Source organism: Arthrobacter tecti, from assembly GCF_054511355.1.
This window is the reverse complement of the sequence record NZ_JBTNCT010000025.1, coordinates 1-51,566: the sequence shown is the minus strand read 5'-3', so window position 1 is coordinate 51,566 and position 51,566 is coordinate 1. Positions and strand designations below refer to the sequence as shown.

At 63.1% G+C, this 51,566-nt stretch carries 58 protein-coding genes and 1 tRNA gene; 20 read left to right on the top strand and 39 right to left on the bottom strand.

Annotated elements, in window-relative coordinates; translation table 11 throughout:
• The first annotated feature begins 258 nt into the window (after positions 1-258).
• On the top strand, positions 259-1,266 hold the full coding sequence (locus ACX80C_RS18405) for an aminoglycoside phosphotransferase/kinase family protein (protein ID WP_459327913.1): 1,008 nt from the start codon (positions 259-261) through the stop codon (positions 1,264-1,266).
• A 62-nt stretch (positions 1,267-1,328) separates the two neighbouring features.
• On the opposite strand, the gene ACX80C_RS18400 is transcribed toward ACX80C_RS18405, so the two are convergent.
• From ACX80C_RS18400 to ACX80C_RS18370, 7 genes are read right to left on the bottom strand one after another with little or no spacing between them, the layout of a single operon-like run.
• Positions 1,329-1,772, bottom strand: coding sequence for a MarR family winged helix-turn-helix transcriptional regulator (locus tag ACX80C_RS18400; protein WP_459327912.1), 444 nt, complete (start codon positions 1,770-1,772; stop codon positions 1,329-1,331).
• A complete protein-coding gene (locus ACX80C_RS18395) occupies positions 1,769-1,987 on the bottom strand; it encodes a hypothetical protein (RefSeq protein ID WP_459327911.1) in 219 nt (72 codons plus the stop codon). The genes ACX80C_RS18400 and ACX80C_RS18395 overlap by 4 nt, the downstream gene beginning before the upstream one ends.
• A 32-nt stretch (positions 1,988-2,019) precedes the next feature.
• Positions 2,020-2,811: a glycerophosphodiester phosphodiesterase gene (locus ACX80C_RS18390; protein WP_459327910.1), complete on the bottom strand. Its 792-nt coding sequence runs from the start codon at positions 2,809-2,811 to the stop codon at positions 2,020-2,022.
• Complete coding sequence (locus ACX80C_RS18385; RefSeq protein WP_459327909.1) at positions 2,808-3,614, bottom strand: HAD family hydrolase; 807 nt, start codon at positions 3,612-3,614, stop codon at positions 2,808-2,810. Before ACX80C_RS18385 ends, ACX80C_RS18390 begins: the two co-directional genes overlap by 4 nt.
• A 53-nt stretch (positions 3,615-3,667) precedes the next feature.
• Positions 3,668-3,895: a zinc-ribbon domain-containing protein gene (locus ACX80C_RS18380; protein ID WP_459327908.1), complete on the bottom strand. Its 228-nt coding sequence runs from the start codon at positions 3,893-3,895 to the stop codon at positions 3,668-3,670.
• Between the two features lie 20 nt (positions 3,896-3,915).
• On the bottom strand, positions 3,916-4,443 hold the full coding sequence (locus ACX80C_RS18375; protein WP_459327907.1) for a YbhB/YbcL family Raf kinase inhibitor-like protein: 528 nt from the start codon (positions 4,441-4,443) through the stop codon (positions 3,916-3,918).
• On the bottom strand, positions 4,440-5,369 hold the full coding sequence (locus tag ACX80C_RS18370) for a carbohydrate kinase family protein (RefSeq protein WP_459327906.1): 930 nt from the start codon (positions 5,367-5,369) through the stop codon (positions 4,440-4,442). The genes ACX80C_RS18375 and ACX80C_RS18370 overlap by 4 nt, the downstream gene beginning before the upstream one ends.
• A 115-nt stretch (positions 5,370-5,484) precedes the next feature.
• On the opposite strand from ACX80C_RS18370, the gene ACX80C_RS18365 reads away from it, so the two are divergent.
• Positions 5,485-6,372, top strand: a complete 888-nt coding sequence (locus tag ACX80C_RS18365) for a polysaccharide deacetylase family protein (RefSeq protein WP_459327905.1) — start codon at positions 5,485-5,487, stop codon at positions 6,370-6,372.
• Between the two features lie 32 nt (positions 6,373-6,404).
• Here the strand turns inward: ACX80C_RS18365 and ACX80C_RS18360 are convergent, their stop codons facing one another.
• Both ACX80C_RS18360 and ACX80C_RS18355 read right to left on the bottom strand, forming a co-directional pair.
• The gene (locus tag ACX80C_RS18360) at positions 6,405-6,860 is read right to left on the bottom strand and encodes a PGPGW domain-containing protein (protein WP_459327904.1); all 456 of its coding nucleotides are present in this window, start codon (positions 6,858-6,860) and stop codon (positions 6,405-6,407) included.
• A gap of 46 nt (positions 6,861-6,906) precedes the next feature.
• Entirely contained in the window at positions 6,907-7,764 is an 858-nt protein-coding gene (locus ACX80C_RS18355) for an alpha/beta hydrolase (RefSeq protein WP_459327903.1), read from the bottom strand.
• Between the two features lie 43 nt (positions 7,765-7,807).
• On the opposite strand from ACX80C_RS18355, the gene ACX80C_RS18350 reads away from it, so the two are divergent.
• A complete protein-coding gene (locus tag ACX80C_RS18350) occupies positions 7,808-8,896 on the top strand; it encodes a GTP pyrophosphokinase (protein WP_459327902.1) in 1,089 nt (362 codons plus the stop codon).
• Between the two features lie 12 nt (positions 8,897-8,908).
• Here ACX80C_RS18350 and ACX80C_RS18345 read toward each other — a convergent pair whose 3' ends face one another.
• From ACX80C_RS18345 to ACX80C_RS18335, 3 genes are all read right to left on the bottom strand, one after another.
• Positions 8,909-9,163, bottom strand: coding sequence for a Txe/YoeB family addiction module toxin (locus tag ACX80C_RS18345; RefSeq protein WP_459327901.1), 255 nt, complete (start codon positions 9,161-9,163; stop codon positions 8,909-8,911).
• The gene (locus ACX80C_RS18340; RefSeq protein WP_459327900.1) at positions 9,160-9,405 is read right to left on the bottom strand and encodes a type II toxin-antitoxin system Phd/YefM family antitoxin; all 246 of its coding nucleotides are present in this window, start codon (positions 9,403-9,405) and stop codon (positions 9,160-9,162) included. Before ACX80C_RS18340 ends, ACX80C_RS18345 begins: the two co-directional genes overlap by 4 nt.
• A 238-nt stretch (positions 9,406-9,643) precedes the next feature.
• Positions 9,644-10,246: a LysE/ArgO family amino acid transporter gene (locus ACX80C_RS18335; protein ID WP_459327899.1), complete on the bottom strand. Its 603-nt coding sequence runs from the start codon at positions 10,244-10,246 to the stop codon at positions 9,644-9,646.
• Positions 10,247-10,314: 68 nt separating this feature from the next.
• On the opposite strand from ACX80C_RS18335, the gene ACX80C_RS18330 reads away from it, so the two are divergent.
• Positions 10,315-11,265 carry a LysR family transcriptional regulator ArgP gene (locus ACX80C_RS18330; protein ID WP_459327898.1) on the top strand — a complete coding sequence of 317 codons (951 nt, stop codon included), beginning with the start codon at positions 10,315-10,317 and terminating at the stop codon, positions 11,263-11,265.
• Here the strand turns inward: ACX80C_RS18330 and ACX80C_RS18325 are convergent.
• The 5 genes from ACX80C_RS18325 to ACX80C_RS18305 form a co-directional block, all read right to left on the bottom strand.
• Positions 11,233-11,832 (bottom strand): GNAT family N-acetyltransferase, encoded by a 600-nt coding sequence (locus tag ACX80C_RS18325; protein WP_459327897.1) that lies wholly within the window; start codon positions 11,830-11,832, stop codon positions 11,233-11,235. The two genes, ACX80C_RS18330 and ACX80C_RS18325, sit on opposite strands and share 33 nt — an antisense overlap.
• 70 nt (positions 11,833-11,902) lie before the next feature.
• The gene (locus ACX80C_RS18320) at positions 11,903-13,750 is read right to left on the bottom strand and encodes a cytochrome b/b6 domain-containing protein (protein WP_459327896.1); all 1,848 of its coding nucleotides are present in this window, start codon (positions 13,748-13,750) and stop codon (positions 11,903-11,905) included.
• 3 nt (positions 13,751-13,753) lie between these two features.
• Positions 13,754-14,740: an electron transfer flavoprotein subunit alpha/FixB family protein gene (locus tag ACX80C_RS18315; RefSeq protein ID WP_459327895.1), complete on the bottom strand. Its 987-nt coding sequence runs from the start codon at positions 14,738-14,740 to the stop codon at positions 13,754-13,756.
• Positions 14,741-14,752: 12 nt separating this feature from the next.
• A complete protein-coding gene (locus ACX80C_RS18310; RefSeq protein WP_459327894.1) occupies positions 14,753-15,529 on the bottom strand; it encodes an electron transfer flavoprotein subunit beta/FixA family protein in 777 nt (258 codons plus the stop codon).
• A gap of 212 nt (positions 15,530-15,741) precedes the next feature.
• The gene (locus ACX80C_RS18305) at positions 15,742-16,497 is read right to left on the bottom strand and encodes a GntR family transcriptional regulator (protein ID WP_459327893.1); all 756 of its coding nucleotides are present in this window, start codon (positions 16,495-16,497) and stop codon (positions 15,742-15,744) included.
• A gap of 166 nt (positions 16,498-16,663) precedes the next feature.
• On the opposite strand from ACX80C_RS18305, the gene ACX80C_RS18300 reads away from it, so the two are divergent.
• Positions 16,664-18,166 (top strand): alkaline phosphatase family protein, encoded by a 1,503-nt coding sequence (locus tag ACX80C_RS18300; RefSeq protein WP_459327892.1) that lies wholly within the window; start codon positions 16,664-16,666, stop codon positions 18,164-18,166.
• Positions 18,167-18,349: 183 nt separating this feature from the next.
• Here the strand turns inward: ACX80C_RS18300 and ACX80C_RS18295 are convergent, their stop codons facing one another.
• The 5 genes from ACX80C_RS18295 to ACX80C_RS18275 all read right to left on the bottom strand — a co-directional run bounded on the left by ACX80C_RS18295 (position 18,350) and on the right by ACX80C_RS18275 (position 24,269).
• The gene (locus ACX80C_RS18295; RefSeq protein WP_459327891.1) at positions 18,350-19,192 is read right to left on the bottom strand and encodes a carbohydrate ABC transporter permease; all 843 of its coding nucleotides are present in this window, start codon (positions 19,190-19,192) and stop codon (positions 18,350-18,352) included.
• Entirely contained in the window at positions 19,189-20,190 is a 1,002-nt protein-coding gene (locus ACX80C_RS18290; RefSeq protein WP_459327890.1) for a carbohydrate ABC transporter permease, read from the bottom strand. The genes ACX80C_RS18295 and ACX80C_RS18290 overlap by 4 nt, the downstream gene beginning before the upstream one ends.
• 2 nt (positions 20,191-20,192) lie before the next feature.
• The gene (locus ACX80C_RS18285; protein ID WP_459327889.1) at positions 20,193-21,482 is read right to left on the bottom strand and encodes an ABC transporter substrate-binding protein; all 1,290 of its coding nucleotides are present in this window, start codon (positions 21,480-21,482) and stop codon (positions 20,193-20,195) included.
• Between the two features lie 64 nt (positions 21,483-21,546).
• Positions 21,547-22,116, bottom strand: coding sequence for a hypothetical protein (locus ACX80C_RS18280; protein ID WP_459327888.1), 570 nt, complete (start codon positions 22,114-22,116; stop codon positions 21,547-21,549).
• Positions 22,113-24,269 (bottom strand): right-handed parallel beta-helix repeat-containing protein, encoded by a 2,157-nt coding sequence (locus tag ACX80C_RS18275; RefSeq protein WP_459327887.1) that lies wholly within the window; start codon positions 24,267-24,269, stop codon positions 22,113-22,115. The genes ACX80C_RS18280 and ACX80C_RS18275 overlap by 4 nt, the downstream gene beginning before the upstream one ends.
• A gap of 430 nt (positions 24,270-24,699) precedes the next feature.
• On the opposite strand from ACX80C_RS18275, the gene ACX80C_RS18270 reads away from it, so the two are divergent.
• Positions 24,700-25,707, top strand: coding sequence for a hydroxyacid dehydrogenase (locus ACX80C_RS18270; protein ID WP_459327886.1), 1,008 nt, complete (start codon positions 24,700-24,702; stop codon positions 25,705-25,707).
• 54 nt (positions 25,708-25,761) lie between these two features.
• Positions 25,762-27,234 carry a hypothetical protein gene (locus tag ACX80C_RS18265; protein ID WP_459327885.1) on the top strand — a complete coding sequence of 491 codons (1,473 nt, stop codon included), beginning with the start codon at positions 25,762-25,764 and terminating at the stop codon, positions 27,232-27,234.
• A 65-nt stretch (positions 27,235-27,299) separates the two neighbouring features.
• Here the strand turns inward: ACX80C_RS18265 and ACX80C_RS18260 are convergent, their stop codons facing one another.
• A complete protein-coding gene (locus ACX80C_RS18260; protein ID WP_459327884.1) occupies positions 27,300-28,817 on the bottom strand; it encodes a flotillin family protein in 1,518 nt (505 codons plus the stop codon).
• A gap of 121 nt (positions 28,818-28,938) precedes the next feature.
• On the opposite strand from ACX80C_RS18260, the gene ACX80C_RS18255 reads away from it, so the two are divergent.
• Positions 28,939-29,442, top strand: a complete 504-nt coding sequence (locus ACX80C_RS18255; protein ID WP_459327883.1) for a hypothetical protein — start codon at positions 28,939-28,941, stop codon at positions 29,440-29,442.
• Positions 29,443-29,467: 25 nt separating this feature from the next.
• Here ACX80C_RS18255 and ACX80C_RS18250 read toward each other — a convergent pair whose 3' ends face one another.
• Positions 29,468-29,932, bottom strand: coding sequence for an SRPBCC family protein (locus tag ACX80C_RS18250; protein ID WP_459327882.1), 465 nt, complete (start codon positions 29,930-29,932; stop codon positions 29,468-29,470).
• Between the two features lie 96 nt (positions 29,933-30,028).
• The gene (locus ACX80C_RS18245) at positions 30,029-30,229 is read right to left on the bottom strand and encodes a hypothetical protein (protein ID WP_459327881.1); all 201 of its coding nucleotides are present in this window, start codon (positions 30,227-30,229) and stop codon (positions 30,029-30,031) included.
• Positions 30,230-30,333: 104 nt separating this feature from the next.
• Between ACX80C_RS18245 and ACX80C_RS18240 the strand changes: the two genes are divergently transcribed.
• Complete coding sequence (locus ACX80C_RS18240) at positions 30,334-30,573, top strand: hypothetical protein (RefSeq protein ID WP_459327880.1); 240 nt, start codon at positions 30,334-30,336, stop codon at positions 30,571-30,573.
• Between the two features lie 187 nt (positions 30,574-30,760).
• On the opposite strand, the gene ACX80C_RS18235 is transcribed toward ACX80C_RS18240, so the two are convergent.
• From ACX80C_RS18235 to ACX80C_RS18215, 5 genes are all read right to left on the bottom strand, one after another.
• A complete protein-coding gene (locus ACX80C_RS18235) occupies positions 30,761-31,309 on the bottom strand; it encodes an NUDIX hydrolase (RefSeq protein WP_459327879.1) in 549 nt (182 codons plus the stop codon).
• A gap of 128 nt (positions 31,310-31,437) precedes the next feature.
• Positions 31,438-32,046 carry a cyclodeaminase/cyclohydrolase family protein gene (locus ACX80C_RS18230; RefSeq protein WP_459327878.1) on the bottom strand — a complete coding sequence of 203 codons (609 nt, stop codon included), beginning with the start codon at positions 32,044-32,046 and terminating at the stop codon, positions 31,438-31,440.
• Complete coding sequence (locus ACX80C_RS18225; protein WP_459327877.1) at positions 32,043-34,415, bottom strand: phosphoketolase family protein; 2,373 nt, start codon at positions 34,413-34,415, stop codon at positions 32,043-32,045. The genes ACX80C_RS18230 and ACX80C_RS18225 overlap by 4 nt, the downstream gene beginning before the upstream one ends.
• A 78-nt stretch (positions 34,416-34,493) precedes the next feature.
• Entirely contained in the window at positions 34,494-36,923 is a 2,430-nt protein-coding gene (locus ACX80C_RS18220) for an ATP-dependent DNA ligase (RefSeq protein WP_459327876.1), read from the bottom strand.
• Entirely contained in the window at positions 36,872-37,036 is a 165-nt protein-coding gene (locus ACX80C_RS18215) for a hypothetical protein (protein ID WP_459327875.1), read from the bottom strand. The genes ACX80C_RS18220 and ACX80C_RS18215 overlap by 52 nt, the downstream gene beginning before the upstream one ends.
• A 226-nt stretch (positions 37,037-37,262) precedes the next feature.
• Between ACX80C_RS18215 and ACX80C_RS18210 the strand changes: the two genes are divergently transcribed.
• The 3 genes from ACX80C_RS18210 to ACX80C_RS18200 all read left to right on the top strand — a co-directional run bounded on the left by ACX80C_RS18210 (position 37,263) and on the right by ACX80C_RS18200 (position 39,952).
• Complete coding sequence (locus ACX80C_RS18210; protein ID WP_459327874.1) at positions 37,263-37,976, top strand: S1 family peptidase; 714 nt, start codon at positions 37,263-37,265, stop codon at positions 37,974-37,976.
• A 7-nt stretch (positions 37,977-37,983) separates the two neighbouring features.
• The gene (locus ACX80C_RS18205; protein WP_459327873.1) at positions 37,984-38,700 is read left to right on the top strand and encodes a S1 family peptidase; all 717 of its coding nucleotides are present in this window, start codon (positions 37,984-37,986) and stop codon (positions 38,698-38,700) included.
• Between the two features lie 178 nt (positions 38,701-38,878).
• Positions 38,879-39,952 carry an NADH:flavin oxidoreductase/NADH oxidase gene (locus tag ACX80C_RS18200; protein ID WP_459327872.1) on the top strand — a complete coding sequence of 358 codons (1,074 nt, stop codon included), beginning with the start codon at positions 38,879-38,881 and terminating at the stop codon, positions 39,950-39,952.
• 27 nt (positions 39,953-39,979) lie between these two features.
• Here the strand turns inward: ACX80C_RS18200 and ACX80C_RS18195 are convergent, their stop codons facing one another.
• Positions 39,980-40,459, bottom strand: a complete 480-nt coding sequence (locus ACX80C_RS18195; RefSeq protein ID WP_459327871.1) for an SRPBCC domain-containing protein — start codon at positions 40,457-40,459, stop codon at positions 39,980-39,982.
• A 57-nt stretch (positions 40,460-40,516) separates the two neighbouring features.
• Here ACX80C_RS18195 and ku point away from each other — a divergent pair, with 57 nt between their 5' ends.
• Together ku and ACX80C_RS18185 are read left to right on the top strand one after the other, a co-directional pair.
• Positions 40,517-41,374 carry a non-homologous end joining protein Ku gene (gene ku, locus ACX80C_RS18190; RefSeq protein ID WP_459327870.1) on the top strand — a complete coding sequence of 286 codons (858 nt, stop codon included), beginning with the start codon at positions 40,517-40,519 and terminating at the stop codon, positions 41,372-41,374.
• The gene (locus ACX80C_RS18185; protein ID WP_459327869.1) at positions 41,374-41,622 is read left to right on the top strand and encodes a hypothetical protein; all 249 of its coding nucleotides are present in this window, start codon (positions 41,374-41,376) and stop codon (positions 41,620-41,622) included. The genes ku and ACX80C_RS18185 overlap by 1 nt, the downstream gene beginning before the upstream one ends.
• A gap of 114 nt (positions 41,623-41,736) precedes the next feature.
• Here the strand turns inward: ACX80C_RS18185 and ACX80C_RS18180 are convergent, their stop codons facing one another.
• The 4 genes from ACX80C_RS18180 to ACX80C_RS18165 all read right to left on the bottom strand — a co-directional run bounded on the left by ACX80C_RS18180 (position 41,737) and on the right by ACX80C_RS18165 (position 44,851).
• Positions 41,737-42,831, bottom strand: coding sequence for a hypothetical protein (locus tag ACX80C_RS18180; protein WP_459327868.1), 1,095 nt, complete (start codon positions 42,829-42,831; stop codon positions 41,737-41,739).
• 165 nt (positions 42,832-42,996) lie between these two features.
• The gene (locus ACX80C_RS18175) at positions 42,997-43,821 is read right to left on the bottom strand and encodes a formate/nitrite transporter family protein (protein ID WP_459327867.1); all 825 of its coding nucleotides are present in this window, start codon (positions 43,819-43,821) and stop codon (positions 42,997-42,999) included.
• A 91-nt stretch (positions 43,822-43,912) separates the two neighbouring features.
• Positions 43,913-44,521 carry a flavodoxin family protein gene (locus ACX80C_RS18170; protein WP_459327866.1) on the bottom strand — a complete coding sequence of 203 codons (609 nt, stop codon included), beginning with the start codon at positions 44,519-44,521 and terminating at the stop codon, positions 43,913-43,915.
• Between the two features lie 84 nt (positions 44,522-44,605).
• On the bottom strand, positions 44,606-44,851 hold the full coding sequence (locus ACX80C_RS18165; protein ID WP_459327865.1) for a DUF2630 family protein: 246 nt from the start codon (positions 44,849-44,851) through the stop codon (positions 44,606-44,608).
• A 299-nt stretch (positions 44,852-45,150) separates the two neighbouring features.
• Here ACX80C_RS18165 and ACX80C_RS18160 point away from each other — a divergent pair.
• A tRNA-Val gene (locus ACX80C_RS18160) sits at positions 45,151-45,224 on the top strand.
• 143 nt (positions 45,225-45,367) lie between these two features.
• Here the strand turns inward: ACX80C_RS18160 and ACX80C_RS18155 are convergent.
• Positions 45,368-45,829: a DUF4383 domain-containing protein gene (locus ACX80C_RS18155; protein WP_459327864.1), complete on the bottom strand. Its 462-nt coding sequence runs from the start codon at positions 45,827-45,829 to the stop codon at positions 45,368-45,370.
• Positions 45,830-46,005: 176 nt separating this feature from the next.
• On the opposite strand from ACX80C_RS18155, the gene ACX80C_RS18150 reads away from it, so the two are divergent.
• Both ACX80C_RS18150 and ACX80C_RS18145 read left to right on the top strand, forming a co-directional pair.
• On the top strand, positions 46,006-46,812 hold the full coding sequence (locus ACX80C_RS18150; protein WP_459327863.1) for an SDR family oxidoreductase: 807 nt from the start codon (positions 46,006-46,008) through the stop codon (positions 46,810-46,812).
• A 96-nt stretch (positions 46,813-46,908) separates the two neighbouring features.
• A complete protein-coding gene (locus ACX80C_RS18145) occupies positions 46,909-47,115 on the top strand; it encodes a hypothetical protein (protein ID WP_459327862.1) in 207 nt (68 codons plus the stop codon).
• A 5-nt stretch (positions 47,116-47,120) separates the two neighbouring features.
• Here ACX80C_RS18145 and ACX80C_RS18140 read toward each other — a convergent pair whose 3' ends face one another.
• Positions 47,121-47,684 (bottom strand): cysteine hydrolase family protein, encoded by a 564-nt coding sequence (locus ACX80C_RS18140; RefSeq protein ID WP_459327861.1) that lies wholly within the window; start codon positions 47,682-47,684, stop codon positions 47,121-47,123.
• Between the two features lie 40 nt (positions 47,685-47,724).
• Positions 47,725-48,384, bottom strand: a complete 660-nt coding sequence (locus tag ACX80C_RS18135; RefSeq protein ID WP_459327860.1) for a GntR family transcriptional regulator — start codon at positions 48,382-48,384, stop codon at positions 47,725-47,727.
• Between the two features lie 143 nt (positions 48,385-48,527).
• Here ACX80C_RS18135 and ACX80C_RS18130 point away from each other — a divergent pair, with 143 nt between their 5' ends.
• Together ACX80C_RS18130 and ACX80C_RS18125 are read left to right on the top strand one after the other, a co-directional pair.
• Positions 48,528-49,391, top strand: a complete 864-nt coding sequence (locus ACX80C_RS18130) for a transketolase (RefSeq protein ID WP_459327859.1) — start codon at positions 48,528-48,530, stop codon at positions 49,389-49,391.
• The gene (locus tag ACX80C_RS18125; protein WP_459327858.1) at positions 49,388-50,404 is read left to right on the top strand and encodes a transketolase family protein; all 1,017 of its coding nucleotides are present in this window, start codon (positions 49,388-49,390) and stop codon (positions 50,402-50,404) included. Before ACX80C_RS18130 ends, ACX80C_RS18125 begins: the two co-directional genes overlap by 4 nt.
• Position 50,405: 1 nt before the next feature.
• Here the strand turns inward: ACX80C_RS18125 and ACX80C_RS18120 are convergent, their stop codons facing one another.
• A complete protein-coding gene (locus ACX80C_RS18120) occupies positions 50,406-50,558 on the bottom strand; it encodes a hypothetical protein (RefSeq protein WP_459327857.1) in 153 nt (50 codons plus the stop codon).
• A 358-nt stretch (positions 50,559-50,916) separates the two neighbouring features.
• Between ACX80C_RS18120 and ACX80C_RS18115 the strand changes: the two genes are divergently transcribed.
• Positions 50,917-51,456: a hypothetical protein gene (locus ACX80C_RS18115; protein WP_459327856.1), complete on the top strand. Its 540-nt coding sequence runs from the start codon at positions 50,917-50,919 to the stop codon at positions 51,454-51,456.
• Positions 51,457-51,566 lie beyond the last annotated feature (110 nt).

The following is a 51,566-nucleotide window of genomic DNA, read 5'->3' as shown; positions in this document are numbered from 1 at the left end:
TGTCCTTTCGAGTGGGATGTGAGAGTTTCCTCGAAGGACCCACGGTGACCGCGCCCCGTTCGGGCGGTACCGGTCACCAGCGGGCGTTACACCACTCTAAGGGGCACTACTGCGCCAAGACCCCGCTGACATGGTGGATAGCCGTGAACATCAGCGACTGAACGCTAAAGGGAGGTTGCAGAGATTCACCTTCCCGGCACAAAGGGATGAAAGCCGCACCAGACGGTCCGCTTCAGCATCTGATGACACAATAATTCAGTGACCGTTCCAGCACAGCACCCCGTCCAGCTGTGGGCCAGCGCTGCTTGGCGGTCGCAGGTCCAGACGTGGATCACACAGGTGCTTGAGACGTTCAACATCGCGCAGACCGGCCCCTTGAGTGATCCGCGCATCCGGTTCTGGTCTGCGCAGGTGACCGTCCCGACTGATCACGGCAAGCTGTGGTTCAAGGAGAACAATCCGGGTCAGTTCCAGGAGGCCTCGATCGTGGCGGCGCTGGCCGAGATTGCGCCCGATCACGTGGTTTCACCGCTGGCGATCGAACCCACGAGAGGGTGGATGATCTCCCCCGACCACGGCGCAACGCTCGACACGCTGGACTCGACCGACTATGCGCTGTGGGCACGCGTGGTCACGGATTTCGCCGAGCTTCAACAGCAGGTGGCACCGCACGGAAGGAAGTTGGCGGACGCCGGGCTTGCCCTGATGGAGCCAAAGATCGCCGGGAACTTCGTCAGCAACCAACTCCTCCTGCACACCGGCCTGCCCGAGGAGCACCCCCTGCACCTCGACGCCGAATCAGCGGACCGCATCCACGCCGCTGTTCCGCGCATCGAAGCGGCGGCCGCACAGCTCAACGCGCTCGGCGTGCCGCTCTCGCTGGACCACAATGACCTGCACGCCAACAACGCGTTCATCCCCGGCGCCAGCACCGAACCGCTGCGGTTCTTCGACTTCGGCGACTCCTACTGGGCCCACCCGTTCAGTTCGCTCTACGTGCCGATCGGCGCCATGAAAGAGAGCTGGAAGGTCCCGGCGGATGACCCGAGGATCCGCCGCGTCATCGCTTCCTACCTGCAGCGTTGGACCGGCTATGCGCCGCTGACGGAGCTGCGCGAGGCGCTCGAACCCGCACTGCAGTTGGGTCGGTTGAACCGCTACGGGTCCTGGCTGCGCCTGTTGATTCACGCCGACGACGCCTCCATGAGGGAGTACGGCCCCCATGCCCTGCACTGCCTGCGGACCATTACCGACCCGGTGCTCTGAACCTCACCCTAATCTTCGCCGCCAGCCGGATTTCCGACGGCGGTAACCTGCGCTGAACGCTTTCAGGCTCGCTGGGTTGCCGCGATGACCTGCGCCATGGTGGCGTTGAGGCCTTCCACCTGTTCCCGGCTCAGGCCCAGTTTGGCCATCATTGCGCCCGGCACGGAGAGGGCTTTCTGCCGCAGTTCCCGCCCGGCGGGTGTGAGCCCGACGGCGAGCGCCCGCTCATTTCCTGCCACCCGTTGACGTGTGAGCATTCCGTTCGCTTCGAGGCGCTTCAGCATGGGCGACAGCGTTGCCGGTTCCATGGCAAGCGCTTCGCCGAGCTCGCGGACTGTGCGCGGACTCTTCTCCCACAGCGCGAGCATCACAAGATACTGGGGGTGGGTGAGGTTCAAATCTTCGAGTACCGGCCGGTAGGCGCCGATGACGCTGCGTGATGCGACCGAAAGGGCGAAGCAGAGCTGCCGCTCAAGGAGCAGGTCCTCCTCCTGCGAGACGCTCATGACCGTCCACCACCCTCACGTGCCACCAGATAGGTTGACCCATCCGCGTTCCGGACCACATCCCACTGCTGCAGCTGCTTCTGGCGCTCGCGATGCGAGGCGTCGTCAACGTACTGCACCGGCCCACCGAGGGCGCCCCGGTCTGCCGGCCCGAAGACCAGGCGCAACTTTCCGGTGGTCTTCATCAGCCGATAAGCCCAGGAGTTCTTCGCCATATGGCTATCATAGTGCACGAATAGTTAGGGCACTAACTGTTCTGCGGCCAGTGCCCTCGCGCCTCCAGTACCTCGGCGAGGAGATCCGCTCGATCCGACACCAGCCCGCCCGCGCCATCGTCCAGCAGTTCCTCCATGGTGGCCCTGTCATTTATCGTCCACACATGCACCGGCACCCCCGCCGCGTTACACCGGCGGATGAAGTTGCGGTCGGCAACCCGAAGTCCGCGAAAACGCAGCGGAACCTGCACGCAGTCCACTCGGGCCAGTTTCGCGATCAGCCGTGTGAGCCTCAGCGGGGACGCCGCCTTGATCAGGGCATTGACCGCCATACCCGCCGACGACGCCGTGGGCCGGCTGAGCTTCCGCAGAACCCGCAACCGGCGCCGGTCGGAGAACGAGGCGACCAGCACCCGATCGTGCGCCCCGTGCTTCTCAACGAGGTCCGCGAACGGCTGGACAGAGGAGTTGTCCTTGATATCGACGTTGAGTCTTACGCCTGGCCAACGCTCCAGGACTTCCTCAAGCGTGGGAATGGGAACACGCCCCCGGACCCTGACCGCGCTCAGCTCCGCCAGGCTGTGGTCGGCGAGCCTGCCGCTGCCGTCCGTCACTCGCTCAAGGCGCTCGTCGTGAAAGACCATGACGACGCCGTCGCGCGTGGTTCGCACATCGATCTCCAGGTAGGCGAAACCCAGGGCCAGCGCGGCTTCCATTGCGGGAAAGGTGTTTTCCCTGCCGTCTGGTGCGAACCCGCGGTGCGAGAGGGCGATTGGCCGCTGCGCGCCGTCGGGCCCGGGATTGTCGAAGTAGGGTTTATTCACGCTGTCTTGAGCGCTGCGAGCCGCTCCTCCAGGACCTGGGCCACGCCGTCGTCGTCGAAGGCCGGCGCGCGGAGATTTGCCGCTGCCAGCGCCTCCGGGTGACCGGAGGACATTGCGTACCCGTGCCCGGCCCAACCGAGCATCTGGATGTCATTCGGCATGTCACCGAAAGCGATCACATCCTCCTGCCCGATCCCAAGGCCTGCCGCGTACTTGGCAAGCGTGGCCGCCTTGTTGATCCCGGGAAGGCTCATCTCTAGCAGTGGCATATTGGGCGCGGAATGGGTGGTGGCCACCAGGTGCTCGACGGCGGGCGCAACCCCGTGCAGAAATTCGTCCGCAGTGATATCCACCTCGCGCGCCAGGAACTTGATCACGCCGTTGCCGTTCAGTGTTTCCTTGAGCGGGCGCGGCTCGAGGCCGCCGAGCAACTCTATCGATCCGGTTGGAGCGAATCCCGGCTCGATGAGGAAGTCATCCATGGTTTCCGCCGCGAAGGTTGCGGCGGGGTAGAGCTCCCGGATGATCTCCTGAGCCTTGAGGATGCTTCCGGCGTCCAGCAGGTCTGCCGAGAGGACTTTCTCTTCGCCGAGATCATAGGTCAGGGCACCGTTTGAGCAGATCACCGTGCCTGTGAAGCCGAGTTGCCGAAGCGGGTCGAGCCACCGGGGCGGCCGGCCCGTAACGAACACAATCTCGACGCCGGCGGCCAGGCACGCCTCGAAGGCACGGACTGTGCGGTCGGATATTTGACCGTTGTGGCCGACGATGGTGCCGTCCATGTCGCTGGCAACCAGGCGCATGCGCAGAACTCCTTGCGTTGTAGGACTTAAGCCTACCCAAGCGCCTTGGGACCCTAGGCGAGGGCGTCCTTCTCGACTTTCGACAGTTCGCTCGTAACGCCGCAGTATGCACAGGTCCTCGAGTACTTGCGGCTCGTGGTGAACAGCGGGATGAAGAACAAGGTGAACTTCGTTGCCCGCTGATCGATGCGCTGGGACGCCTGCTGGCCGCAGTTCGGGCAAACGGCATGCTTGCGGGAAAGCTCCTTGACCGCAGTCTTGAATCCAAACAGGATCAGCATGGGTACCTCCCGGGCGGGGATTACTGCTCGTAGGTGCCGACGATACGCGCGCGTCCAAGGGTGTGGGAGAAAAGGTTGAATCCGAGGTAGGCATTCGAAGCTTCAGCCGGTATGTCCAGCCGCTCGACATCCACCGCGTGGACCACCACATGATAGTGATGCGGGCCGTGGCCTGCGGGAGGGGCGGCGCCCACGAAACCGGGGAAGCCGCCGTCGTTCTTCAATTGCACGACGCCTTCCGGGAGCCCCGCGCCGTCCTCGGTTCCGGCACCGGACGGCAGCGACGTGGTGCCCGCAGGAATGTTGAAAACGGCCCAGTGCCAGAAACCGCTCGCAGTTGGGGCATCCGGATCATAGACGGTCACAGCGAAGCTCTTGGTGCCCTCGGGGAAGCCGTCCCAGGAGAGCTGCGGTGAGACGTCGTGTCCGCCGGCACCCATCCGGCCGGAGGCGTGCTTGATGTCCAGCGGTTCATTGTGCCGGATATCCGAGCTGGTGAGGTCGAAGGAAGGAACGTCGGGAAGATCTGCGTAGGGGTCGCGGGTCATGCGTATTCTCCTTGTACTGTGAGTTCGTCTCGGGTTGGTGGATTGGCGCCGGCGCGCGAGACGGTTACCGCCGCAGCTGCGACAGCGAACGCCAACACACCCTGTACCTGCTCAACGGACAGGGAGTGCAGCTCATTCCTGTGCTGCGCTCCGTCCAGCTCCAGGTCCGCCAGCGCGCTCAGCACCGCGGCCATGAACGAATCCCCCGCGCCCACCGTGTCCACCACGGCGATGGACGGCGCGGCAACCTCGCACTCACCGCGTTCCACGACGGCCCACGGGCCTTTGGAACCCCGCGTCACGACGACGACGGCGGGCCCCAGCGCCAGCCAGCGGCGCGCGGACTCGCGCGGGTCCCGATCCGGGTACAGCCACTGCAGGTCCTCGTCCGACGCCTTGACTATGTCCGCGAGGGCGACGAACTTCTCCGCCTGTTCACGCGCATAGTCGGCGTCCTTGACGATGGTGGGCCGGCAATTCGGGTCATAGCTGATGGTGGCAGCGGGCCTGGCATGCCGGACGGCAGCGAGAACATCCTTTGCGCCGGGCGTCAGCATCGAGGCTATGGATCCGGTGTGGACCAGAGTGGTTCCGTTGAACAGGTCTTCCCGCCGGCTCAGGTCCGGCAGTTCCCAGGCGAGCTGGAAGGTGTAATTGGCCCCGCCAACCGGATCGAGGCGGGCGGAGGCAACGCTGGTGGGAAGGGAGTCCGGTGCCAGCGGCGTCAGAACCGAGTTCTCCGCGAGGTGAGCATGGATGCGGCGACCGAATTCATCCTCGCCGTACCGGCCAAGGAACTGCGTGGGATGACCCAGCCGGGCAAGCCCAACGGCGACGTTCAGCGGGCTTCCTCCTACGTGGGCGCGGGGCAGCGCGGTGTCGCTGATGACTTCGTCAATAAGGGCTTCGCCTATAACCGTGAGCACCGATTCAACCTAGCATTGGGTCCTGACAGTCATATGGGAGCACGTCATCGAAATCCGCGAGCGGGCTTCTCGGGACGTTATCGTGGTGGCATTGTATCTTCTGGAAGGGGTATTCGTGCAGAGCCGCGCCGCCTCCGACGCGTCGCAGTCGTCACCCGCGGGCACGGGGCTTACCCGCCGCACAGCCATCGTCGCGGCCGCTGCATCGGCATCCGGCTTGCTCGCTGCCTGCACAACGCCACAGCTCCCGGCTGCACCCAGTACCGCAACCTCCATTGTTACCGCGCCGACGGGAACCCCGAGCACATCCCCGAGCACATCCCTCCCTCCGCCGTCAGCGGCGGCCGCTCCCTCTCCCGCGCTCGTGCGGGTGCCGGCGCCGCAGAACGTCATCACAGGTTTGCCCGGTGAGGGAAACCTCCTTGCCTGGACGGTCGACGACGGCACGGACCCCTCGGTCGTCGCCGCGTACGCCGAGTTCGCCGCGACGACAGGAGCCCGCCTGACCCTGTTCGCGACCTGCGTGTATCCAGCCTGGGAACGGAACGTTCAGGCACTCAAGCCACTTGTGGACAGCGGTCAGGTGCAGCTGGCTAACCACACCTGGAGCCATCCGGATCTCACATCGTTGACCCATCAGGGCGTCGTCGATGAACTGCAGCGCGCACACGACCGGATCGGTGAGTTATTCGGCGTAGACGCCCGACCGTTCTTTCGTCCGCCCTACGGTTACTACAACGAGCACGTTCTCCAAGCCGCCGCCTCCATCGGTTACACCACCCCAGCCCTTTGGTACGGTTCGCTGGCGGACTCGGCGCCGCTAACGGAACAACAAATCATCGACAACGCCAAACAGTGGTTCCTCCCACAGCACATCGTCATCGGCCACCTGAACTTCGACCCCGTCACCCGTGTGTTCCCGGAGTTGCGGGCGCTGATCCGCGAACGTGCGCTCACTACCGTCACCCTCAACGATGTATTCTCCAGCAATTTCCATCCGTAGGCGGTGCGGCATGTCCACTGAACAATTCCGCATCAAGAAGTTTGTTCAGGCGCTTCCCTGAACCGCCGGATGCTGTAGACCAACAGCACCAGCGCTATCACAGCCGACAGGACCAGGCTCAAGCCCGTTCCCCATCCGCCGGGCAGCCACCACTGCTCTTTAAGCGGCCACCAGCCCGGGGCGGGCGGCTGCGTCATCCAGATGATTCCGACCGTCATGAATGCGAAGGCGCTCAACGCGCTGACGGCGATGCGCGGCCAGGTCTTCACGCCGATACGTGCTGCCTGGAAAGCCCGCTCCTTGATCGGGTGCAGCCGCCGCTCAGCCCACGCGTACTGCTGGGACAGCACGGCCAGTCCGCCGACCACCATCAACAGGCCCGGACCGGGCAGCACCAACGCCGCGATTCCGAGCACAACAAGGGTCCAGCCGAGGATTTCCAGGCCGGTGCGATGGGCAGCCCGATGGAACCGGGATCGCGCACTCATCTGTGCAGGATCCCACATTTGTCTGAATTCCCCATGTTCGACAGGTTCAGGCCAGCTGTTCCACGGCGTCAACGACGCTCTCCCAGGCGTCGGTGCCGGGCGTGATAATGGCGAAGTGGTCGCCGGGGATGAGCACCAGTTCCGCTTCGGCTCCGGCCGAAACGGCAGCCTCGACATAGGACTCCGACTGGCTCAACGGCACCGTCGAATCGTCTTTCCCGTGGAGGGCCACCACCGGAACCGCCAGTGGAATGGCGCTCATCGGATCTGCCAGCCGGTACTTGTCCCCCTCCGGCTCCCCCAGCAGATTCTGCACGGCTCCACTGCCCAGCCGTTCCTCGTACGCCAACTGCAGGTTCAATACGCCCGATTGACTGACGACGCCGGTCAGCGGCACCGCCGGAGCGCTGGCTCCTGGCGCCCCCGACGGAAGGGACGCCCGCCCGGCCGCCCACACCGCAAGGTGGCCGCCCGCGGAGTGGCCGAGCGCCGTCGTCGTTCTGGTGTCGAAACCGTACTCCTTCGCCGCCGTGGCAAGCAGGTCGATTCCGGCCGCGATGTCCTCGAAGGTTTCCGGCCAGCCGCCGCCGTTGCCGACCCTGCGGTACTCGAGGTTCCAGCAGGCAAAGCCGCGCGGAGTGAGGTCCCCCGCGAGCGGCACACCGAGCTCGAGGGAGTACTGGCTACGCCAGAAACCCCCATGAATGATGACGACGACGCCGCGTGGCTCCCCCTCCGGCAGGTACAGGTCCGCGAACTGGCTGGGATCACTACCGTAGGTATAGCGCATGGGTTCCTCACTCGCACCGGCAGGCGCCGACGGTTGGGTGGGACCGCACCCCGAAAGCGCAGCTGCGGAGAGCAACGCCCCGCCGAGGAGTGCGCGCCGCGAGAGGTCGGTCATTCTTCGTAGCGTAGCCGCTGTCCGTGGCGGATGTTTAGATGGGTTGGTGAGTACGTGGGATGAACTGGATGAGCGGCTGAGGCCAGCGGTCCAGGAAAGTGTCAGCGAATTTGAGCGGGTGCGCCCGGCGCTGGAGGCTGTCACACGCGAGGTCCGCGACAGCATCCAGGAAATCTTCACCGGAACGGACCTGCGGCCGCTGTTCGTCACGGCGCGCACCAAGTCGGTCGAGTCCTTCCGCGACAAAGCCTCGCGGATGCTGAGCGACGGTGACGGTCCGCCGTCCCTCGTTTTCCCTGACCCGCTGCGGAACCTGACGGACCTGGTGGGTGTCCGGGTCATCACCACGCTGCCGCACGAGGTGGATATCGCGGCGAACCTCATCAAGCGCCAGCGCCACGAGTTCGACTGCCGGGGTGACCGGGAGAAGGACATCGGCTCCATTGAATCGGGCACGTACGGTTATTCCAGCCGTCACCTCATTCTGCGGACCATCCAGAACGACGCCGTCCGCACCTACCAGCAGCTGCTCGGCTCTGACTCCGGCAGCTACATGTTCGAGACACAGATCCGCACCGTGCTGGCACACGCCTGGTCCGAGATCGAGCACGACATCCGGTTCAAGTCCTTCAACCCCAAGGCGTGGAGCCCCTACTTTGACCGGCAGTTCACGGCCACCGCCGCCATGCTGGAGAGCGTCGAATCCACCTTCGCGGACCTGCATTCCCGCTATGAGACGGTCACCGGGTTCTGGGATCCCGAGGGCGAGGGCAGCGTGGAACTCAGCCCCGACCGCATCCGGGAAGTATGGCAGACCCTCCTCCCGCACGTTGACAGGAAGTCCGACGACAACTGGCGTTGGGCCGCCGAGCTCCTCTCCGCCCACGGGATTACGACGACGACGGCCCTCGCCTCCCTGCTCCAGGCCGACACCATCACCTCGGTCCGGCGCGCACTCGACCACCGTTACTCGCCGGGGCCGGACCGGCTCCTCGACGACGTGCTGCTGTGGAACTTCGGCGAACGGCACATCGAGCTGACGGCAGATGCACCGGATACGGGCTCGTCGCGGAGGGACAGCCTCCTGAGGCGCTTCCGGCAGATCCGGAACTTCCGGTCGCGGGAAGACTGAGTGAACCGACCGTTAGTAGTGGAACCGGGCAGAGACAACAACCAACTGTTCGTCCTCAACTGCATGAACGAGCCTATGCTCGTCAGTGATCCGCCGCGACCAGTACCCCGCCAATTGATGCTTGAGCGCTTCCGGTTTCCCGATCCCTTCGAATGGGGTTCGAATACAGCTCTCGATCAACAAATTGATCCGCTTGAGTGTCGCCTTGTCCGTGCGCTGCCAGTATCGATAATCGTCCCAACCGTTCGGTGTGAAAGCGACATTCATTCTTCGAGCTGCCGTGCTGCGGCCTTGCCTGCACGGTGCTGAGCAATGCTCTCCAGCAGACGCTCAGCATTAACCGGTGAGCGGAGAAGATGCGCCGTCTCCTCAAGAGCTTCATACTCGGACAGCGACATCAACACAGCACTGCCACGTTTGGATGTTATTTCGATAGCCGTGTGGTCGTCATTCACCTTCTCGATAAGCGGAAACAGATTTTTACGTGCCTCCGAGGCTGTGATAGCCATTGCGAACCCTCCTATCTCGTACCAAAAATGGTACCATCTGATGCAAGATAGATACCCATTTCGAGTTTCGATGGGGCGCGCGTCCAGGTCGGCCCGCTCTTCGATCCCCTCGTTCACCGCGCGTTCTATCATCTCAAATGTCAGAATGATTTCCGATTTCACCGAGCGCGGCCGGCGCACCAAGCCCACTTAAACTTTCTGCGGTGATGCATCGACTATTCGGTGTGAGTCTCTTCGGCTAGACAACCAGCGAAACCGCCAGCCCGAGCATGAGGGCGGCGATAACGCCGTCGAGGATCCTCCACGCAAGGCGCCGGTTGAAAAGCGGAGCGAGGTAGCGGGCTCCGACACCGAGGGCCGTAAACCACACCATACTGCCCACGCAGGCGCCGATCGCGAACCACCACCTGCCCTGGATGCCGTGCGTGCTTGCCAGTGATCCCAGCAGGAGCACCGTATCCAGGTACACATGCGGGTTGAGCCAGGTCAGGGCCAGGCACGTCGCAAGCGCAGTCCGCCAGGACCCGCTACCCCTGCCCTTCGTGACGTCGAGTTGCTCGCCGCGCACTGCCCGAAGCCCCGCCAGCACCGCGTAGCCCAGCAGGAAAGCCGCGCCTGCCCACCGGATAACCTCCAGCAGTACCGGTGCTTGTTCAATGACAACCCCGAGGCCGCCGACGCCAAGCGTGATGAGCACGATGTCGGAAAGCGCGCAGACAGCTACAACGAGGGCAACGTGGGATCGGCGCAGACCCTGTCGAAGCACGAAGGCGTTCTGCGAGCCGATAGCGATGATGAGCGATAGGCCGGCAACGAAGCCGGTGAGCGTTGAGTCGAGCACAATATAACGCTAAGGGCGAGCTCAAGCTGATTCCAGCTAAAGTTTCTACAGCATGATAAGAGTTGCTTATGAAAGAGATCGATCCAACTCAGGCGCTGGCACTCGCCGCCATCATTCAAGAGGGCAGCTTCGACGCTGCGGCAGCTCATCTCTCGATTACCCCATCCGCTGTCAGCCAGCGCATCCGTGCTTTGGAGACCGGTGTCGGCCGGCCCGTCCTGCGGCGAACCCGTCCGGTCCAACCAACCGAAACGGGTGAGGCGATCGTGCGGTTCGCCCGGAAGCTAGAGCTGCTCTCTGCGGATTTGAGCACCGAGCTGCGTGAAACGGAGGATGCGCAGCGTCAACGCATCGTGATCGTGATCAACGGCGATTCCCTGCACACGTGGGCACTTCGCGCACTGGTGCCGGTGGTCGAAACATTGGAACTGGAGATCCTGCGCGAGGATCAGGAGCACTCTCTGGACCTGCTGCGCAGCGGTGCGGCTGCTGCGGCTATCACCTCGGTTGCCAGGCCGGTGCAGGGCTGTTCATCCAGTCCGCTGGGGATCATGCGCTACATCCCGGTCTGTACTGAGAAGTTCCAGCAGCGCTGGTTCAGCGATGGTGCCACTGTGGAGAACCTGGAGCGCGCACCCGTGGTGGTCTTCGACCGAAAGGATGACCTCCAGGACCAGTACCTGCGAAACAGGACAAAGCAGGCGATAACACCGCCGCGCCACTACGTTCCGGCGGCCCAGGAGTTTGCAGAAGCCATCCGGCTCGGCATGGGCTGGGGTCTACTGGCCGAACTGGAGCTGGCTCATGACCCGGCAGCTGCAGACCTTACTGCCCTTGTGCCACGAGGTCATGTGGATGTGCCGCTCTACTGGCAGCAGTGGCGGCACGGGTCAAAGGCATTGGAGGCAGTAGCCGCCGCAATCCGGGCTGATGCGGCCGTTCTACGCCCGCTTGAGGCACCACCATCATCAGTCCTGACCACTCCCCTACCTTCTCAGATTGAGACGATCCTCCGTTGACCGAGCAACTTGAGCAATGATCACATCGGACATGATCTGGGAGTAGAGAACTAGATCTACTCGACCGCCGTGGACCACCCCAGCGGAGCGCAAAACGCCTTCTTTCCGGTATCCGCACCGGACGGCGACCGCCGCAGATCTCTTATTGCCATCAGCAATACGAAGCTCAACGCGATCAAATCCGAGCGCGAAAGCGTTGCGCGACAACATCTCCACGGATTGGGTGGCCAATCCCATCCCTCGGAATTCAGGAGCGATCCAGTACCCAACTTCAACTATGCCTTCTCCCCAGCGGACGTTCTTGTACGAGATACAACCGGCGAAACTGCCGCCGATAGTGATCGCATAGTGAATCCCCAAACCGGATGCTCTGAACTTGTCCGCCCCTTCCGCGCACCACGCACTCGCAATTTCGAGAGTGTAGGGCTGAGGTAACGGTAGCCAACGATGTATTTCCTCGTCCTGGCAGGCCGCAAAGCATCCTGGGGCATGAGAACCATTGATAGGCGTCAACACGATACCGTGCTGTCCGTGAAGCTCAGCGGATTCGAAGACCGTCGGGTTCACCTGCAATCTCCCGTTCTCGTATCGATGTCATGAATGTGGCGATCCACATCACGTCCCACGCAGCATCAGTTCAGCGCGAACTGACCCGCCCGGACAACCCGGCAATCGGCGCCAGGATCAGCGGTTTCGCTGCTATCCAGGCTCCCACCACGAGCAGGAGCGAGACGAAGAAAATCCAGAATCCCGCCCAGTTCACCACGTCCTGGCCGCCGTACATGTGGTTCAGGTTGCGCAGGGCACCGGTCGCGAAGACCAAAGCCACGTGACCGATGATGAAGACCACGAAGTACAGCATCACAGGGAAATGAATAGCGCGTGCCCATTCCACGGGATAGACCCGGTTCAGCGTCTGGGCCTTCTTCGGCCAGATCCCGGACATCCGGGCGCCAGTGATCGCCGCCAACGGCGCCGCTATAAAGATGGTTGCGAAGTACGCCAGCTGCTGCAGGCTGTTGTAGTTCACCCAGCCGTTCTCGGTGGGCCAGTCGAGCGAAACGTACTGGATCAGCGCCGAAAGCGCGTTCGGGAAGACCTCCCACGTTGTGGGGACCAGCCGCATCCAGTGATTGGTGACGAACAGCAGCACCACGAACACCAGGCCGTTCAGCAGCCACAGGATGTCCAGCGCCTGATGGAACCACAAGCTGAGGCTGATCTTTCCGTCCCCGCCCTTGGACCACTTCGGTGTCCAGTATCCCGGCGGCCGGGTTTCCCTGCGCACCTGCAGCCCGGACTTGATAATGAGCACGATCAGGAAGAAGTTGAAGAAGTGCTGCCACTGCACCCAGGCCGGGAAGCCGGGTTCCGCGCCTTCGGGCAGGTGGGTCTCCCCCGGATACGTGGTGAGGAAGTCCTGCATGAAACCGAGCGTGACAAACCAGCGCGTGAACAGCACAGCCCCCAGCGCGATTGCGAGGAGTCCCGCGGCACCGAGCAAGAGATTGGCCATGCGGCTGCGGGGCTTCCGCTCCTTCGCAGCCTTTGGGGTGTCCTTGGTGTCCGCAGATTTCACCGGGAGCGGCTTGCGGGTGTCCGTAGGGCCCGCAGCAGCCGACGACGGCGCTTCCTCCTTGGAAGGCGTTGCCTTTTCTTCGATTGGCGCCGCGACGGCGGCCGGCTCGGGCGCCTTCTGGGGTTGCGCTACCTCAGCAGCAACAGGGGCAGGCTCTTCGGCGGCCTTTGTTCCGACTGCTTCGGTATCCGTGTGCGTCTGACCAGGCCCGACGACGACGGCGGTCTCAGCCGGCCAACGCTCACCGCCTGGGACGCGGGGCAAGCCGCGCCGCAGAAGCTGCGTGGAGCCGGCCTGCGCGTCCACGCGGGCAGCCTCATTCGACGCTGCTGGTTGCGGCGCTTCTTCCGCTGACGCCGCCTGCCGGGCAGGGACCGCTTCATCGATTGAACGTGCTTGGCTGACCGAGGCCGCGTCCTCTTGTCTTGCGTCAGAGCGGGCCTCGGGAGCCGGTGAAGCGGACGTCGATACAACAGACACTGGCCCAGCACCAGCGGGAGGCCACGGGTCCCCTCCCAGAGTTCGGGGAAGCCCCCGCCGGACTGCGCGGGCACCCTCGTCCAAGGCGGGTGAGTCCGTCTGGACGCTCGAAGACGGTGCGTCTACCTGCGAGGTGAGCGAGGACGCCGCGGACTCCGCGGAAGCTGAACCAGCCGCAGAGTCTGACCCGGAAGCTGCAACTGCTTCGCTCGTCGGCGCCAACGCGTCAGTGCCCGACGACGCCGAACCCGCCGCCGTCGTTCTGTCCGAATCGGAAGCCGGGCTGGCCGTCGTCGTTGTGTCCGTTTGTGCCGGCGCGTTGCCGTCGCCGGGCGCTTGGGTGAGGACTGCGTCCGCGGGCGGCCATGATTCCTCGCCGCTTCGGCGAGGCAGGCCCCGGCGCAGTGTGCGACCGTGCGTCGCCATTCGCTACCCCTTCCGCGCGGAAAGTGACTTGATCAACTGCGGGACCACTTCGAAGAGGTCGCCGACAACCCCGAAGTCGGCGACGTCGAAGATGGCCGCGTCCGGGTCCTTGTTGATCGCGACGATGGTCTTCGCGGTCTGCATACCGGCGCGGTGCTGGATCGCGCCGGAGATACCGAGTGCAACGTACAGCTGCGGCGAGACTGAAACGCCGGTCTGGCCGATCTGGTAGCTGTTCGGCACGTAGCCGGCGTCGACCGCTGCCCGTGAAGCGCCAACCGCGGCGCCGAGGACATCCGCCAGTTCCTCGACAAGGGCGAACTGCTCCTGCGATGACAGGCCGCGACCACCGGCCACAACCTTCGCAGCGCCACGCAGTTCGGGGCGGGTTGAGGCCGCCGTCTGCTCCTCGAACGACTCGATGGCAGCTGCCGCCGCTCCGGACGGTTTCACCTCAAGGGCGTCCACAGTGGGTGTTTCGGCTTCTGCGCGGGCGTCGATCGAGCCTTCGCGAACAGTGACCACCAAGGGGCCGAATGTCGGCGCGCAGTCCACGTTGTAGGCTCCGCCGTAGACGGAGTGATGGGCGAGGACGCCTTCCTCGTCACGTCCAACGCCGATCGCATCGACCGCGAGGGCGCAGCGCTTCCGTGCCGCGAACCGCCCGGCGGCATCGCGACCGTCGAGCGAATTGGTGATCAGGATGGCGTCCGGTTTCACCAGGTCGGCCGCAGCGCAGAGGGCATCCACTACCGGCACGCCCAAAGCTGACGAGAGCTCCTCCATCTCCGCCGTCAGAACGTGCTTCGCGCCGAGTGAGCCGGCCGCAGAGGCGGCTTCAGCGCCTTGACCGGGCGTCGCCACAACCAGGGCCACCGGTGCGCCAACACCGGCCGCTGCGCCGAGTAGGCCGGCGGCGCTCTTGGTCAGTTCACCCGAGGGCGTGGTGCCGAGGAGGACGAGGACCGAATCTTCCGGGAATGTAGTCATGATTGAAGCTCCTTACGCCAGCCGGTTCGAAATAAGGAACTCGGCGAGCTTCTCGCCGCCGTCGCCCTCGTCGACTATCTTCGTCCCGGCGGTCCGGGCTGGGCGCTCGGCGACGGCGAGCATAATGGACCGGGGTGTGTCGAGCGCTTCCGGGTCGATATCGAGATCAGCGGCAGTGAGCGTTTCCACCGGCTTCTTCTTCGCGGCCATGATGCCCTTGAAGTTGGGAAAGCGGCCGGCAGGAAAGCGTTCGGTGACCGAGATGACCGCCGGCAGCGGTGCAGCTACGCGCATGGTTCCGGTGTCCGATTCACGGCTGCCGCTTATCCGATCCGCAGTGATCTCGACGGAAGTGAGTGCGCTTGCGTAGGGAACTTCCAGGAGTTCGGCGATCATCGCCGGAAGCACGCCGCCCGAGCCGTCCGTGGAGAGGTTTCCCGCGATGATGAGGTCGAACCCGGTGCGCTTGATTGCAGCGGCCAATACTTCGGCAGTGAGGCCCAGATCGGCGCCTACCAGCTTCTCGTCGGCAACGTGCACGAGCCTGGATGCTCCCATTGCGAGAGCCTTGCGCAGGGTGGTGGCTGCGGATTCGGGTGCCATCGACACGACGATGATCTCCGCATCGCTGATCTCGCCGGACTGGGAAAGCGCCACCTCGAGTGCCCGCTCGTTGATCTCGTCGAGCACTGCCTCGCCGGCGCCGCGCTCAGCGAGCCCCGTCTCAAGGTTCAGCTTGCGCTCCCCGTAGGTGTCCGGGACCTCTTTCATGAGAACGACGATCTTCATTGACCCTCCTCGATGTCTCGTCGGTCGGCGCGCACCGGGTAAGCGCGCACCGGACTTTATGCCGTCCGTGCTCCAGGCCGACGCCGCACCCGGTCAGCCGGCAGGCAGGCGGGCGGGCACAGTGCAAGTGGTCGAGCATTCTCCGCTCCCGAGGATACCGTGCCCGCAGGTTGATCCACGATCCGGCTACCGCCGCAAGAAAGGTTCGGCGCTTAGGCTGTGTGCACCCGAACCAGGTTGGCCCTGTGCTGGACGTTGTTCTCGATGGTGAAGTTCGTCAGGGCCGGAAGGTAGCGATCGTCCGAGTATTCGATTGCTACGCCGGCGGCCGTGCTGGTCAGGCGCCGTTCCCTCAGAAGCGGCGTTCCAGCGGGTTGCTGCAATAGCTGAGCGTCCAACTCCGTGGCCGCGACGGCGTCGATGGTGTGTCGGGCATTGTTGAGGTCAGCCCCGTTTCCCTTCAGGAAAGCGAAGATCGAGCCGCTATCCGTATCGAAGTCGAACAGCAACCGGCCTACAGAAAGGATGAAGGTTGTGCGTTCGATCATCGCCGGGGCGCCGTCCAGCAGGCGCAGGCGCAGCACCTCCACCACCTGCTCTTCCGGCGGCAGGGAAAGCTGTGCGGCGGCTTCATCCGAGACATTGCGGCGCGCGATTTCCAGCGTTCGCTGACCGGGCTCCCTGCCGAGGGAGACCGCCCACTCGGTGAAGGACATGAAGGTGGAAAAGGACTGGGAGCGGACCTCTCCGCGGACCATCGGGGGGCGCCCGCGACCGCCCGTCACAACACCCTCTGCACGCAACGCGGCCAGCGCCTGGCGGACGGGGCCACGCGAGGTGCCAAACTCACGGCACAACTCCGCTTCGCTTGGCAGCTGCGAACCGGCGGGCCAGATGCCCGCAGTGATGCGCTCCCGGAACTCCTCGCTCAGGCGTTGGTGCAGCGGCATGTTGACGACGTTTCCCACGGGCTGATTCTACAAGTAGCACCTCCGGGAAGGCATGGCTTGGCCTTTCTTCGACACAACGACAAACTCAATGAAGGCAATTCGGGCTACTTGTCTATACAAGCCACTCAGAGTCTGATGTGCTTTTCAGGTTGAAGAAGTTCCCCACCCCACATGGAGAAACCCAATGAAACCGAACCGTTCCCTCATAACGCTGGCGGCCGCCGCCTGCGTCGCTTCCACGCTGGTCCTGTCGCCGGGATCCGCAGCGGCAGGCTCACCCTACAAAAACCTGCCGGATGGTACCGACGAGCAGAAGACGCTTGTCATCGGTGTTGACGGCGTAGCCTTCACATCCCTCGACGACACAGGTCTTCCCAACATCGAAGGTTTGATGGGCAGCGGGATGACGTCCAGAAGCAACCTCTTCGCCAACCCCATGGCTCCCACGTTCTCCGGGCCCGGATGGGCCACCATCGCAACCGGCGTTTGGCCGGACAAGCACGAGGTGGTGGACAACTCCTTCACCGGCTCCAACTTCGGGCAGTATCCCGACTATCTCACGCGGCTGGGAGGTTCAATCACGGCCACTTCCACGCTGCTGGTAGGTACGTGGAGCCCTATTCCGCAAACGGTCTTTGGGTCGGGAGTGGACCTGCGCCTGGTTGGAGGAGGCGACGCCGGCACCACCTCGAAGGCGGTGGACTACCTCTCCAACGGCAATCCGGACAGCACCTTCATCCACCTTGATGACGTTGACCACGCAGGTCACGATCACGGAACCGGTAGCCCGGAGTATGTCGAATCCCTTAGGACCGCAGATCAGCAGGTCGGGCAAATCCTCGATGCGGTGACCTCCCGTTCCACGTACGGCAGTGAGGACTGGTTGATTATCCTCACCACTGATCACGGGCACACAGTCTCCGGCGGCCATGGCGGAAACACCCAGCCGGAGCGCGAGGTTTTCGTAGTCGCAAAGGGCACGGGCATAGCCCCGGGGTCTGTTCGCCGAGACGTAAAGATCGCTGACATAGCGCCAACCGTCCTGAAGCATCACGGCGCCAGCATCAGCAGCTCCTGGAACTTCGATGGCAAGGCGCTTTCGTCAATCACCCCGGACGCCTTCGACGGATTGCGCAACTCACTCAAGACGGCCGTCGACGAGACCGGGCTTCCCGCCGGGGTCAAGGGGTGGACCACCACCGCCCCCAGCGGCTGGAGCATTGACAACTCCGCGATGCCGGCCGGTGGGGTCACCGAATGGCGCGGTTGGTCGTTCGCTACGGACGAGTTCTGGACCAACACCGCCCGCGGCCAGGGTCGCGAAACGAGCGTCCGGAACCGCAACGTCTTCGCGGTAGCCGATTCGGACGAGTGGGATGACAAGACGCACAACTCCGGGCAGTTCAACTCGACCCTGGTCAGCCCTGCGTACACCGTGAGGGGCGGAACCCCCGCCGTGCTGTCCTTCGCGACGAACTACCGGATCGACGGTCCGCAGACGGGCGACGTTTACGTCAGCTACAACGGCGGCGCGCGCACCCTGGTCAAGTCTTACCGGTCCAACGTGAACACCTTCGAGAAAATCACCCTCAACGTTCCCGCAGGTGCCACGAACGTAAAGGTGTACTTCAAGTACACCGGCACGAACAGCGCCTTCTGGACCGTGGATCAGGTCTCAGTCAAGTAGCCGTTCATCCCCAATGACGACGGCCGGTCGCCTTCTATTTCGGGAGGCGACCGGCCGTTGTCGTGTAACGGGTCAGGCGTGTGTCAGCGTGCCCTCAGGACCACCTTTTCCCAACCGACGAATTCACCGTCAGCATCCGTGAGGGCATTCGGACGGCTGACTGACCGACGTCTCGGCGGATTCCTACCCCTTCACGGCGCCCGCTGCGAGCCCTCCGAGGATGAATCGCTGCATCACGATGAAGATCACGATGATCGGCGCGACCGCCAGGAGGAGCGTCGGGAACACGATCTCGTAATTCGTCGAGTATGACGACACGGCCGCGTAAACCCCCGTGGTGATGGTCTTCAACTGGGAACCGGGACCGAGGATGAGCTGCGGACTCACGAAGTCGTTCCAGGCGCTCAGCGCGTTCAGAATGAATGCCGTTGCCACTATCGGCTTCATCAGCGGGAAGAAGATCGTCCAGATGACGCGGAATCGGCCGGCACCGTCGATCGCGGCGGCTTCGTCGAGCGTGCGCGGCAGCATCCGGATGTACCCGCTGAAGATGAACAGCGTGAACGGAATCATCGACGCCGACATGAAGAACACCAGCCCGGTGACAGTTCCCATAAGTCCGAGCGCCTTAAGGACGAAGATCGCCGGTACGAGGATGATCTGGGCAGGGATGAACATGCCCGCCACAAAGAACATCAACAGTCCGGCGAAGACAAGACCGGGCGTCCTCGCGATGACGTACGCCGCCGGGATCGAGAGGCCGATCGCCAGGGCGTTGCACGCCAGCACCAGGAAGATGGTGAACAGGTAGCCTTCGATGACGGGGAACTGCGCGCTGTTCCACGCAGCCTGGATGTATTCGGTCGACGCGGTGCCGAAGTCGATGCCGAGCGGCGAGAGAAGAATCTCCTGCTGCGGCTTGAATGCGTTGATGACCATGATGTACATCGGCACCAGCATGGCCAGCGAAAGCAGCGAAAGGAAGCCGATCCTGATTGCGTTCGAGATAGTCCTGCTGCGTTTCATCCCACTGCCTCCGCTCCGGTTTCGGCTTTACGGCGTACCGCGATGATCGAGAAGGAAAGAATGCCCGCCACGACAATCAGCAGCACAGCCTGTGCGCATGCCAGCCCGATCTTGTTATTGGCAAACGAGACCGCGAGGATCTCGTACGCCCAGGTCTGCGTCGAATCACCCGGGCCGCCGTTCGTAAGACCGAGGACCACGTCATAGACCTTCAGTAGCGAGAGAATCGACGTGACGATGGTGACGGTCACTGTAGGAGCGAGCGCTGGCCACGTCACGTGACGGAATACCTGGCCGCGGGTTGCGCCGTCGATCCGTGCGGCCTCCTGCAGTTCGGGCGAGACCGCCTGGAGCCCGGCGATGTAGAGGACAAGCTGGACACCGAACTGCGCCCAGACGATGACGCCAACAAGTGTGAAGAGAGCCCAGTCCGGGTCCGAGAGGAAGGGCAGCGTGCCGCCCTGCACCTGCACCATGAGCGCGTTGATCGCACCCTGCGGCCCGAGCAGCGCCTGCCACAGGAATCCCACGATGAGTGCGGAAAGAACGTGGGGGTAGAACATCACGGCGCGGCCGAAGTTGTTGAACCTTGACCGCTTCTGCAGCAGAAGTGCGAGGCCGAGGGCGCCGGCGTTGACAAGGAATGAACCCAGCACGGCGATGACCACGGTGACGAAGATGGACGAATGCATTTCGCCCACCGGGTCCTGGAAGATTCGAAGATAGTTCTCGAACCCCACCCACTCCGGGGCCTGTGAGGGGATCCCGTTGTATTCCGTGAACGAGTAGTAGACGGCGAAGCCGACCGGGACCACCATGAGTCCTACATAGACGATGAGGGCTGGGACCGTCAGCGCACCGTCCAGGAGCCGGGCGATACTGCTCGCCCGCCTTCTCGACGTCGTCGATCGGGCTCGCGTTGTCCCTTCAGGACCGCGGGCCGCGGGGGCAGGCTGGGATGCCCGTCCCCGCGGCCGCTTCGTGTCATTCTGGAGCATTGTCAGTCGCTCTTCTCCGCGTCATACCAGGCGGTGAGCCCGTCGGCGACGTCGGCCGGTGACTGGCCCTGCCATAGTCCCTGGACCAGCTCGCCGAACTTGGGATTGAAGCCGCTCACGGGAAGCGCGTTGTCTCCAACGGTCTGGTTGCCTGGCACCACAAGTTCGGGCGCTGCTTCAACGAGTTCGTGGACGAGCGAGGAGTACTCGTTGGCCGCCACGTCAAAGCCCGGTCGGCTGAAGCTGTCCATCTCGGACTGCGCCTGGATGGCCTCCTCGTCGGTGGCGAGGTACTCGACCAGCGCTGTCGCCGATGCCGCGTTCGATGAACCGTTCCAAACCATGTAGGGGTAGGCCAGGGTCGCGCCCATCGGGCCGGGGTACTTCGAACCATCCTCGACAGGCGGCGCGAAGACTCCTACCTCGAACTCAGGCGGAGTGGCCGCGAGCGTGGTGGTGAACCAGGACCCCATCGGGTAGATGCCTACCGTGCCGGCAATGAAGTTCGCTTCCTGGGTGCCCGAATCGGTCGCGACGTCGTCCGCCGTTGTGTAGCCGGCGTCGACCCACCCGGAGATGCGCTCGAACAATGGCTCGAACTGCTCCCCCAGGGTGCTCTGACCTGAGGCCACGGCCTGCTGCCAGTCGCCGGTGGTGAGGTTCTGCTGCGGGTGCCAGATCTGCTGTGCCTGCACGCTGGTCGCCCAGTCCGAGGCGAAGGCGATGGGCTTCTCGACGCCCGCGTCAGCGAGCGCTGCGAGCGCGGCGTCGAACTCCTCCCAGGTCTTCGGCGTCTCGGTGATACCCGCCTCCTCGAAGAGATCCTTGTTGTAGAACAGCAGGGACTGTGCCTGGGTGCCGACCCCGACGACGTTCGTACGCCCCTCCGTCGCGTAGGTGTCGACCATCGGAGTGTCCGCAACCCAGTCCAGATCAGTCAGGTCGAGGATCTCCGGTGCCGTGTCAGCCGTAGGAAAGACCGATTGGATGACGTCGGGCGCTGTACCGGCTGCAAGCAGCGACGGGAAGCTTTCAGCGACAGACTGCCCGGTGGGGCCCTCGATCGTCACGTCGACCCCGGTCTCATCCTCGAAAGGCTTGACGAGTGCGTCCCACTTGGCCTGTGTGAGGTTGTCGGTGATGTTCACCAGCATGCGGATCTCACCGCCAACCTCACCGTCGCCGCCGGGTTGGGCGGCGGAATTGCCCGTTGAGCACGCCGTAAGGGCGAGCAGCGGGAGGACGGCGATGGCGGATCCCCATCGCGTCCGTCGTAGTGCAGTTCCGGACATTGTTATCTCCTTTGAAAAGTTGGTGCGCTTAGATGAGGGTTCGGTTTCTGGCGAACGACGGCGGTCATCGCCTTGGTTTCGGTTTTGCCGGTTTTGCTTCCTTGACCTTCACTACGTGGGGTTTGCATGGGGTTTCGCCGCCTGCATTGACCAACACGCACGTGTAGGTGTACTTGCCCTTTGCCTTGCCGCTGACGGGCACAGACACGCGCTGTCCGTTGGGGCTTTCATCCCTGAGCGCGATCTCCGTGATCAGTACGCCGTCCTCGTAGAGACGGAACGACGTGCCGTTCTGCCCGTTCTTCAGATCGGCGGTGACGGTGTAGGAACCGCCGCGCGCGTTGTCGGCGCTCAGCTTGGCGCGGCCGGGTGCCGTCGGCACCTCAGGCCGTCCGGTTCCCTCCCGGGTGACGAGGCTGTTCCACCGTTCGATCCACTCGGTACCGAAGGACTGGGCGACGGCGCCGGTCGTCGAGAACTTCAACGTCGCCAGATCGAGCCCCGCTTCCTCAACCGACCTAGGCTTCACGAGGTTGGTGTTGATCTTGTCGCTCCACCGATCCAGTGAGTAGACCGCTTCGGGACTCTGGAAGTCGTCTTCGCCCGGGCTGTACTCGCCGCCGCCGATGATCACAGAGTGGTCGATCTCGTCCGTGCGGGTACGTACAGCGAGTTCTCGTTCTCCCAGACGGTTGCGCGGCTGCAGCCATTGGTGCCGTACGTCGAGTAGTGCGCGGCCTTGCAGTCTTCTCCCGTTTCGGTCACGCGGGGGATGTACCACTCATCCACCTCGGGGAACACGATCGGTGTTCCATCGGAGTATTTGTTCTCACCGTTCGTGTAGTGGTCCACCCACGTGGCGATGGTCTCCGGCGTCGAACTGTACTTCTCACCCTCGCGGACCTCGAGGAAATCGCTGAAGCGGCTCTGGACAACCCAGGAATTCGCGATCGGCAGTCCCAGCTCGCCACGGCGGTAGTACATCTGGTCGTGCCCGGTCCGGCCGACGTTGATGAACACATTGTCGTTGGCCTTGTTGCTGTGGCCGGATTGGAAGAACACCCCGGAATGTGCGTCCTTCACCACATTGTGGTGAAAGCGCATGCCTGATACGCCGTCGTCCATGTAAAACGCGTCGTTCTCGCCGCCGATCTTCTCGAAGAAGTTGTACGCGACCTCGTTGCCGAGGTACGTGTAGTCGCGTCCTGTGTAGACGACGCCCTGATCGCCCGCGTTCTGCACCAGGTCGTAGAAGTAGTTGTGGTTCACTTTCATGTCGTTGCCCATGATCTGGACGGCCATGTGCGGTGCGTCGTGCACAAAGTTGTACTCGAACGAGTTCCCGACGCCGTAGAGGTATCCGGCCGGCGTATAGGTGGCGAGCTTGGAGAATCGGGCGATTTCGTTGTGGTGCGCCACGTTGTTTCCGCGTTCGAGGGTGTCCCGGTCACCGCCGCCCAGCAAGACGCCGCCGCCGCCAAGATCGTGGAGGTATGAGTTGCGTACCACGTTGTTGGTGCCGCCCCGCTCCGTCTCGTAGTCGGGAAGCGCCGTGATTGTCTCGGTGGTCTCGCCGATGCGGATCGCATCCATACTCACGTTCGAGATCTCCACCCCGTCGATCAGGGTGTTGTGCGCATCGAGGAGCTGGATTCCGCTAACGAGGGAGTCGGATAGCCCGATGCCGCGGATCGTCACTCCCGTGGTGCCTTCGAGGAGGAAGAAGTTCTTGTCAAACGCGGAGAGGGTCACCTCCTTGCCCTCGACCGTCCCTCCCTCTGGGAGGTAGTACAGCACATCGTTGCCGTTGTGCCGGTCAATGTAGTATTCACCTGCGACATCGAGCTCCGAAAGCACGTTTGTTGCCTTGACCTTGGTGTAACCGTCAACGGGGATATACATGGATGCGAACTTTGTGTACAGGGTGGTGTCGCTCCAAGAGAGCATGCGGACCATATCTGCTGCGTAGTTGTTGCCGATGTAACCGGACAACCAGCCCTCGGTCTCAAACTTCGTGTTGTCGATGTCCTCGATCCACTGTGGATCAGCCTGGACGGGTATGTCTGAGTACTCGCCGAACCCGCGCGTTCCCCAGTCCCGCACTTCGGGAACGGCCTCAGGCGCCCAGCTCTTGTAACGGTCCCCCGCGAGTGCGCGCCCACCCACTTCAAAGATCGACGGGGTCATCTTCCGCAACTCATCCTGTGACCAGGTGTCGCGTGGCTGCCCCTCGGGAAGTTCCTGCTTCTTGTCCTCGAACTGAGCGCGCGGCGACGTGCCGCTGATCGCCCAGTCGTCCTCCACACCGAATCGGGCTTCGAGATCAACGTGCAGGAGGTCGCCTGGCGAATCGGCATCCCATTTGCTCCCCGTACCGAACAGATGGCAGTCGATTTGTGACGTGGAGCAATCGTTTCCGTTGGGGAACTCGGCGAGGGTCTGCACGGCGCCGTCAACGGCAAGCTCGGGAGCGAACGGCTGCTGCAGCCAGTTGAAGCCGTTCTTGTACAGCGTGCCCGGCTCGATCCCGGCGGCCCCGAGGTCGTAGACCCACGCACCTTCGCGTGCGTGTTCCGAGGTGATCCGGGTATTGGAAGAGTATTGCTGCGCAGCCAACTCGTCGGTAGTCAGGTCGCCCAGCCGGCGCCACCCTTCGGATGGCAGTTCATTCGCGCCGGTGATTTCGACATCCTCACCGCCATAAGCCGCGTACGTTACCCAGGAGTTTTCTTCGCCGGTCAGGCTGACGGAGTCCTGCAGGACGTACTCGCCGCCGCGGATCCACACGGTTCCCCGCTCGTTTTCGCTGGTCTTGCCTGCCAGCGCATCTCGGGCCGCCGTGATCGTTGCGAACGGCGCCCCTTACTACCGTCGTTCGCGTCGTCCCCGTCAGGCGCTACGTAGACAACCGGCCCGGCGCCCACTGTTTGATGGGTGGATTGTTCTGCACTTGCCATCGGCGCCAGCACGGCACCACTGCTGGTAGCCAGCGCGGCTGCCACACATAGGCTCAGCCCCGCACGGAATTTGAACCTTCTCTTCATTGAGATCTCCCTGTCGTTTCCGCAGCGCCCGTAGTGTCTCGGACACTCCCCATGCCGCTCCGGAACCCCTGTTGCGACCAATACACAATACATATGACGTATCAACAGTAAGCCAAGTCACATCCTTGGGCAAGCCCTTTCCCGAGATAGGTATGATCTGTTATGTTTCATGGATGCAGCACAATGAGAGTGCCCAGGTCCGTCCGCGCGGAGTGTTCGCCATTGATCCGGCGACGCTCGTCAGGCAACTGTTCACAGCCGGAATGCTCGAGGAGCTGCGGGATCTGATCGACATCGACATTGACGCCGTAGTGAGCAGCCGCGACCAGGAAACTGACCGCCTGCTTGCGCGCGCCGATCTCCTTATCGGTGGCTGGGGTGCCCCCAGGATTGGCGTGGATGACGCCCCCAACCTTCGCGCCGTCGTCTACCTCGGCGGCGTGGCAGCCACCTGCCTGAACGAACCGGAACGGTGGGCAGCCCGAGGGCTGACGGCGTCAAACGCGCGTGCGGCGAACGCGGTTCCCGTTGCGGAATATGCGCTCGCGATGATCCTCCTCGCGGGCAAGGACGCATTCACGACCGAGAAGCGCTACCGCGACCAGCGGGTAATGCCTGATCGTGCGGTGGAGATGACGGACGTCGGCAACTATCGCCGGATAGTCGGTATCGTTGGCGTATCGCAGATCGCGCAGCTGCTCATCGAACTCCTACGGCCATTCGAGTTCGACGTCGTTGCTTACTGTCCGTATCTCACCCCTGAGCGTGCCGCTCAGCTCGGCATTCGTGCAGCCTCCCTCGATGAGGTGATGGCCACGAGCGAGGTTGTCTCGCTTCATCAGGCACTGACGCCGGCAACGGTCGGGCAGATCGATGGGCGCCTGCTCGCGTCGATGCGCAATGGGGCGACGCTGCTCAACACCGCGCGCGGTGCCGTCGTCGACCAGGAAGCCCTCACCCGAGAGCTTCGCAGTGGGCGCATCCGCGCGATCCTCGACGTGTCCGAACCCGAGCCGCTGCCACCGGATCATGAGTTGTGGTCGCTGCCGAACGTCACCCTCACTCCACACATCGCGGGTTCGATGGGCCGTGAGCTCCACCGGATGGGCGCCTCCGCCCTGGAGGAGATCCGCCGCTTCGTAGCCGGTGAACCCTTCAAGCACCCTGAAAAGATCGGCTGAACAGCCATCACCCGCCGCCTGCACTACCTACCGAATGAAAGAGGGAGCACCAGCTTGAGAACCGCCGACAATACCGCCGAACCCGCAACTCCCGACGTCGCGGCCCTGGCACGCTGGATACGCACCTGGGTTGGAAATGAGGGCCAGATTCGCGGCTTCCACAACCACAGCGTCTGGGGGACCAATCCGTTCACCTTCCTGGACTTCACCAGCGGACATCAGGCGTTCTCAGCCCCGGCGACGGCAGCCCTCGGTGAAGCACTCGGACGGCAATTCGATGAGCGTGGGCTCGAACTCTGGCGCAGGATGATGCTGTTTCAGGCCCGGACGGTCCAGCCGGATGGCCAGTACCGCCATATCGGCTTTCAGGTCGGCGAGTCAGCAACCTCCGGCCTCATCCACAATATGGTCGGCAGCATCGGCATGCTCGAAGGGCTCCGGCACGCCGGGAAATACCTCGACGACGGCGAACGCGTCGAGATCTTCTCGGCAGTCCGCGCCAACCTCGACGCCTGCGAAGTGCACGGCGGAGGACGGCCCACTGCCGAGGGGACATGCAACCAGGAGTACGCGCGCGTGTGGGTGAAGCTCCTATACACCGAACTCTCTGACGACGACACGTTCGATGATCAGATTGTGGCGGATCTCGACGAACTCATCCGGCTGAACTCATTGCGCGGGGTGCCTGACGAAGGCAGCGTCGGGACCTTCCGGGTGGCCAGGGACCGCCAACAGGGCGGCATCCTCGAACCCGCCGAATACTACGGTCTCATGGTGGTCCCGCTCGTTCTTGCCGCACGACGCTACGGTCGGCCGGACTTCCTCGAAGAAGCGCGCGCAATCTGCCGGCACGTCGCACGCTCAGCCTGGACCGACGAGCGGGGCTTCACCCGCTACCACCGCTACTGGTACGTGGCAGGTGACCGTCGGCATCTGTCAACCACTCCGATGCTCATTGCGGGCATGGGACTGACGTTGCGGGGCATAGAGGAAGTACTCGCTGAAGGGGACGACGCCGAACTGACCGCATTCCGGGATCGTTGCCTCGAGACCTATGCTGCGTATCAAGCGCCAGCGGGTTACTTCGCTTCGGCGACGGGATGGCACACGGAGGCCGACGTTGCACCCAGCACCGCCTGGCATTCGCACGATCTGCTCTTCCTGATCCACTGGGCCGAAACGGACGAAACGTTCTGGGATCGCGTCTTCGATGAACCCGACCGTCAGTCGGTACTACTCTCTGACCGTGCCTACTGGGTTGAGGACGGCGTCCATTGGTGCATCCTCAGCCCCCTGACGGCCGGCGATCTGAGCATTTACGGGCGCAAGGATCGGGATACGTTTGCCCGCTCCTTCTTCTCCTGGACCGACAAGGAGGAGCTTCCGGATGAGCTGGCATTCCCGGATGCGCCGGTCTTCTTCGCCGCCGACGACGGCCTCTACCGCCTGGACGCACCAGACCGGCCGGTCGACATCACGACCGTGGGTGCCACGCCCTTCCGCGGCCCGCTCGGCGCAGGGGCCTGAACTCCAACGTAGAACGGCCGGGCGCCTTCCGCTTGGGAAGGTGACCGGCCGCTTTGGTGAACGGGTCAGGCGCCGGTGGGGGCGCCGTCGTCGTTCTTCCGGGGAGCCTTCTGCGATGGTGCGGCCGGGCTCGATGCAACCGGCTGCGCCTCGGGCTTTGCGCCGTCGCCGCCCCAGTTCTGCAGCATCTGCACCGCGTCGAGGCCGGTAGTGTCCTTGAGCAGCTGGAAAGTCTGCTGCAGACCGCCGGTGACGTTCCTGCTCAGCTGGCTGGCGCCGTCGTTGGAGATGACCGTCATGTTGTCGATGGCGGACATCGGCGCGGCGATCTCGCGGGCAACCAGCGGCAGCATCTCCATGACCTTATTGAGCACGGCGGCGTCGTTGAACTGCTCGTACGCGCGTGCCTGTGCCTCAATACCTTCAGCTTCAGCGATGCCCTTCTGGCGCACGACGTCGGCTTCGGCCTGACCGCGGACCTTGATGACCTCAGCCTCGGCCGAACCGTTGGCGCGGGTCACGGCTGCCGCAGCGTTACCGCGTGCGGTGTTGGCGGCGGCCTCAGCTTCGGCGGTCACCTTGTCACCCTCGGCGGAAAGCCTGCGCTTGGTGAGAGCAACCTCGGCCTCAACCTGGTCCGCTTCGGACTGGCGCTTGCGTTGCTCCAGCTTGGCGGCGGCTTCCTGCTCCACCCGGTACTTGTCCGCATCCGCGGGCTTACGGATCTCGATGTCGAGTTCGCGTTCCCGCAGCTCCGCCTGGCGTGAGGTGACCTGCTGTTCCTTGAGCAGGATCGCCTCTTTCTGATCCGCGGCGGCGAGGGGGCCGGCGGCGTCAGCTTGTGCCTGGCGAGCGTCGGCTACTTCCTTCAGTTCCGCACGCTTGATGGCGAGGCGCTGTTCGGCGAGCGCAACCTGCTCATCCGCGATGGCCTTGGCCTGCGCGGCTTCCTGCGCAGCGTTGGCTTCGGCGATCTTCGCCAGCTTCTCGGCGAGCGCAGCCTCGGGACGGCCAAGGTTCCGCAAGTAGTCCGAGCTGTCCTGCACCGACTGGATCTGGAAGGTATCAATCACCAGGCCCTGGTTGTGCATGGAGTGCTCGGCTTCTTCCTTGACGCTTTTCGCGAAGGAAGCGCGGTCCTTAATGATCGAATCGACGGTCAGCGTACCCACGATGGAGCGCAGTGAACCGGAAAGGGTTTCCTGCGTGTAGTGGTCGATCTGCTCCTGCTGGTTCAGGAAGCGCTGGGCCGCCCGGCGGACGGCCTCTTCGTCGCCGCCGACCTTGATCTGGGCAACACCTGTCAGGTGCAGGGCGATGCCGTTCTGCGAGATGCCCTCGATCTGCAGGGTGACCTGGCGAGATGCGAGCGAGATGGAGAACGCGCGCTGCGTGAACGGGTTGATGAAGGTACGGCCGAACTCAACCCGCTGCCCTTCCTGATTCCCCTTGCCGGTGATGATGAGCGCTTCTGACGGGCTCGCGATGCGCAGCGCCATGCGCGCGATGATCATGGCGATAATGCCAAGAACGACGACGGCGCCAACAATCACCCCGATAGTGATTAACAGGCCAATTTCCACAGGTACTCCCCATATTCAAGGCACGTAAAGATAGCTGGCGCGTGCCATTCGCCACCCTGACGCTACACGAAAGGCGCACCGCAGTCTCCAGTTATCCCCAGACCTTTACTAGGGTGGAGAGATGGGGACAATGACTCGGACCGGGTTCGTGCTGTGGTTGATTGGCTTATTCGCTCTCGTGTTTGGAGCGATCTTCCTGGCGGTTTGGGCAATAACAGGTGGTCCACCCGATTGGGGCGCGGTCTTGGCAGGGATCGCAGGCGGTGCGGTCGGACGCAGCATGAGGTCGCGATTGTTGCGCCAGTCGGCCGCAAGAGGACGTTACCCGTGCTTTGTTCGGCTAGCCTCAGCCGGTCCTTTCCGTGGCAAGTGGCGTTTCGGATACACGACGCCGTTCCAAGGTCAGATAGCCTTCCAGAGCCCCGCGAAGGCTGAAGTCACGTTCAACATCGACGACATAGGCATCCCCTACCCCGCAGGGATGGCGGACACTATCCTCAAGCTGCAGCGGTCATCCGAGGTTCTGCCAGTCACGGCGCAGGGAGTGCCGCTGGAGATCGCCGCCCTGCCTAAGTACCTGCGCGTCATCGAAAGCAGCGTGCGCCAGCCCGCCGTCGTTGTCTGAACTTTCAAAAGACAATAGCAACGGGTCAGGACTCCGATACCGCGGCTGCGAGATTTTCGAGTGAGGCCTTGAGGTCGTGCTCGGAAACCACCGGGAACTGAACCCGTTTCAGCACTTCCTTGTCGGTCACGTTGCTCCAGTCGTAGGCGAGCGTCACTTCCGTTGAACCCGGTCCCTGTGGCTCCAGCTTCCAGATCCACTGCCAGCCGGCAGGTTCCGTGCCGGCGTCAGCGGTCTTCCAGGCAAGCAAGCTGTTGTGATCGTAGCCCACCACGTAGTTGTCGGTTTTGTAGTCGCCGCCCAGTTTCTCCCAATACTGGTTCATGGTGAACTTCTGCCCGACAGCCGTGATGCGGTCCGATTTCTCGTCCGACTGCACCATCCCCGAACCGTCAATCTCTGCATGCCGTTCCGGGTTGGACAGGACGCTGAAGATTGCTTCTGCCGATGCGTCGACGACGCGGCTGGTCGTGATGCTCTTCTCGGTCATGCCTGTGCTCCTTAGGTGGTGACTGATCGGGCGGCCGGTTTTGCGCTGAAGCTTACACGGCGCTCGAGAAGCGCGCGGTCGTCGTGCCGTGATTCCTCAGGCGCCTTCGCGGCGGGCGTCGGCCCAGTTCTCGGCAGCGGCTAGGTGCCGGCGGGCGGCAGCCACAACGGCTTCGGGCCGGGGGTTCCGCCAGGCCTGCTCGAGGTCGGAGAGTGCGTCCGCGACGGCACTACGGGCAGCAGCCAGAACGGAAGTTGGGTCCGCCGAAGCGGTTTCGTTTACCGGAATGGTGCTCATAACTCCTATTCGTACTCGCGCCACCTCGGGATTTGTGTGGGGCTGCGTCCAGCACAAATTAATGAAACGCTAGTTGAGAAAGGCGAACAGTTTCAGGGGGAAACGTGACCTACAACCAGAAGTGGCGCTACGTGCTGACACACGGCTGGAGTGGAGTGCTGTACGCCCTAATCCTGGTGTCGGGATTCGTGCTGATTTTCTCGGCGCCCCTCCGCGAGCTGTTGGCAGTCTACTGGGATGCTTACTTCTGGGTTGTGTTCGGCTTCTTCGCCGTGGTTGTGCCGTTCGCCATACGTAGGAGATTCGGCGCTGAGAAAGCTCCTGCCCCACAACGCAACGACTAACTTCTCTCACCCGCGCACGCGCCGCCGCACCAGCGCCGAGAGCTCCTCCGCACTCTGCATCACCCCAAGACGTCTTCCGCCCCCTCATGACCTGTCTCCCAGTTTCGCCTGCGTTGCACTCGTTGCATGGGCCTGCAACGCAGGCGGATTCCAGGGGGCGAGTACCCCTGAGCTCGGCGGTAAACAGTCAGGAATACGCTGCACTCAACAGGTCGCGAACCTTCTGTTGAAGCCGTTTCATTGAAGAGCCGGCCTGCCCTCTTGACGCAAGAGACATCAGCCCCCGGCAGGCCAATCCTGCATCCGTAAGGTTCCCGCTGATCAGGAAAGGAATCAACTCATCGCTGGGAAGAAGACGGATCTCGCCCATCTCAGACGCATCCCAGGCAGGATCGGAAGTTGGACGGGCGTCAGCGGCGATGACAAGGTGCTTGCGCCGGCGGGAGTTGGCCGCCCACCACTCCGACCCCGCGTAGTAAGTGCCGGCCGCCTCATACCCGGTTTCTTCGAGTAGCTCGCGCCGGGCTGCCGGGACAGGATCTTCGTCCTCAACCAGGTACCCGCCGGGAAGCTCAAGCAACGTTTGCGCGGGGCCCACGCGGAACTGTTCGAACAGAACCACGTGTGTTCCGCCGGGAGTAAAAGCGAGCGACGCGGCGGAATCCCGTCCGGCAATGATGTCCCAGTCGGAGATGGTGCTATCGGGTTCTTCATAGGTGTCTCGATCGATAGTCACGTAACCTTCGTAGGCTGGCTTGGAATCGATCCTTTGCCACGGCGCTGATGTTGGCACGGTGCTCCTTCTCATTGGGCTGCGATTGCCTCAAGCCTGCCACGCCGCGAGCAGCAGAATGCACGGCTGATTCAACGGATAACGCGCCGCCGCACCAGCGCCGAGAGCTCCTCCGCACTCTGCATCACCCCAGACGCCTTCCGCGTATGCTCCCGGAGCGACTCCCGAATGACGTCCTCGTCCATCGACGACAGGTTCGCCTCCACCACAATCCGGGCCGTCGCCGCTGCCGCACGCGCGGCTTCAGCCGCCACCGCGATGTCGCTGAGGAAGTCCGGCTTGCACACGTCCACCAGTTCTTCACACAAGCGGACGACGGCGGCAGCCAGGTCCAATTGCGCCCTCGCCGGAAGCGTCGCTTCCACGAGCGCCTCATCAATCGCGGCGCTCCGCCGAGCGCGTTCCTCACCTGATCCGGACGGAAGCTTGTAGCAACCCACCACCCTCCGGAACTTTTCCTCGTCCGATTCGGCGGCCTCAACGGCCGCACGCGTCAACTCCCGGGCCTCGGCGACTATGCCCGCGACGTCGTCGTTATCCCGCTCGCTGAAACCGGCCACCATCCCAACCAGCGCAGCCGCCTGCGCGACGTGGAGCGCCCCGACTGCCCCGGCTCCCGGCGTCGGCGCCGTTGAGCCGAGCCGATGAAGGTACCGGTCAATGCTTTCCGATCCGCTCACGAGGCGTCATCCGGTGAAGATTCCTCCAGCAGCCACCCAGTGACCGCGTCGATGTCCTTGCCGTTATCACGCGTGTATTGCCATGCCCGCTGCCGGGCGTCCTGGAAGTGCTGCCGCAGTTCCGCCTCGGTTGAACGTAGCGACGGCACCCGGTCGATCACGTCCATCGCCAACTGGTACCGGTCGATCTGGTTCATCATCGCCATGTCGAATGGCGTGGTGGTGGTGCCCTCCTCCTTGTACCCGCGGACGTGGATGTTGTCATGGTTGGTCCGGCGGTACGTCAACCGGTGAATCAGCCACGGGTAGCCGTGATACGCGAAGATCACCGGCCGGTCCCGGGTGAACAGCGTGTCGAAGCTGCGCGCGGGCAGCCCATGCGGATGCTCGGAGGAGTCCTGCAACCGCATCAGGTCAACCACGTTCACCACGCGCACCTTCAACGAAGGCAGCGCCTCCTTGAGCAGTTTCGCGGCGGCGATCACCTCGCCCGTCGGCACATCTCCTGCACAGCCGAGGACGACGTCGGGCTCCTCCCCCTCGGTCTCCCGCCCCGCGAAATCCCACACCCCAATCCCACGTTCGAAGTGCAGCCTGGCCTCCTCCGGACCGAGCCACGTCATGGTGGGCTGCTTGCCCGTCACGATCACATTCACGCGGTCCCGCGTCTGCAGGCAGTGTTCCGTCACCGCGAGCATCGTATTGGCGTCCGGTGGAAGGTATACCCGGATGACATCGGCCTTCTTGTTCACCACGTGGTCAATGAATCCGGGATCCTGGTGCGAAAACCCGTTGTGGTCCTGCTGCCACACGTGAGAAGACAGCATGTAGTTCAGCGACGCGACCGGTTGCCGCCACGGCAGGTCCTGATGCACCTTGAGCCACTTGGCGTGCTGGTTAAACATCGAGTCGACAATGTGCACAAACGCCTCGTAGCAGTTGAAGACGCCGTGCCTGCCGGTGAGGAGGTACCCCTCAAGCCAGCCCTGGCACAGGTGCTCGCTCAGCACCTCCATCACCCGGCCGGACCGCGCGAGGTGCTCGTCGACGTCGTCAATCCGCTGCTGCCACACTTTGTCGGTGACCTCGTACACGTCCTGCAACCGGTTCGACGCCGTCTCATCCGGCCCGAACAGCCGGAAGTTCTCCGGGTTCAGCGTGATGAGCTCCCGCAGATACCCGCCCACCGTTGCCATGGGGCTCGCCTTCTCCTGACCGGGCCGATCGACGACGACGGCGTGATCCGCGTAGGCGGGCAGCCTCAAGTCCTCGAGCAGCCGGCCGCCGTTCGCGTACGGGGTGGCGCTCATGCGCAGGTCCCCTGTGGGCGCTTGTTCGGCAATCGCCTCGTCCAACAGGCCTTCGTCGGTGAAGAGCTCGCCGGGTTTGTAGGAGCGCATCCACTCCTCGAGCTGGCGGAGGTGGGCGTCGTCGTCGTGAATGCCCGACAGCGGAACCTGGTGCGCACGCCAGGTTCCCTCCACCTGCTCACCGTCCACGACCTCCGGCCCCGTCCAGCCCTTCGGCGAGCGCAGCACGATCATGGGCCAGGCTGGATGCTCCTCGGTTTGACGCTGCTCTTCGCGGGCCGCCGCCTGGATCTCCCCGATCCGATTCACACAGGCGTCCAGCGCCGAAGCGAAGTCCCGGTGTGCCTGGTCCGTGGCACGCGGGTCAGCGACGGTGACAAAGTGCGGGTCATAGCCGTAGCCGCGCATCAATTGCTCAAGCTGAGCTTCGGGTATCCGCGAAAGCACCGTGGGGTTGGCGATCTTGTAGCCGTTGAGATGCAGGATCGGCAACACGGCGCCGTCGTTCCTTGCATCCAGGAAGCTGTTCGAGTGCCAACTTGCCGCCAGCGGCCCGGTCTCCGCTTCACCGTCGCCGATCACGCACGCGGCAATCAGCTGCGGATTGTCGAAAACGGCGCCGTACGCGTGCGCGAGCGAGTAGCCAAGCTCGCCGCCCTCGTTGATGGAGCCGGGCGTCTCGGGCGCGGCGTGGGAGGGGATGCCGCCGGGGTAGCTGAACTGTTTGAACAGTTCCTTCAGGCCGGCCTCGTTCGGGGTGATGGCGCTGTAGATTTCGGAGTAGGTGCCCTCGAGCCACGCGTTCGCGACGTTCGCCGGCCCGCCGTGTCCCGGCCCGGTGATGAAGAGCATCTCCTGCTGCCGCTCGGCGATCACCCGGTTGAGGTGGGCGTAAATGAAGTTAAGCCCCGGCGTCGTTCCCCAATGCCCGAGCAAGCGCTCCTTCACGTCCTCCCGACGCAGGGGCGTGCGCAGCAGCGGGTTGTCGCGCAGGTAGATCTGGCCGACCGAAACATAGTTCGCAGCCCGCCACCAGGCGTCCAGCTTTTCAATGTTCATGACTCCCCTTCTCTCGCATCGACTCTCCAATAGGTGACCTTTTCAGCCCCCAAACGGTCACCTATTGGAGAGTCGATTCTAGATTTCGACGACGACGTCGGACGGCTTCTTGTCGGGCCGCCACCCCCGCCACACGGGATGGCGCAATTTACCGGCGGACGTGCGTTCACTGAACTGCACCTCGCCCACGAGCGCTGGCCGCACCCACCGCGCGTCGGACGCATCGAGCGCCGGAACGTCGTCTAGCGGTGCGGTCTTGCGGCCCATCTTCTTGAGCCTGGACCCGATCTCGGCCAGCTCGCGCTCGGTCAGGCCGGAGCCCACACGGCCAATGTACTTCAGGTCCACGCCGTCGGGGATCGCGACCAGCAGCGAACCGACCTTGTGCGCACGGTTCCCCTTTCCGGGACGCCACCCCACAATGACCACTTCCTGCGTCAGCGAGTGCTTGATCTTCACCCAGGATTCCGAGCGCCGGCCTGCCGAGTAGGTGCTGTTCACCCGTTTGGCGAGCACTCCTTCGAGGCCCAGTTCCCTGCTGGCCTCGATTGCTTCGTCGAGGGTCGCATCGAGCGCCGGAGGCACCTGAATGTGCCCGTCGCGCGGAGGATCAACGGCCTCCTCAAGCACTTCGCGCCGCTGCGAATAAGCCAGTTCAATCAGCGAATTCCCGTCCAGGTGCAGCAGGTCGAACAATAGGAAGTGCACCGGCGTCCGTTTGCAGGCGGCCTCGATCTCGGATGTCTTGGTCAGGTTCATGCGTCCCTGCAGCAGCCCAAAGTCCGGCCGGCCTGCCTTGTTGATGGCAACGATCTCGCCGTCGAGCACCGCCTGCTCCGCATTGACGTACTTTCCGAGGTCCGCGAGCTCCGGGTACGCCTTCGTCAGATCGTTACCGTTGCGGCTCATCAGCCGCGTACCCGCCGGCGTTACCGTGGCAATCGCCCGGATCCCGTCCCACTTCATCTCGAACGCCCAGCCCTCCTCTGACCGGATGAAGCCCGGCGCTCCGGTGGTGGCCAGCATCGGTTTGAGGTTCGGCAACTCTTCCTTGACCGGCTCCTTGAACGCCGGGGGCGATGGCTGGCCGGGCTGCTCCTTCATGAGATGGATCAGCCAGTTCTTCTCGGCCGAGTCAGTGGACCCGCCGGTGTGAATCAGCGCATACCTGCGCACGGCGTTACCGCCCTGGGCAAGCCCGCCGTCCTCGCGCCCGGTCAGGGTGCAGATGACCTCCTTGCCCGGCCGCCACTTCTCCGCCTCGTAGGTGCCCGAGTCCCAGATGTACACCTCGCCGGCGCCGTACTCGCCCTTCGGGATGGTGCCCTCGAACGAGCCGTAGTCCAGCGGATGGTCCTCCGTCTGCACGGCGAGATGGTTCTGGTCTGCCGTCACCGGCGGGCCCTTCGGAATGGCCCACGACACCAGCACGCCGTCGCGCTCGAGCCGGAAGTCGTAATGCAGCCGGCGTGCATGGTGCTCCTGGATCACAAAGCTGTTGCCACCAGTTTCGCCAACCCTGTCCGGCACCGGCTCAGGCGTCTTCGAGGCATCCCGCATGGAACGGTAGGTGTGCAGGCGGTCCGGGCCGTCGTCGTCGTCGGTTGAAGCTGTCCCGGGGTCCATGTCCGCGAGCAGGTCGCCTGGATTCCGGACGCGCTCCATCACCTGCTCGTAGTCAAGGTGGTCCAGGTCCGGGTCCTCGAGTTCCTCCCAGGTACGCGGCGCCGCGACCATGGGACGGGCCTTCCCGCGCAGTGAGTAAGGGGTGATCGTGGTCTTGTTGCGGTTGTTCTGGCTCCAGTCCAGCAGCACCTTTCCGCCGCGCAGGGATTTCTTCATGTCGCTGACCACGAGATCGGGGTGGTCAGCCTCCAGCACCCGCGCCAGTTCCTTGGCGACGGCGGAAACCTGGTCCGAAGTCTGCTTGCCGTCCAGCGCCGCGTACAGGTGGATCCCCTTCGATCCGCTGGTCACCGGCCGCGGATCCAGTCCCATATCCTTCAGGATCTCCCGCGCCAGCCTTGCCACTTCCGCGCACTCGACGAGTGAGGCGCCGGGTCCCGGATCGAGGTCGAGCACCAGGCGGTCGGGATTGTTGATCTCGCCACTGGGGCCGAATTTCCACTGCGGCACGTGGATCTCCAGCGCGGAGATCTGCGCGAGCCAGGTGAGCGTCGCGAGGTTGTTGAGCATCGGGTACACGTTCAGGTGATCGCTGTGTTCAATACCGAAACGCTCAACCCACGACGGCGCCGACTTGTCCAGGTTCTTCTGAAAGAACACTTCCCCCGGCTTTTCCTCCGTTCCGACGCCGTTGACCCACCTCTTGCGGGTGACAGGCCGGTTGCGGGCGTGCGGGATGAGGTGATCGGCAACGGCGGCGTAGTAGGCCAGGACATCAGCCTTGGTCAGACCGGACTCCGGGTACATGACGCGGTCCAGGCTGGTGAGCTTCAGGCGCCGTCCCTCGACGGTAACCGTCTGCTGCGCGCTGCTGGGGGCCATTGACCCAGTCTTGTAGGGAACCGGCGTTTGCGCCAGTAGCGCGAGCCGAGCGCGAGCCGGCGCTCGTCGTCGTCGTCGTCGTCGTCGTCGTCGTCGTCGAGGCAGCCAACCATCGAACCTTCCCTACGCCCGCCCTGTCAATACCGAACGTTCGTTTTCAGATTGTTTTGCGGCAAATCGTATGAAACCCCCAGAAATGGTGGCCACCGGATGAACAGCATCCTTACAGTTGCCAGTGATTCGGATCACAGCTGGCCAGCGAAGTTCATCAGGATCAAGAACACGTCCAAGTGAGCAGGTGCGTTACAACGCCCTGCATCCAGAACCGAAAGTTGTCAATTGAAATCGATTAGGTTACTTGCAGCCGCCGCACTCGCAGCGGGAACCCTCCTCGCTCCGGCCGCCGCCACCGCGGCTCCTCCCGGTACCGACATAGTCGGTGGAGACACCATCCCCATCAGCGCCGCGCCCTACGCAGTCCAGATTCACGTCAATAGCTCGGGTACCGCCTTCAACTGCACCGGATCGCTCATCTCCTCCCAGTGGGTCCTCACGGCCAAGCACTGTGAGGGCACCCGTTCCGTGCGGCTCGGCACGGCCACAAATGGCTCCGGCGGAACGGTACGCACGGTCATCGCTGACCGCGCCTTCGCCGGCGGCGACGTGCGCCTGCTGAAGTTGAGCTCCCCGTACAACGGCGCGACGGTGACCCTGGACAAGGACCGCGTCACGCAGGCCGGTCCGGCCAGCGCCTACGGCTGGGGCCGCACCTGTGGCGTCTGCAACGCTTCCGCCACCCTGAAGACCGCACAGGTCAGCATCACCGCCTACTCGTCGGATGCCTACGGCGGACCTGCCCTGCAGACCTACGGTGACGACGGCCAGGTCTTCAAGGGCGACTCGGGCGGACCCCTCATGGTCAACGGCCAGCAGGTCGGCGTGCTCTCAACCGGCAGCGGCAATCCCGACAGCATCAACCGCCCCGCCAACTACAGCGAGGTCAGCAACGCAATGTCCTGGATCACCTCGATCTCCGGCGTAACGGGAAGGTAGGCCAGAGATGAAGAAGCTGAAACTCGCAGCGATTGCCACCCTTGCCGCCACGGCACTGCTCGGCCCCATCGGCGTGGCCTCAGCAGCACCCGACGGCGGCGCCGATACGCAGATTGTGGGCGGCAAAGACGTCAGCCACTCCGCTGCACCGTACACGGCACAGGTGAACATCAACGGAACCTTCGCCTGCTCTGCCTCGCAGATCTCGGCCCAGTGGGTCCTCACGGCGAAGCACTGCCTGGGCAGCAACATGTCCGTCAACCTCGGTTCGGCGAACCTGGGCGGCGGAACACGGGTGTCCGTTGCGCAGACCTACTCCTACAACGGCGGCGACCTTGCGCTCCTGCGGCTGTCACGGTCGGTTTCCGGCAGCTACGCCAGCCTGGAGAAGGACCCGCTGCAGTACCAGACGTCCGGCAATATCTATGGTTGGGGTCGCGAGACGGCCAATGGACCAGCCTCTCCAGTGTTGAAGACGGCATCGGTCTACATCGAGTCCCTGGAGGATGACGCGTACGGCGGACCCGCCTACCGTCACGTGGGCGTTGACGGGCAGGCCTGGAAGGGTGACTCCGGCGGGCCCCTGGTAGTCAGCGGAAAGGTGATCGGCGTGGCTTCGACCAGCGCCAGCGGCGGCACCAACACCCGTGCCTCGTCCTGGTACTCCTCGGTCCCGCACGGCATCAGCTGGATCACCTCCGTTTCGGGAGTGACCGGTTCCTAAGATCGGAAGCACCGCCCGCTGAGTGCGTAGATAATGACGCTTCGATCGAAGCTTTCAGTCATCATCTACGCACTCAGCGGCAGTTAAGCCCCGAGTACGACGACGGCGCACAGCCAGCTCCAAGGGCGTCCCGCCTCGACCGGGCATAACTTCTCACACCGACGCGTTGGCCAACGGTATGAGCTCAAAGCTGTTTGAACCTTTCACCCTCCGCGGTACCACTTTCAAAAACCGGGTCTGGCTTGCACCGATGTGCCAGTATTCGGCTGAGGACGGCATGCCGAACGAGTGGCATCATGTGCACCTCGGCGCCCGGGCAGCCGGCGGATTCGGCCTCATCCTGGCCGAAGCCACCGCAGTCACCCCGGATGGCCGCATTTCCCCGGAGGATACGGGTATCTGGAACGACCGCCAACGCGACGCGTGGAAGCCGATCGTGGACTTCATCCACGCACAGAACAGCGTCGCCGGTATCCAACTGGCCCACGCGGGCCGCAAAGCATCCACTTTCTCCCCCTGGCGCGGACGTGGCACCGTACCGGCGGACGACGGCGGCTGGAACACTATCGCCCCTTCCGCCGAAGCATTCCCCGGCTACAGGGAGCCGCGCGAAATGACCATGACGGAGATCCGGGAAGTTCCCCGTGCCTTCGCCCGCGGTGCGCGGCGGGCGCTGGAAGCCGGCTTCGACGTCGTCGAACTGCATGCCGCCCACGGTTACCTTCTGCATCAGTTCCTCTCGCCGCTGAGCAACCACCGGACGGACAACTACGGTGGCACGCATGCCAACCGCGTGCGCCTCCTGCTTGAAGTGACCGACGCCGTCAGGGAGGTCTGGCCGGAGGACAAGCCGCTGTTCGTGCGCGTATCGGCAACGGACTGGACTGACGGAGGCGTTGACGTTGCAGAGACCAGCCAGACGGCGGCGCTGCTCAGGGAGCGCGGAGTCGACCTGGTCGACGTCTCCTCCGGCGGCAACGTACAGGCCGACATCCCCGTTGAACCCGGCTACCAGGTGGAACTGGCAACGATCGTGGCTAAGAACTCGAACCTCCCAGTGAGCGCCGTGGGGCTGATCACCGAGCCCGCACAGGCCGAGCACATCCTCGCCGAAGAACGCGCCGACGCGATCATGCTGGCCCGCGCCGCGCTGCGTGACCCGAACTGGCCGATGCGCGCCCAACATGAACTCGGGTTGGGCACTGAAGGCACGTCGTGGCCGTCTCAGTACGAGCGGGGCGCCTGGCAGTAGCGGCGGCGCCTCAGCGCAGCCGCAGGTTCAGTCCGCGAACTGCTCCTCATACCGCGCAACGTATTCGTCCCATAGCGCAGGGTTCTGCCCGAGGGGACGTTCGTTCAGGTAGTCGTCCAATCCCATGAGGGTCAGGTGCCAACCGGCGGCCGAGCGCGCAATGTCCTGGCCCTCCCGGACCGTATTGGTCAGCGTGAGGAGGCTGCCGCCGTCGTCGTCCTCGAGCTCCCAACGCAGGATTTCCTCGTCCCAGGTGTAGGCGAGCAGACGCGGCTTGGCGGCCTCGAGGACGGTTCCCTCAACGGGCCTTTCGCGATGGACCTTGAAGGTGACGGTGGCGCCCACGCGGGGCAGGATGTCCAACTCGCACGGGAACCAGTACTTCAGCTTGGCCGGGTCTGTGAGGTGCTTCCACATCACCTGCATGGGCGCGTTGAAGCGCATCTCGAACCAGAGAGCGGGCTGTCCGTCGGCGAGCGTTCTGGTAACCATCGGTTCGGTATTCACCTAAGCAATCGTAGACCGTCCGTTTACTCCTTCGGGCGTCACTGGTTCACTAGGAACATGAGAGCCATTTGGAAAGGCGCGGTAGCGTTTGGGCTGGTCAACGTGCCGGTGAAGGTGTACAGCGCAACCGAGGACCACGACATTAGCCTCCATCAGGTCCACGACAAGGACGGCGGCCGAATCCGTTACCAGCGGCGGTGCGAAATCTGCGGCGAAGTTGTGGAGTACAAGAACATAGACAAGGCGTACGACGACGGCGAGCGCACCGTGGTGCTCACCGCCGAGGATTTTGCGTCGCTTCCCGTGGAGAAGAGCCGCGAGATCGAGGTCGTGGAGTTTGTTCCAAGCGACCAGATTGATCCGATCATGTTTGACCGCGCCTACTATCTGGAGCCGGATTCGAAGTCGACGAAAGCCTATGTGCTGCTTCGGCGGACCCTGGAGGAAACGGACCGGACGGCGATCGTCCAGTTCGCCCTACGCCAGAAGTCCCGGCTGGCCGCCCTTCGCGTCCGCGGCGACGTGTTGATGATCCAGACACTGCTCTGGGAGGACGAAGTTCGCGAGGCGAGCTTCCCGTCGCTGGATGAGAAGGTGCGCATCTCCTCGAAGGAGAAGGAAATGTCGGCGGCGCTGGTTGAGTCCTTCTCTTCCGACTTCGACCCCGAGAACTTCAAGGACGAGTACCAGGAGCAGCTGCGCACCCTCATCGAGGCGAAGCTGGAGAAGGGCGAGGCCCTCGATACCGACGAGACATTCGGTGAAACCGGCGAGGAAGAGGGCGGGAACGTGCTCGACCTCATGGAGGCACTGCGCAGGAGCGTAGAGAAGAACCGCGAGAAGAAGGGCGCGGCCCCCAGCATAAAGGAGAAGGCAGCGTCAGGTTCCAAGTCCAAAACCAAGAAAGGTGCGTAATGGGGTTCATCAGAAACGAGTTCGGAGAGCAAACCATCGCCAAGCCACCGAACGCTCCCATCATCGGGTGGGCCCTTCTGGGTGCCGCATCGATGATGGCGCTTGAGGAGAAGAACCGCGAGGCGCTCTCCGCGGCGAGCAAGGCTTGCCTGATGGTGTGGGCGGCACTGGAACTTGCCAACGGCGACAGTGTGTTCCGCAAGGCCATTGGCGGCATCACGCTCGGGTGGCTCGCGCGCCGGGACTAGGACGGCGGCGTTTGCCGGCGTCAGCGGGCCAGGCAACGAAGGGTTACGCGCAGAAAGACGCGCCCCTACGGATAATCCGCAGGGGCGCGTCCTTTCGACAGCTCAGCGGCTCGGCTACTTGCCGATGTTCGCCGGGCCGGCTGCGTCGGCGCTCTTGACGGCCTCGGCGCGACGCTGCTCGATCTTGCTCTCGATCGCGGCTTCGCGGGACTCTGCCGGTGCCGTGCGCAGGGCTTCGGTGGGAGCGCTTTCCAGTGTCTGCTGAGGAACAGGCGTGGTCGATGCTCCACCGTTCTTGGACCCGGTCTGGGGCAGGCTCAGCGCCGGCGCGTCAGCGGCTGGGGCCTCGGCGGGGGCACCGGTCCATTCCTCGAATTCACCGGTAACTTCGCCGCGCACATTGTTCATGCCGAGCTGGGCGATGGGGTTATTACCAGTCAACGCTACGGATCCACGGACAATGTTGTTGTCCATGACAATGCCGCCGGTGTTGCCCGTAGCGGAGAAGTTGCTACCCCAGTAGTTACCCGAGGTGCACTCATCGAGCGGGCCGTCCGCCCCGATCTGAAGCATGTCAGTGTTGTCGGCAAACACTGCTTCACCGGCGACTGACGTGCCGCAGATGACGCTGCCGAAGGAGGTGCCCTGTACCCGGAGTGCGCCATCGACCCAGCTCTGGTGGAGATCGGTGTAGGCCGAGTCCCGGGAGTCAACCGAGCCGATAACGTCTGTGGTTTCGATGAACAGTTCACCGGAACGTGAGATCAGGTCACCTGCGATCGAAGCATTCGCGGTGTAGACGAACCCGCCAACCGTGACGTCACCGCTCGGGCGGGTCAGGACGCGGTCGCCGGCGGTGGTGCCATCAAGGTACGCACCGAATGCGCCGTTGAGCACAACCTGGCCGTTTACCGTTCCGCCGATCACCTCGACGTAGGCGTCAATCGCACCACTGAGCTGGCCTTCAATGGTCACGTCTTCAGCGACAAGGTCCGCACCCGGGGCTACGCGAACGTTGCCGGTGATCGTGGTTCCGGTCAGGTTGCAGGACTGGTCCTTGGGAACAACCAGATCGCCGGGAACCGTTACGGCTCCAGCCTCGCCCACGCAGCGGGTGGTGAGGGCAGCGGAGGCGGGGGGTGCGAAAAGCATGCTGGTAGCGCCTAGGGCTACGGCAGCGGTGAGTACTGAGACCTTCTTCTTGTTCATGGATTCCTCTGTTGATAAGGCGCGAGAGCGAGCGAGTCAGATGGAGCGTTCGTACACAGTGACGAGTATTACATCCAGACCCACTTGAGCACTAGTGATTGAAACAAGTTGATTTTTATTACATTCGCTCAGAACTTGAAGTCTTGACTATTGTTCACCTGTTTGTCATTCTGCCTTTTCGCGTTCCTGCTCAACCAGCTTCCGGTCACGGACCAGTCTGAGCGCTGTAACCAGAAGGACGCCGCCGATGATGTTGAACACGACCGTATATCCGAACCAGCCCAACCAGTCCAGGTAGTTGATGTCCGCTCCGGCTTGGATAGCGCCGAAGATCAACAGCGAGTCCAGGATGGAGTGGAAGAGCTGCAGTCCCGAGAGCAGGAAACCACCAACGACGGCGGCTGCGAGCTTCCCGGCCATCTGCTCCGTTCCGTGCTGCATGCGGGTCATGAGCGTAATGGTGCTCCCGCCAAGCAGCGCAAGGCACACGGTTTGCCAGGACAGCCCGGCGTCAACGTAGTGCTCGGCAGAGGTGGTGATGGTCTCGGTCCACTGTGGAAATGCGGTCATCACCAGCGCCATGAAGATCCATCCGCCAACCAGGTTGGCCAGCAATGTTCCGCCCCACAGCTTGGCGAGCTGGGCCACGCTGGCCTGTCCCGCGGTTACGGCCGCTATCGGGACCAGGAAGCCCTCGGTGAACAGCTCGCTCTTGGCCAGCAACAGGGCGATGAGCCCGGCACTGAACGCGAACCCGGCCAGCAGATGGTTGTCGGTCTCGTGAAGCACCGCGAGGTAGGCGATCACACCGATGCCGATCTCGAAGCCACCGAAGAGGCCGGTGATCAGGACATCCGGGAAAGTCCGATGCAGACGCTGGGCGCCCTCGTCGACGGTGCGGTCGAACGATTCCTCGATCTCTTCCTCAACCGGTCCGGCATTGTCGCCGAGTTCCCGCCGTCGTGCGTCGCCGTCGTCGTCGTCGTTCAAGCTGCCTGCCTATCCGGTGCGTATCGTGATCGAGGTGGCACGACACACCGCGAATGAAGACTCATCCCCGGAGTGTCCTGCCACCTCGATTCTAGGGCGCCGGATAGGGCGCGACCTTGAGCGACTTCGCCAGGTGGACGGCGTTGGTGGCCATGGAGGAAATTGTGGATGCGACGGGGTCCGGAACCTCGTCGAGGTCCTTGAAGTCGACGGTCTGCATTGCTTCGCCCACCCAGTACACGCCGCCCTGCGCGGCGACGGTGAAGCCGATGTCGTTGAGGCCCTGGTGCATTTCAGCGGTGACGTGGTGGGCACCGTCCTCGTTACCGACAACCGCAGTCAGGGCGACCCTGTTGTACATGATGGGCCGTCCTTCGTCGTCTGTGGAGGAGAGGTCGGCGTCCAGGCGCTCGAACACCCTCTGGCCGAGGCTGCACATGTGGCCCACCCAGATGGGCGTGCAGAGGAGGAAGATATCCGCGTCGAGGATCTGCTGGCGCAGTTGCGGCCACTCGTCGCCGTTGCCCATGTCGATCTGCACGCCGGGTGCCACGTTGTGGTCGACAACCCGGGCCGACGACGTCGCCACCCCCTGTTCCTTCAGCTTGCCGAGGATGTGGCCGGCCATGAGGTCGCTGCTCGACTCATCCGGCGAGGGTGTCAGGGTGCAGATCAGAGCGAATGCCTTGAGGTTCTCCATAAGTTTTCCTTCCGTTAGATCGACAATGCAGGACATGCCGCTTTCGCCGTACGAATTGCGGCGTGTCCTGCATTGTCGATGTGGTTATTGTCGGTAGCCCTCGACCTGGTCGATGGGCCGCGCCTCGGCCTCCTGCGGACTCTCTCCGGCGTCCTGCTTGGCCCGTCGCTGCCGAAGGAGGTCCCAGCACTGGTCCAGCTCTTCTTCGACCCGCTTCAGCCGTCCCGGCCGGTCACTGCCTGGGTCATCTTCGCCCGGGGGTGCTCCGCGCAGTTCGTGCTCCTCGTTCACCAGTGACTGGATGCGCGCCAGAATGTCCTGATCGTTCATGGCCAAACTCCTTCGCCGTAATTCTTCGGAGGCGGGGTACCGCCCAACCGGGATGAATCTAGCTTGGAATAATCAGGCTACTTACTACCCGCTGAAATATCTACCGCGGAGGGTGCCACCGGACGGCTCTGGTCGGCACTTCGGACACGCTGGTAAGCGATCCAGACATTCAGGAGCAAGATACTGCTCACCTATCTCCACCCTCCTCCAGATCGTGTCCGGATTGCTCGCCGCCGAGCACGCCGGATGCGGTTTGCGCGAGCGCCTAGAAGATGCCCTAAACTGGCGAGGAACTATTCGCCTGTGTAGCTCAGTCTGGTAGAGCATCCGCTTCACACGCGGAAGGCCCGGGGATCGAGGCCCCGCGCAGGCACTGTTCAAGGAAGCCCGTTCCGCTCGTTGCGGGGCGGGCTTCCGTTCGTTGTGGAAGCCTTGTTTCCACGCACACAACAGAACGACGACGCCGGACCGGAGTCCGCCGCCGTCGTTCTGTTTATAGCTACTTGGGTGTAATCTCTACCGGGCGCGCGCCGTATGGTTCTTGCCCTTGAGCGCCAAGGCCAGGCCAATCATGCCGACCGCCAAACCAAGGTGCAGAATGTTGTCCGCTGCATTCACGGGAACAAAGTTGGCTGCCGACTCTGCAGGAACAATGAGCCCATAGATGAAGAGCACTGCGTAGATGACGCCGCCGAACAGCAGGAAGTTGTAAGCCCCCGTGGCCGTCTTTGCCATCAGTACGCCCGCTACACCGAACAGCAGGTGGACGATGTTGTGCAGGATCGAAACCTGGAAAAGGCCTAGCAGGAGTGCTTCTGATCCGCTACCCGCGAACTGCAGCGTGTCATAGTTGCCGGTGATTCCCGGGACGAAGCCCAAGACACCCACCAGCAGGAACACAACTCCTACGGCGAGCGCGGCCTTCTGAATGTTGGTCCGGGTGGCTACGCCCGATCCGGATGAATGTGTTGATGCCATTGCACTATCCCCTTTACTAGCCGGTTGGCGGGCCACCGGCGTTTGGTGTTGCGAGTAGATGAACAGCATTTCCCCGCCCCTATGTATTGTCAGACTGCCATAGCAGGAGCCGAATATGAAGCACGCTTAGTTAACTCTTTGGTAACCGTTGCCAGGAGCATCGTTCCGCGGGAAGTATGGGGTTTATGACTTTTTCGCCTAAGACCGCGGTGGTAACCGGTTCAAATTCGGGCATAGGCCGCGCGACCGCGGTTGCCCTTGCAGATGCCGGGTTTGATGTAGGTATTACCTGGCACACCGGAGAGAATGGCGCGATGGAGACTGCCCGCCGCGTCGAGAAGAGGGGTCGGAGGGCGGTCGTCGCGCAGATGGATACTTCCGATGTGCCTGCGTGCGCCGACGTCGTCGACCGGTTGGCTGAAGAACTCGGCGGTCTGGATGTGTTCGTGAACAACGCCGGAATGAACAACCCGATGCCGTTCCTCGACACGGACCTCGACACGTGGCGCACCATCCTCGCTACCAATCTCGACGGCGCCTTCGTCTGCATGCAGCGCGCCGCGCGCCGGATGGTTGCTGCGGGCACGGGCGGGCGCATCATCGCCGTGACGAGCGTCCATCAGGAGCAACCGAGGGTGGGTTCGTCGGCCTATGACGCGTCCAAGCACGCCCTCGGTGGGTTGCTGCGCACGATGGCACAGGAACTGGGCGACAAGGGCGTGACCGTCAACGCCGTTCTTCCAGGAGAGATAGCCACCTCGATGAACAACGCCGAGGATGAGGAGCCGGAGGAGATCGAGCGGCCCGGCATCCCCCTCGGCCGCCCCGGCGATGCGCGGGAGGTGGCGGCGGTTATTGCCTTCCTGGCGTCTCCGGCGTCGAGCTATGTCAACGGGGCGTCATGGAGTGTGGACGGCGGCATGCTGCAGATGGGGCCGCAGGCCGGTTCGCATCTGACAAGCCACGATTGGCGCAAAGGCTAAACGTCAGGGACTCCTCAGGTTCCCAACAGCTTTCATACATCGGACGTTCAGGAAGCCCTTCTATTGTGGCATCAGTCACATCGAAAGGCGCTCTCCATGTCCCCTACGCAACAACTCGTGTCCACCAGCTTTTCCGCCCTGCAGCGGGGCCAGCAGGTCACCCTGCGGCATGCCTCCGGCAATGAGGTAACCGGCGTCCTCGAGGATCGATCCGACGACGCGTCGGTGGTCTGGGTCCGAATGGACGACGGCGCCGGGCGTCGCCTGATCCACAGTGAGGACGGGTACACAGTTCGAGGCTGACGCCCTCAGGTCTGCTGCTGTGCGAACACCTCCAAGACGTCATCGTTCCCCAGCCCCTGCTGACGATATTCATCCATGAGCACCTTCAGCACGTCCTGCGCGTACTCGTCGTTGGTGGATGCAATGGCATCCGTGGCGTAGATGACACGAAGGTTGTTCGCGTACGCGTCAGCGGCGGTCTGCGCAACACAGTTGTGCGTCGACACACCCGCGAGCACCACCGTATCGACGTCCAGAACGCGTAGGCGCTGCAACAGGTCGGTGCCGAAGAACGCGCTGTCCCGCGTCTTTACGAGTTGTGGCAAGCCGTCGATGCTGAGTCCGTCAACCGGCTCCGCCTGCTCGGTTCCGTTGAACAGGAAGCCCTGGTCATCGTCGAGCATGCTCACCGTCCACGTGGACTTGTCCCGCTGATGCTCGGTGCGGATCACATAGATACCAACATCCGCCTGACGCGCTTCGGAGATGAGCATGTTGCAGGCTCTAACCAGTGACTCCTGCTGCTTCCCCAGCGAATCGTCTTCGAAGAACGCCTTCTGCATATCGATGATCAACAGGGCAATCGCCATGAGCCTTCGCCTTCCGTGTTGAGTCTTATTCGGCGCGCGGTTAGGACACGAGGTTAGTTGCCGCCGCGTCCATATGGGCAAACATGGCATCAGTGGCTGCAGCGGCGTCCCCGCTCTCGATGACGTCGACCAGCTCACTATGGCGGTCCACCCGCATGTTTCCAGTTGCCCTTTCCTGGCCGGCCCACATGATCGACATGCGGATGTTGCCTTCCAACGCCTCCCATGAGTGCAGGAGCATCGCATTACCAGTGAGACGGCAGAGCGTGCGGTGAAAATTCAGATCGGCTTCGATGCGTTCATCCAGCGTGCCGTCGATGGCTTCCTGCATGGCCTGGATCGCCTTGCGGAGTACGACGACGGCGGCATCCCGGTCTTCCGCCCCGCTCAGCTCGCGCACGGCGAGGGATTCCAGGGCAGCGCGTACCGCAAAGATGTCGAGGATCTCCTTGGTGTCCAGGCTGCGAACCGAGAGCCTGCCGCGCAGTCCTGCGGAGATAAGGCCTTCCTGCTGCAACTGGCGCATGGCCTCCCGCAGGGTGCCGCGGCTGATCTGCAATTGCTCGGATAGCTCCGTTTCAACAAGGTGCGTTCCCGGCGGCAGATTACCGCTTGTGATCCCGCTTCGAAGGGCAGTGAGCGCCTGCTCACGCAGATTAACTTTCGCGAGTCCTGCCAGCGCCGTTATCTGTGTGGTCATTTCATTCCGTCCCTCACCTGGTAGCTCTACCATGATACGGCTAACTGCTGGCAGTCTGTTGTTGACTGTTAACAGTAAACGAACTAGTGTGAGAAGCATTACAACAAGCCGGACGCTGCACGGACCCATACGAGGTGACAATTATGCAATCGACCACTGAAGGTGCCGCCGTTGACGCCGCGCGGGTGCAACGCATCAGGGAAGCGGCCTACCGCATCCGAACCAACGCGCTAATCCAGGCCGAGGTTCAGGGACAGGGCTACATCGGACAGGCACTGGACCTGGCGGACGTGCTCGCAGTGCTCTATACAGACCAACTCAAGTTCAACCCCGCCGATCCGGAGTGGGAGGACAGGGACCGGTGCCTGCTATCCATAGGGCACTACGCGATCGCGCTGTACGCCGCATTGGCAGAGGCAAAGTTCTTTCCCCACGAGGAACTCGAAACATACGCGACCGACGATTCCCGCCTCCCGATGTCTGCCATGGCCTCCTACACCCCCGGCGTCGAAATCTCCGGCGGGTCACTGGGCCACGGTCTCACCATCGCCAATGGAGTGGCGCTCGGACTCAAGCGCAAGAAGAACCCTGCTTTCGTGTACAACATCCTCTCGGACGGCGAGCTTAATGAGGGTTCCACATGGGAGGCCGCCGCCGTCGCCGCCCACCACAAACTGGACAACCTCATCGCGATCGTGGACTTCAATGACCAGCAGGCTGACGGCAAGAGCCAGGCGATGTTGAGCATGGAGCCCATCGACGGAAAATTTGAGACCTTTGGTTGGATCACCCGGCGGGTGGACGGGAACGACGTCGAGGCAGTGGTCACAGCGCTCGAGGAGCTTCGCGCAACGGATGACGCGCAGCCACGCTGCCTGATCGTCAATACCAAGCTTGGCAAGGGTGTGAAGTTCCTGGAGGAGCGGGAGAAACTTCACTTCATGTCCGTCGCCGCCGATGAATGGCAGCTTGCCCACCAACAGCTGAAGGAGCAGTTCGAAGCATGAGCATCACCCAGAAGAAGAGACTGACCTCCGACGCCATGAGCGCTTCCCTCGCGGGGGATGATCAGCGGACCACTGCGGCGCCGCTGGGACACGCACTTGTCCAGCTCGCGCAGCAGGACGAGCGGGTGGTTGGCCTGTCCGCCGACCTCGCGAAGTACACGGACCTCCACATCCTGCGCGACGCGATGCCGGACCGCTTCTACCAGATAGGCATGGCCGAGCAGGCTCTGCTGGGAGCCGCGGCCGGCCTTGCGATGGAGGGGTTTGTTCCGTTCGCCTCCACCTACTCCGTTTTCGCTACGCGCCGGGCCTATGACTTCCTGTGCCTGGATATTGCCGAGGCCAATCTGAACGTCAATATGGTGTGTGCGCTGCCCGGTCTCACCACCGGCTACGGGCCGTCCCACCAGGCCACTGAGGATGTGGCGATCCTGCGCGGCATGCCGAACCTGACCATCGTTGACCCTTGCGATGCCGTGGACATCGAGCAAGCCGTCCCGCAGTTAGCCGCCCACAACGGGCCAACCTACATGCGTATCCTGCGGGGCAAGGTGCCTCGTGTGTTGGACGAGTATGACTACACCTTCCAGCTGGGCAAGGCTCAGTTGCTGCGCGGCGGCGCAGAGGTGCTGCTCATCTCGACAGGCCTGATGACCGAGCGCGCGTTGGAGGCGGCCAAGGCTTTGGCGCAGGACAGGGTGGATGTGGCGGTGTTACACGTTCCGACGCTGAAGCCGTTGGACGAAGAGACCATCCTGCGCGAGCTGGGGCGGGACCGTATTGTGCTGACCTGCGAGAACCACACCGTCATTGGCGGACTGTTCGACGCCGTCGCGCACGCAGCAATCCGGGACGGCGTTTTCCGGCAGATCACCCCTGTGGGGCTGCCGGACGAATTTCTCGACGCCGGCGCCCTCCCCACACTGAACGACCGCTACGGAGTCAGCACCTCGAAGATCGTGGAGCGGGTCAAGTCGCTGCTCGATCCGAAGCACACTGAACGTCCCGACTGAGTCACTCGTCCTTTACCGCTCCGTTGCGGAGACGTCGGTATTCACGGAATTTCCCCAGGACTGACAAGGTGAGGACCACGGCAATGAACAGCCGGAACCAGTCGAAGAACTCCCAGGGCCCGCCGGTGACTACCTTGTTGACGGTGACGCTCACGGTGAAAACCATGAAGTACAGGGCCAACGCTGCATACAAGAAGAGCTTTCGCAGCAGCTTGCGCGCGGGATTCTTCGGAAGCGTTCGGGCGTAGGCGGTGGGTTCTCCAAGTAGCTCCGCCAGCGACTTGCCGGAGTCCTGAGCCCTCGCCGCGGCGTCGTCGGCTGCCTTGGTGACCTGCTGCTCGGTGAGATCGCCGCGAATGCGAAGCGCACCCGCAAAGTGGGTCCGCCACTGCTCATCCGAGAGCGGCCCGAGCCCGCGAATCTTGCAGTTGGCTCAAGCCATGCGCCGCGACTTGAAGGCGTGAACGTGGTGCGTACCCTTCGCAGGGGGTCTTGCTCTGTAGCCTGAAAGCATGGATAACTTCGGCTTCGCAGTGACGCTAATTGGTGGTGCTTTGGGCGGTGCATTCGTGGCTGGCATCTTCGCTGTCATAGGAGCTTGGCTAGCGAATCGTCGTGAACACAGGAATTGGCTGAGAAATGAAAGGCTCAACGCTTATCGCAGTTACCTAGCGGAGACGAGACCATGGTTTGTCGAGAGTTGGTTTTCTGTTGACCATGAGCTGAGCAAGGAGGCGCAGGCGGCCATCCTTCAGTTTCAGATAATAGCCACGCCCGATGTGTTGAGAGCCGCCGAGAGACTGTCGCTATGTATAACGGCGCTGCGGAGCCGCTTTATAGAAGCACGGAAAAAGAACATCAACTTTGAATCCATCTACAAAGAAGCGGGAGTAAGCGACACCCTAAAAGAGATTGATGCACTCGTTGAGAACTTGGGCAAGGCCATGCGGAAGAGCATGAAGCTACCAGCACGAGAAGTTGACTACTGGGTTCCAATGTTGAGCGGGGATGGAGCCGAAGCGCTGGAGCTACGCGGCAACTCCAAAGGATAGTTAGCCCGGGATTTTCATCGGGGTTGTGTGCTGGCGCGTGTTTAAGCGGGGAAAGGGTGCTCTGACTTGGGAAAATGGTGGTGTCTAGGCATCATTTTCGAGTCTTGAGG

Bases quoted from the DNA above. Each gene is read 5' to 3' on its own strand.
- ACX80C_RS18400 (WP_459327912.1), bottom strand. From the start codon at position 1,772: ATGAGCGTCTCGCAGGAGGAGGACCTGCTCCTTGAGCGGCAGCTCTGC.
- ACX80C_RS18395 (WP_459327911.1), bottom strand. From the start codon at position 1,987: ATGGCGAAGAACTCCTGGGCTTATCGGCTGATGAAGACCACCGGAAAG.
- ACX80C_RS18385 (WP_459327909.1), bottom strand. From the start codon at position 3,614: ATGCGCCTGGTTGCCAGCGACATGGACGGCACCATCGTCGGCCACAAC.
- ACX80C_RS18380 (WP_459327908.1), bottom strand. From the start codon at position 3,895: ATGCTGATCCTGTTTGGATTCAAGACTGCGGTCAAGGAGCTTTCCCGC.
- ACX80C_RS18375 (WP_459327907.1), bottom strand. From the start codon at position 4,443: ATGACCCGCGACCCCTACGCAGATCTTCCCGACGTTCCTTCCTTCGAC.
- ACX80C_RS18360 (WP_459327904.1), bottom strand. From the start codon at position 6,860: ATGAGTGCGCGATCCCGGTTCCATCGGGCTGCCCATCGCACCGGCCTG.
- ACX80C_RS18355 (WP_459327903.1), bottom strand. From the start codon at position 7,764: ATGACCGACCTCTCGCGGCGCGCACTCCTCGGCGGGGCGTTGCTCTCC.
- ACX80C_RS18345 (WP_459327901.1), bottom strand. From the start codon at position 9,163: ATGAATGTCGCTTTCACACCGAACGGTTGGGACGATTATCGATACTGG.
- ACX80C_RS18340 (WP_459327900.1), bottom strand. From the start codon at position 9,405: ATGGCTATCACAGCCTCGGAGGCACGTAAAAATCTGTTTCCGCTTATC.
- ACX80C_RS18330 (WP_459327898.1), top strand. From the start codon at position 10,315: ATGAAAGAGATCGATCCAACTCAGGCGCTGGCACTCGCCGCCATCATT.
- ACX80C_RS18320 (WP_459327896.1), bottom strand. From the start codon at position 13,750: ATGGCGACGCACGGTCGCACACTGCGCCGGGGCCTGCCTCGCCGAAGC.
- ACX80C_RS18315 (WP_459327895.1), bottom strand. From the start codon at position 14,740: ATGACTACATTCCCGGAAGATTCGGTCCTCGTCCTCCTCGGCACCACG.
- ACX80C_RS18310 (WP_459327894.1), bottom strand. From the start codon at position 15,529: ATGAAGATCGTCGTTCTCATGAAAGAGGTCCCGGACACCTACGGGGAG.
- ACX80C_RS18300 (WP_459327892.1), top strand. From the start codon at position 16,664: ATGAAACCGAACCGTTCCCTCATAACGCTGGCGGCCGCCGCCTGCGTC.
- ACX80C_RS18295 (WP_459327891.1), bottom strand. From the start codon at position 19,192: ATGAAACGCAGCAGGACTATCTCGAACGCAATCAGGATCGGCTTCCTT.
- ACX80C_RS18290 (WP_459327890.1), bottom strand. From the start codon at position 20,190: ATGCTCCAGAATGACACGAAGCGGCCGCGGGGACGGGCATCCCAGCCT.
- ACX80C_RS18285 (WP_459327889.1), bottom strand. From the start codon at position 21,482: ATGTCCGGAACTGCACTACGACGGACGCGATGGGGATCCGCCATCGCC.
- ACX80C_RS18270 (WP_459327886.1), top strand. From the start codon at position 24,700: ATGCAGCACAATGAGAGTGCCCAGGTCCGTCCGCGCGGAGTGTTCGCC.
- ACX80C_RS18255 (WP_459327883.1), top strand. From the start codon at position 28,939: ATGGGGACAATGACTCGGACCGGGTTCGTGCTGTGGTTGATTGGCTTA.
- ACX80C_RS18250 (WP_459327882.1), bottom strand. From the start codon at position 29,932: ATGACCGAGAAGAGCATCACGACCAGCCGCGTCGTCGACGCATCGGCA.
- ACX80C_RS18245 (WP_459327881.1), bottom strand. From the start codon at position 30,229: ATGAGCACCATTCCGGTAAACGAAACCGCTTCGGCGGACCCAACTTCC.
- ACX80C_RS18225 (WP_459327877.1), bottom strand. From the start codon at position 34,415: ATGAACATTGAAAAGCTGGACGCCTGGTGGCGGGCTGCGAACTATGTT.
- ACX80C_RS18220 (WP_459327876.1), bottom strand. From the start codon at position 36,923: ATGGCCCCCAGCAGCGCGCAGCAGACGGTTACCGTCGAGGGACGGCGC.
- ACX80C_RS18215 (WP_459327875.1), bottom strand. From the start codon at position 37,036: ATGGTTGGCTGCCTCGACGACGACGACGACGACGACGACGACGACGAC.
- ACX80C_RS18205 (WP_459327873.1), top strand. From the start codon at position 37,984: ATGAAGAAGCTGAAACTCGCAGCGATTGCCACCCTTGCCGCCACGGCA.
- ACX80C_RS18200 (WP_459327872.1), top strand. From the start codon at position 38,879: ATGAGCTCAAAGCTGTTTGAACCTTTCACCCTCCGCGGTACCACTTTC.
- ku (WP_459327870.1), top strand. From the start codon at position 40,517: ATGAGAGCCATTTGGAAAGGCGCGGTAGCGTTTGGGCTGGTCAACGTG.
- ACX80C_RS18185 (WP_459327869.1), top strand. From the start codon at position 41,374: ATGGGGTTCATCAGAAACGAGTTCGGAGAGCAAACCATCGCCAAGCCA.
- ACX80C_RS18180 (WP_459327868.1), bottom strand. From the start codon at position 42,831: ATGAACAAGAAGAAGGTCTCAGTACTCACCGCTGCCGTAGCCCTAGGC.
- ACX80C_RS18170 (WP_459327866.1), bottom strand. From the start codon at position 44,521: ATGGAGAACCTCAAGGCATTCGCTCTGATCTGCACCCTGACACCCTCG.
- ACX80C_RS18165 (WP_459327865.1), bottom strand. From the start codon at position 44,851: ATGAACGATCAGGACATTCTGGCGCGCATCCAGTCACTGGTGAACGAG.
- ACX80C_RS18155 (WP_459327864.1), bottom strand. From the start codon at position 45,829: ATGGCATCAACACATTCATCCGGATCGGGCGTAGCCACCCGGACCAAC.
- ACX80C_RS18150 (WP_459327863.1), top strand. From the start codon at position 46,006: ATGGGGTTTATGACTTTTTCGCCTAAGACCGCGGTGGTAACCGGTTCA.
- ACX80C_RS18145 (WP_459327862.1), top strand. From the start codon at position 46,909: ATGTCCCCTACGCAACAACTCGTGTCCACCAGCTTTTCCGCCCTGCAG.
- ACX80C_RS18140 (WP_459327861.1), bottom strand. From the start codon at position 47,684: ATGGCGATTGCCCTGTTGATCATCGATATGCAGAAGGCGTTCTTCGAA.
- ACX80C_RS18135 (WP_459327860.1), bottom strand. From the start codon at position 48,384: ATGACCACACAGATAACGGCGCTGGCAGGACTCGCGAAAGTTAATCTG.
- ACX80C_RS18130 (WP_459327859.1), top strand. From the start codon at position 48,528: ATGCAATCGACCACTGAAGGTGCCGCCGTTGACGCCGCGCGGGTGCAA.
- ACX80C_RS18125 (WP_459327858.1), top strand. From the start codon at position 49,388: ATGAGCATCACCCAGAAGAAGAGACTGACCTCCGACGCCATGAGCGCT.
- ACX80C_RS18115 (WP_459327856.1), top strand. From the start codon at position 50,917: ATGGATAACTTCGGCTTCGCAGTGACGCTAATTGGTGGTGCTTTGGGC.